At 70.2% G+C, this 57,057-nt stretch carries 53 protein-coding genes and 2 riboswitches (1 of these 55 only partly in view); of the genes, 15 read left to right on the forward strand and 38 right to left on the reverse strand.

The annotated features are described in order from the left end of the window. Positions 1–160: 160 nt before the first annotated feature. The 5 genes from tatC to Acor_RS44825 all read right to left on the reverse strand — a co-directional run bounded on the left by tatC (position 161) and on the right by Acor_RS44825 (position 3,539). A complete protein-coding gene (tatC, locus tag Acor_RS30070) occupies positions 161–1,015 on the reverse strand; it encodes a twin-arginine translocase subunit TatC (protein ID WP_155340143.1) in 855 nt (284 codons plus the stop codon). Positions 1,016–1,045: 30 nt separating this feature from the next. Further along, on the reverse strand, positions 1,046–1,366 hold the full coding sequence (gene tatA / locus Acor_RS30075) for a Sec-independent protein translocase subunit TatA (RefSeq protein ID WP_155340144.1): 321 nt from the start codon (positions 1,364–1,366) through the stop codon (positions 1,046–1,048). A gap of 99 nt (positions 1,367–1,465) precedes the next feature. Continuing rightward, on the reverse strand, positions 1,466–1,651 hold the full coding sequence (locus Acor_RS30080) for a hypothetical protein (RefSeq protein ID WP_155340145.1): 186 nt from the start codon (positions 1,649–1,651) through the stop codon (positions 1,466–1,468). Positions 1,652–1,659: 8 nt separating this feature from the next. Then, positions 1,660–2,601, reverse strand: coding sequence for a helix-turn-helix transcriptional regulator (locus tag Acor_RS30085; RefSeq protein WP_308805697.1), 942 nt, complete (start codon positions 2,599–2,601; stop codon positions 1,660–1,662). Beyond that, positions 2,598–3,539 carry a helix-turn-helix transcriptional regulator gene (locus Acor_RS44825; protein WP_155340146.1) on the reverse strand — a complete coding sequence of 314 codons (942 nt, stop codon included), beginning with the start codon at positions 3,537–3,539 and terminating at the stop codon, positions 2,598–2,600. Before Acor_RS44825 ends, Acor_RS30085 begins: the two co-directional genes overlap by 4 nt. 45 nt (positions 3,540–3,584) lie before the next feature. On the opposite strand from Acor_RS44825, the gene Acor_RS30095 reads away from it, so the two are divergent. Beyond that, the gene (locus tag Acor_RS30095; RefSeq protein ID WP_218034572.1) at positions 3,585–4,655 is read left to right on the forward strand and encodes a DUF3866 family protein; all 1,071 of its coding nucleotides are present in this window, start codon (positions 3,585–3,587) and stop codon (positions 4,653–4,655) included. Positions 4,656–4,696: 41 nt separating this feature from the next. Further along, positions 4,697–5,638: a metallophosphoesterase family protein gene (locus Acor_RS30100; protein ID WP_155340148.1), complete on the forward strand. Its 942-nt coding sequence runs from the start codon at positions 4,697–4,699 to the stop codon at positions 5,636–5,638. Here the strand turns inward: Acor_RS30100 and Acor_RS30105 are convergent. The 7 genes from Acor_RS30105 to prcB all read right to left on the reverse strand — a co-directional run bounded on the left by Acor_RS30105 (position 5,628) and on the right by prcB (position 11,762). Next, entirely contained in the window at positions 5,628–6,071 is a 444-nt protein-coding gene (locus Acor_RS30105; RefSeq protein WP_155340149.1) for a DUF3291 domain-containing protein, read from the reverse strand. The two genes, Acor_RS30100 and Acor_RS30105, sit on opposite strands and share 11 nt — an antisense overlap. Before the next feature lie 31 nt (positions 6,072–6,102). Next, positions 6,103–6,732: a helix-turn-helix transcriptional regulator gene (locus tag Acor_RS30110; RefSeq protein WP_155340150.1), complete on the reverse strand. Its 630-nt coding sequence runs from the start codon at positions 6,730–6,732 to the stop codon at positions 6,103–6,105. Positions 6,733–6,799: 67 nt separating this feature from the next. Then, positions 6,800–7,837 carry an FKBP-type peptidyl-prolyl cis-trans isomerase gene (locus tag Acor_RS30115; protein WP_155340151.1) on the reverse strand — a complete coding sequence of 346 codons (1,038 nt, stop codon included), beginning with the start codon at positions 7,835–7,837 and terminating at the stop codon, positions 6,800–6,802. An 87-nt stretch (positions 7,838–7,924) separates the two neighbouring features. Beyond that, positions 7,925–9,283 (reverse strand): Pup--protein ligase, encoded by a 1,359-nt coding sequence (gene pafA, locus Acor_RS30120; protein WP_155340152.1) that lies wholly within the window; start codon positions 9,281–9,283, stop codon positions 7,925–7,927. Between the two features lie 87 nt (positions 9,284–9,370). Continuing rightward, a complete protein-coding gene (locus tag Acor_RS30125) occupies positions 9,371–10,030 on the reverse strand; it encodes a superantigen-like protein SSL4 (protein ID WP_155340153.1) in 660 nt (219 codons plus the stop codon). A gap of 102 nt (positions 10,031–10,132) precedes the next feature. Continuing rightward, the gene (gene prcA / locus Acor_RS30130) at positions 10,133–10,930 is read right to left on the reverse strand and encodes a proteasome subunit alpha (RefSeq protein WP_155340154.1); all 798 of its coding nucleotides are present in this window, start codon (positions 10,928–10,930) and stop codon (positions 10,133–10,135) included. Positions 10,931–10,946: 16 nt separating this feature from the next. Continuing rightward, on the reverse strand, positions 10,947–11,762 hold the full coding sequence (gene prcB / locus Acor_RS30135; RefSeq protein ID WP_155340207.1) for a proteasome subunit beta: 816 nt from the start codon (positions 11,760–11,762) through the stop codon (positions 10,947–10,949). Between the two features lie 176 nt (positions 11,763–11,938). Between prcB and Acor_RS30140 the strand changes: the two genes are divergently transcribed. Further along, the gene (locus Acor_RS30140; protein ID WP_155340155.1) at positions 11,939–12,619 is read left to right on the forward strand and encodes a hypothetical protein; all 681 of its coding nucleotides are present in this window, start codon (positions 11,939–11,941) and stop codon (positions 12,617–12,619) included. Between the two features lie 132 nt (positions 12,620–12,751). Here the strand turns inward: Acor_RS30140 and Acor_RS30145 are convergent, their stop codons facing one another. Next, positions 12,752–12,961: a ubiquitin-like protein Pup gene (locus tag Acor_RS30145; RefSeq protein ID WP_155340156.1), complete on the reverse strand. Its 210-nt coding sequence runs from the start codon at positions 12,959–12,961 to the stop codon at positions 12,752–12,754. Between the two features lie 210 nt (positions 12,962–13,171). On the opposite strand from Acor_RS30145, the gene Acor_RS30150 reads away from it, so the two are divergent. Further along, a complete protein-coding gene (locus Acor_RS30150) occupies positions 13,172–13,576 on the forward strand; it encodes a hypothetical protein (protein WP_155340157.1) in 405 nt (134 codons plus the stop codon). A gap of 105 nt (positions 13,577–13,681) precedes the next feature. After that, complete coding sequence (locus Acor_RS30155) at positions 13,682–14,584, forward strand: serine/threonine-protein kinase (protein WP_170317134.1); 903 nt, start codon at positions 13,682–13,684, stop codon at positions 14,582–14,584. 3 nt (positions 14,585–14,587) lie between these two features. On the opposite strand, the gene Acor_RS30160 is transcribed toward Acor_RS30155, so the two are convergent. Continuing rightward, a complete protein-coding gene (locus tag Acor_RS30160; protein ID WP_422664844.1) occupies positions 14,588–18,511 on the reverse strand; it encodes a cobaltochelatase subunit CobN in 3,924 nt (1,307 codons plus the stop codon). A 284-nt stretch (positions 18,512–18,795) separates the two neighbouring features. Beyond that, a riboswitch (cobalamin riboswitch) is annotated at positions 18,796–18,974 on the reverse strand. A gap of 630 nt (positions 18,975–19,604) precedes the next feature. Between Acor_RS30160 and Acor_RS30165 the strand changes: the two genes are divergently transcribed. From Acor_RS30165 to Acor_RS30185, 5 genes are read left to right on the forward strand one after another with little or no spacing between them, the layout of a single operon-like run. Then, entirely contained in the window at positions 19,605–20,921 is a 1,317-nt protein-coding gene (locus Acor_RS30165) for a precorrin-3B synthase (protein WP_246239324.1), read from the forward strand. Beyond that, a complete protein-coding gene (locus tag Acor_RS30170; RefSeq protein WP_218034573.1) occupies positions 20,915–21,538 on the forward strand; it encodes a precorrin-8X methylmutase in 624 nt (207 codons plus the stop codon). The genes Acor_RS30165 and Acor_RS30170 overlap by 7 nt, the downstream gene beginning before the upstream one ends. Then, positions 21,535–23,337: a precorrin-2 C(20)-methyltransferase gene (locus Acor_RS30175; protein WP_246239326.1), complete on the forward strand. Its 1,803-nt coding sequence runs from the start codon at positions 21,535–21,537 to the stop codon at positions 23,335–23,337. Before Acor_RS30170 ends, Acor_RS30175 begins: the two co-directional genes overlap by 4 nt. Beyond that, the gene (locus Acor_RS30180; protein WP_155340162.1) at positions 23,334–24,077 is read left to right on the forward strand and encodes a cobalt-precorrin-6A reductase; all 744 of its coding nucleotides are present in this window, start codon (positions 23,334–23,336) and stop codon (positions 24,075–24,077) included. The genes Acor_RS30175 and Acor_RS30180 overlap by 4 nt, the downstream gene beginning before the upstream one ends. After that, positions 24,074–25,147, forward strand: a complete 1,074-nt coding sequence (locus tag Acor_RS30185; protein WP_155340163.1) for a cobalt-precorrin-5B (C(1))-methyltransferase — start codon at positions 24,074–24,076, stop codon at positions 25,145–25,147. The genes Acor_RS30180 and Acor_RS30185 overlap by 4 nt, the downstream gene beginning before the upstream one ends. Before the next feature lie 311 nt (positions 25,148–25,458). Here Acor_RS30185 and Acor_RS30190 read toward each other — a convergent pair whose 3' ends face one another. From Acor_RS30190 to Acor_RS30260, 15 genes are all read right to left on the reverse strand, one after another. Next, positions 25,459–25,920: a hypothetical protein gene (locus Acor_RS30190; RefSeq protein WP_155340164.1), complete on the reverse strand. Its 462-nt coding sequence runs from the start codon at positions 25,918–25,920 to the stop codon at positions 25,459–25,461. Between the two features lie 110 nt (positions 25,921–26,030). After that, on the reverse strand, positions 26,031–26,777 hold the full coding sequence (gene cobM, locus Acor_RS30195) for a precorrin-4 C(11)-methyltransferase (protein WP_155340165.1): 747 nt from the start codon (positions 26,775–26,777) through the stop codon (positions 26,031–26,033). Continuing rightward, a complete protein-coding gene (gene cbiE / locus Acor_RS30200; protein WP_155340166.1) occupies positions 26,774–27,994 on the reverse strand; it encodes a precorrin-6y C5,15-methyltransferase (decarboxylating) subunit CbiE in 1,221 nt (406 codons plus the stop codon). Before cbiE ends, cobM begins: the two co-directional genes overlap by 4 nt. Positions 27,995–28,014: 20 nt before the next feature. Next, positions 28,015–28,392: a PPOX class F420-dependent oxidoreductase gene (locus Acor_RS30205; RefSeq protein WP_155340167.1), complete on the reverse strand. Its 378-nt coding sequence runs from the start codon at positions 28,390–28,392 to the stop codon at positions 28,015–28,017. Then, on the reverse strand, positions 28,389–29,798 hold the full coding sequence (locus tag Acor_RS30210) for a cobyrinic acid a,c-diamide synthase CobB (protein ID WP_155340168.1): 1,410 nt from the start codon (positions 29,796–29,798) through the stop codon (positions 28,389–28,391). Before Acor_RS30210 ends, Acor_RS30205 begins: the two co-directional genes overlap by 4 nt. After that, positions 29,792–30,388 carry a cob(I)yrinic acid a,c-diamide adenosyltransferase gene (gene cobO, locus Acor_RS30215; protein ID WP_155340169.1) on the reverse strand — a complete coding sequence of 199 codons (597 nt, stop codon included), beginning with the start codon at positions 30,386–30,388 and terminating at the stop codon, positions 29,792–29,794. The genes Acor_RS30210 and cobO overlap by 7 nt, the downstream gene beginning before the upstream one ends. Positions 30,389–30,400: 12 nt before the next feature. Continuing rightward, a complete protein-coding gene (locus Acor_RS30220; RefSeq protein WP_246239328.1) occupies positions 30,401–32,440 on the reverse strand; it encodes a magnesium chelatase subunit D family protein in 2,040 nt (679 codons plus the stop codon). Positions 32,441–32,542: 102 nt separating this feature from the next. Next, positions 32,543–33,163 carry a histidine phosphatase family protein gene (locus Acor_RS30225; protein WP_246239330.1) on the reverse strand — a complete coding sequence of 207 codons (621 nt, stop codon included), beginning with the start codon at positions 33,161–33,163 and terminating at the stop codon, positions 32,543–32,545. Between the two features lie 2 nt (positions 33,164–33,165). Continuing rightward, on the reverse strand, positions 33,166–33,885 hold the full coding sequence (locus Acor_RS30230; RefSeq protein ID WP_155340171.1) for a CbtA family protein: 720 nt from the start codon (positions 33,883–33,885) through the stop codon (positions 33,166–33,168). Further along, positions 33,885–34,079 (reverse strand): CbtB domain-containing protein, encoded by a 195-nt coding sequence (locus tag Acor_RS30235; protein WP_170317135.1) that lies wholly within the window; start codon positions 34,077–34,079, stop codon positions 33,885–33,887. Before Acor_RS30235 ends, Acor_RS30230 begins: the two co-directional genes overlap by 1 nt. A 31-nt stretch (positions 34,080–34,110) precedes the next feature. Beyond that, a riboswitch (cobalamin riboswitch) is annotated at positions 34,111–34,225 on the reverse strand. A 24-nt stretch (positions 34,226–34,249) separates the two neighbouring features. Then, positions 34,250–35,767, reverse strand: a complete 1,518-nt coding sequence (gene dop, locus Acor_RS30240; protein ID WP_155340173.1) for a depupylase/deamidase Dop — start codon at positions 35,765–35,767, stop codon at positions 34,250–34,252. A gap of 91 nt (positions 35,768–35,858) precedes the next feature. Further along, the gene (locus Acor_RS30245; protein WP_246239332.1) at positions 35,859–37,019 is read right to left on the reverse strand and encodes an acyltransferase family protein; all 1,161 of its coding nucleotides are present in this window, start codon (positions 37,017–37,019) and stop codon (positions 35,859–35,861) included. 170 nt (positions 37,020–37,189) lie between these two features. Continuing rightward, on the reverse strand, positions 37,190–38,665 hold the full coding sequence (locus tag Acor_RS30250; protein ID WP_155340174.1) for an RCC1 domain-containing protein: 1,476 nt from the start codon (positions 38,663–38,665) through the stop codon (positions 37,190–37,192). Between the two features lie 149 nt (positions 38,666–38,814). After that, positions 38,815–40,587 (reverse strand): proteasome ATPase, encoded by a 1,773-nt coding sequence (gene arc / locus Acor_RS30255; RefSeq protein ID WP_218034574.1) that lies wholly within the window; start codon positions 40,585–40,587, stop codon positions 38,815–38,817. A gap of 196 nt (positions 40,588–40,783) precedes the next feature. Beyond that, positions 40,784–41,647, reverse strand: coding sequence for a tRNA (adenine-N1)-methyltransferase (locus tag Acor_RS30260; RefSeq protein ID WP_155340176.1), 864 nt, complete (start codon positions 41,645–41,647; stop codon positions 40,784–40,786). Between the two features lie 108 nt (positions 41,648–41,755). Between Acor_RS30260 and Acor_RS30265 the strand changes: the two genes are divergently transcribed. Continuing rightward, entirely contained in the window at positions 41,756–42,865 is a 1,110-nt protein-coding gene (locus Acor_RS30265; protein ID WP_155340177.1) for a GNAT family N-acetyltransferase, read from the forward strand. On the opposite strand, the gene Acor_RS30270 is transcribed toward Acor_RS30265, so the two are convergent. Together Acor_RS30270 and Acor_RS30275 are read right to left on the reverse strand one after the other, a co-directional pair. Continuing rightward, positions 42,840–44,057: an aminotransferase class III-fold pyridoxal phosphate-dependent enzyme gene (locus Acor_RS30270; RefSeq protein WP_155340178.1), complete on the reverse strand. Its 1,218-nt coding sequence runs from the start codon at positions 44,055–44,057 to the stop codon at positions 42,840–42,842. The genes Acor_RS30265 and Acor_RS30270 overlap by 26 nt on opposite strands. Before the next feature lie 12 nt (positions 44,058–44,069). Then, positions 44,070–44,981 carry a carbohydrate kinase family protein gene (locus Acor_RS30275; protein WP_155340179.1) on the reverse strand — a complete coding sequence of 304 codons (912 nt, stop codon included), beginning with the start codon at positions 44,979–44,981 and terminating at the stop codon, positions 44,070–44,072. 61 nt (positions 44,982–45,042) lie between these two features. Between Acor_RS30275 and Acor_RS30280 the strand changes: the two genes are divergently transcribed. After that, complete coding sequence (locus tag Acor_RS30280) at positions 45,043–45,627, forward strand: TetR/AcrR family transcriptional regulator (protein WP_155340180.1); 585 nt, start codon at positions 45,043–45,045, stop codon at positions 45,625–45,627. Here Acor_RS30280 and Acor_RS30285 read toward each other — a convergent pair whose 3' ends face one another. Further along, the gene (locus Acor_RS30285; protein WP_155340181.1) at positions 45,628–47,166 is read right to left on the reverse strand and encodes an FHA domain-containing protein; all 1,539 of its coding nucleotides are present in this window, start codon (positions 47,164–47,166) and stop codon (positions 45,628–45,630) included. 201 nt (positions 47,167–47,367) lie between these two features. After that, positions 47,368–48,486, reverse strand: coding sequence for a site-2 protease family protein (locus Acor_RS30290; protein ID WP_246239334.1), 1,119 nt, complete (start codon positions 48,484–48,486; stop codon positions 47,368–47,370). A 177-nt stretch (positions 48,487–48,663) separates the two neighbouring features. Between Acor_RS30290 and Acor_RS30295 the strand changes: the two genes are divergently transcribed. From Acor_RS30295 to Acor_RS30305, 3 genes are all read left to right on the forward strand, one after another. Next, entirely contained in the window at positions 48,664–49,524 is an 861-nt protein-coding gene (locus Acor_RS30295; RefSeq protein WP_155340182.1) for a RecB family exonuclease, read from the forward strand. Between the two features lie 69 nt (positions 49,525–49,593). Then, positions 49,594–50,811, forward strand: a complete 1,218-nt coding sequence (locus tag Acor_RS30300) for a sensor histidine kinase (protein ID WP_155340183.1) — start codon at positions 49,594–49,596, stop codon at positions 50,809–50,811. Beyond that, positions 50,808–51,491 carry a response regulator gene (locus Acor_RS30305; RefSeq protein ID WP_155340184.1) on the forward strand — a complete coding sequence of 228 codons (684 nt, stop codon included), beginning with the start codon at positions 50,808–50,810 and terminating at the stop codon, positions 51,489–51,491. Before Acor_RS30300 ends, Acor_RS30305 begins: the two co-directional genes overlap by 4 nt. A 58-nt stretch (positions 51,492–51,549) precedes the next feature. Here the strand turns inward: Acor_RS30305 and Acor_RS30310 are convergent, their stop codons facing one another. The 5 genes from Acor_RS30310 to Acor_RS30330 form a co-directional block, all read right to left on the reverse strand. Continuing rightward, positions 51,550–52,572 (reverse strand): ABC transporter ATP-binding protein, encoded by a 1,023-nt coding sequence (locus Acor_RS30310; RefSeq protein ID WP_155340185.1) that lies wholly within the window; start codon positions 52,570–52,572, stop codon positions 51,550–51,552. Then, positions 52,569–53,600 (reverse strand): ABC transporter ATP-binding protein, encoded by a 1,032-nt coding sequence (locus Acor_RS30315; RefSeq protein WP_155340186.1) that lies wholly within the window; start codon positions 53,598–53,600, stop codon positions 52,569–52,571. Before Acor_RS30315 ends, Acor_RS30310 begins: the two co-directional genes overlap by 4 nt. After that, entirely contained in the window at positions 53,597–54,610 is a 1,014-nt protein-coding gene (locus tag Acor_RS30320) for an ABC transporter permease (RefSeq protein ID WP_155340187.1), read from the reverse strand. Before Acor_RS30320 ends, Acor_RS30315 begins: the two co-directional genes overlap by 4 nt. Before the next feature lie 66 nt (positions 54,611–54,676). Continuing rightward, positions 54,677–56,443: an ABC transporter substrate-binding protein gene (locus tag Acor_RS30325; RefSeq protein WP_155340188.1), complete on the reverse strand. Its 1,767-nt coding sequence runs from the start codon at positions 56,441–56,443 to the stop codon at positions 54,677–54,679. A gap of 53 nt (positions 56,444–56,496) precedes the next feature. After that, positions 56,497–57,057, reverse strand: partial view of an ABC transporter permease gene (locus Acor_RS30330; protein WP_155340189.1) — the 3' portion only. Its footprint extends 444 nt past the window's final position; only the last 561 of its 1,005 coding nucleotides appear in the window; the start codon falls outside the window, past its right edge; its stop codon occupies positions 56,497–56,499.

A 57,057-nucleotide genomic window follows, 5' to 3' on the forward strand; every position in this document is an offset into this window, starting at 1 on the left:
GCCGTACGGACCTGGGCCAGCGCGTCCTCCGCGGAGTCGCCGATCAGGACCGTGACGTCACGGCCGCCCGCGCGTAACCGGTCCAGGACCGGGGCGAGCAGCCGGATGCCGCGCCCGCCCCGCGCGGCCGGATTGACCACGACGACGAGCGGGCCGGCCACTAGTCGTCGACCGGGACGCCGGGACCGCCGTCGAGCTCCTCTTCCAGCAGCCTGGCCCGCTGGGCGTCCAGCGCGTCACGCTTGCGGTCGCGGAAGAACATGAACGCCAGCGCCACGTAGAACAGGCCGATCATCGGCAGGCCGAGGGCCAGCATGGTGAACGGGTCCTGGCTCGGGGTGGCGACCGCGGCGAACACGAACATCAGGAACACGACCATGCGCTGGTGCTTGGCCACGGCCGAGTAGCGCAGCACGCCGATAATGTTCAGGAAGGCCATCAGCAGCGGCAGCAGGAACGACACGCCGAAGATGACCAGCATCAGCATCAGGAACGACAGGTAGTCGTTGACGTCGATCAGCGCGATCGCGTTCTCCGGCACGAACCCCAGCAGCAGCGACAGGCCCTTGTCCATGGTCAGGTACGCCAGCGCGGACCCGGACAGGAACAGCGGCACGGCGATGCCGAGGAAGGTGAAGGAGTAGCGCTTCTCGTTGCGGTACAGACCCGGCGTGACGAACGCCCAGAGCTGGTACAGCCAGACCGGCGCCGACACCACCATGCCGAACATGAAGGCGACCTTCAGGTTGATGAAGATGCCGCCGGTCACGCTGCCGACCACGAGGTTGCACTCGGTGCCGTCGCCCATCTTGTACGCCGCCGGCAGGCGGCAGAACGGGCCGGTCATGAAATCCCAGATCGGGTCGAAGAAGATGAACCCGACGATCGTCCCCGCCACCACGCCAAGAATGATCTTGACGATGCGGTTGCGGAGCTCACGGATGTGATCCATGAGCGACATGCGGCCGTCGTCGTCACTCGCGGCCGAGGGCGTCGACCGTTTCAGCAGCGCCATTGGACGATTCCTGGGCTAGGGGAAGGGAGTTCAGTTCTGCTTGTCGGCCTGGGTGGCCCGCAGCTTGGCGTTCTCTTCCTCCAGCGTGCGCAGCCGGTCCTCGACCGAGGGTGTCGCCGGGTTGGCCGCGGCCGGAACGGTGGGCGGGAGCTGCGCCGGGGGCGCCGGCACGGGCTGCGCCTGCGCGACGGTCGCGTCCTCGTCCTCTTCGTTCATCTTCTTGGTTTCCTTCTTGAACAGCCGGAGCGACTGGCCAAGAGCGCGGGCCGTGTCCGGAAGCTTCTTCGCGCCGAACAGAAGGATGACGATGAGCCCGATGATGATCAGCTCAGTGGGTCCCAGGTTAGGCATGACACTTCCTTACGGGGCCGAAGATGCACCTGCACGTCTCAGCCCGATGGTACGCCGTGCGGACAGTACTCATCACCATGCCCTGCGACAGCATAGATGTCATCCTTCGGAAGGACGATTCCCGATCTCTGCGCGGAGTCTGTTTTGTCCGGGTTCGATCCGCTGCCTGGCCCGGTCGATCTCACGTCCCAGACCGCGCGCCGCGACCAGCACCCGCGCGGTCAGCACCCCGAGCACGGCCAGCCCGGCCACGCCGAACCCGACCGCGGCATAGATCCAGCTCATGACGCCCCTCAGTAGTAGTTGGCCAGGGCCGCTTTGGCGGTGTCGGCGACCTGCCCGGCCAGCGACTCCGGCTTGAGCACCCGCCCGGAGTCGCCCAGCCGCAGCGCCAGCCGGACCAGCCAGCTCTGGTCGCGGGCCCGCAGGGTGACCCGCTGGCGGCCCTCGCCGAGCTCGTGCACGCTCTCCACCGGGTAGTACTCGGCCACCCAGCGGCCCGCGGCGGTTAGCTCAAGCTCCACCAGCTCGTCACTCTCGGACGGCCGGAAGACGCCGTCGGTGACGTCGATCGGCTCGGCCTCGGCGGGCGGGTCCACGGGCACGTCGAGCAGGTCGACCGCGAGGATGCGGTCCACCCGGAACATCCGCATCGCCTCGGCCCGGTAACACCAGCCCTCCAGGTAGTGGTGGCCGTCCACCAGCACCACCCGGAGCGGGTCCACCTCGCGCGGGGTCACCTCGTCGCGGCCCGGCACGTAGTAGCGGAGCGAGACCCGGCGGCGCTGCCTGGCCGCCGAGGTGACGGTGCCGAGCGCGCCGGGCGCGGTGTCGATCTCCACCGCGACCTGGTTGCTGACGGCGGCGGCGCCGTCGCCTGCGGCCTGCTCCAGCTTGGCGATGACCCGGGCCAGCGCCTCGGTCCCGGCGAACTCGGGCAGCTCGGCGAGCATGCGCAGGGCCACCAGCAGCGCGCTGACCTCGTCCACGCCCAGCTTCAGCGGCCGGGCGATGGTCTCGGCGTTGTCGATCAGGATCTCGCCGCCGTCCCAGGAGACGTCGATCAGGTCGCCGGGCGTGTGCCCGGGCAGCCCGCACATCCAGACCAGCTGCAAATCGTCGATGAGCTGCTTCTCGTTCAGCCCGAACAGCCTGGCCACCTCGGGCACCTGCGCCCCGGGATGGGACATCAGATATGGCACGAGGGCCAGCAGCCGGGGCAGCCGGTCGTTCACCGCAGGGCTCCCTTCAGGCGCCGGATGACGGCCTCGCGGGCGTCCGGCGGATCGATCACCTGGGCGTCGGCGGCCAGGCTGGCGATCCACCCGGCCAGCCGCTCGGTGTCGGTGAACGCCAGATCCACCTCGTCCCATTCGGCGCCGGGCCTGACCTCCCTGGCCAGGTGCCGCAGCCCCTGGCAGGTGCCGGGACGGACCCGGAGCAGGGCGGTGCGCTCGGGGAACTCCTCGCGCGCGTAGCCGACCTGGGCGCGCAGGTCGATGCCGTCGGGCACCACGACGGCGCCGGGCCGCCCGACCGGGCTGACCGCGCCGGCGATGCGGCTCAGCCGGAACACCCGGGTGTCGTCGCGGCCCCGGTCGTGACCGACCAGATACCACCGGCCGCGGCGGCTGACCACGCCCCACGGCTCCACCACCCGGCGCAGCACCGTCTCGCTGCCGGAGGAGCGGTAGTCGAACGAGACCGCCCGCCGGTCCCTGACGGCCTCCCAGAGCGTCGGGAAGGACGCGTCCCTGGTGTCCACCCGCAGTTCCAGCGGGCCCTCCACCAGGTCGGTCTCCACGCCGCCCGCCTTCAGCTTGAGCATCGCGCCGCTGGCCGCCTCGGCCAGGTTGGCCCGCTGCCAGACCTGCGCGGCGACGCCCAGCACGGCGGCCTCGTCGGGCTCCAGGGTGATCTCGGGCAGCTCGTACGCCTGCCGGACGATTCGGTAGCCCGGATCGTCCTCCCACGGGTCCTTGTTGACCTCGATCGGGATGCCGATCTCGCGCAGCTCGTTCTTGTCCCGCTCGAACATGCGCTGGAAGGCTTCGTCGTTGTCCGGGTCGTATCCCGGGACGACGTGGCGGATCTGCTCCGCGCTCAGCGGACGCCGGGTCGAGAGCAGGCAGATCACCAGATTGAGCAATCGCTCGGTCTTCCGCCGGGACATAGCCCCTCCCCTCCTTCTCCGATGAAGAACGCTACCCTTTTCCAGGTGATCAGATGGCGCAAGGGCGAGGTCCTGGAGATCAGGCGTGACTGGCCGGGCGCGGTGGAACTGGAGGTGTCCGTCGAGGACGGAACCCGGTGCCGTGCGCTCGCCTATCCCGCGCTGGTGGGCCGTCCGGAACCCGGCGACGCGGTGCTCCTGAACACGACCGCACTCGCGATGGGCCTCGGTACGGGAGGTTACGCCATGGTGGTGGCCATTCCGGACCGTTTGCCACAAGATCCGGTCGGTCCCGGGCATCTGGTGAAGGCGCGGTACACCCCGCTGCAGGCCACCGTGCAGGGCGCGGACGAGCAGGACTCGCCCCACCACGAGCTGCTCCGCGACGCCGACTCGCTGGACGGCATGCCCGTCGTGGTCGCCGACCTGCACTCGGCCCTCACCCCGATCCTGTGCGGGCTGTACGCCTCCCGCCCCGAGATCAGGGTCGCCTACGTGATGCAGGACGGCGGCGCCCTGCCGGCCTGGTTCTCGATGACCTGCGCCCGCCTCCGCGAACTCGGCTGGCTGTGCGGCGTGGTGACGGCCGGGCAGGCGTTCGGCGGCGACGTGGAGGCGGTGACCACGCACACCGCCCTGCTGGCCGCCAGGCACGTCCTGAAGGCCGACGTGACGATCGTGGCCCAGGGCCCCGGCAATCTGGGCACGGGCACCCGCTGGGGCTTCTCCGGCGTGATGGCCGGCGAGGCGGTCAACGCGGCCGCGACGCTGGGCGGGCGGGCGGTGGCCGCGCTCCGGGTCAGCGAGGGCGACCGGCGCGAACGCCACCTCGGGGTGTCCCACCATTCGCTCACCGCGTACGGCCGGGTGGCGCTGGCGCCCGCCGAGGTCGTGGTGCCCGCGCTGCCGGGCGAGTTCGGCGACCAGGTCCGCTACCAGTCGGCCGACCTGGCCTCCCGGCACATCCTGGTGGAGGTCTCCGTGGACGGCCTGTACGAGGCGCTGCGCAAGTCCCCCATCCCCCTGTCCACGATGGGCCGGAACCTGGACCAGGATCTGGCCTATTTCCTGACCTGCGCCGCCGCGGGCCGCCACACCGCCACGCTCCTGGCCTGAAATACCAGCTCAGCGGGGGTGTGGCTCCTAGCATCTGGCGAATGAACGCAAGACGAGGAACGGCGTCGGGGCGGTACTCCCGCATCGCCGTACATTTCGGAAACGCCAGGCGGCGGGCGCTGCTGGGCGCGGCCCTGCTGCTGGTCCCGGGGTGCGCGGGGTCGAGCGCGGACGCCGAGCCCATCCCGAGCGAGGCCGCCACCGTGGCGGGGTCGGCGGACGGCGAGGTCAAGCCGGTCGGCTTCCTGGCGGTCGGCGACGCCGGCACCGGCGGGCGGGCCCAGCGCCGGGTGGCGCGGGCGATGAAAAGGTGGGCGGCCAACCGCCGGGTGGACGCGATCATCACGACCGGCGACAACGTCTATCCCGACGGGCAGCCGGACAAGATCGAGGGTGTGCTCACCAAGCCGTACGCGGACCTGAAGGCCCCGATCTGGGCCTCGCTGGGCAACCACGACGTGCAGGCCGGGCACGGGGACGAGCAGCTGAAGGCGCTCGGGCTGCCCGTGCCGCCGTTCGCGAAGCGGCTGCCCGGGGCCGAGTTCCTGTTCCTGGACGCCAACCGCGACCACCCCGAGCAGGCCGGCTGGCTGGACCGCCAGCTGTCGGCGCCGGGCCCGCGGCTGCGGGTGGTGGTGTTCCACCAGCCCGCCTGGTCGTGCTCGCTGCACGGCTCGACCGCGGCCGTGGACAAGTACTGGGTGCCGATCCTGGAACGCCACCGGGTCGCCCTGGTCCTGAACGGCCACGACCACAACTACCAGCGTTTCATCTCCCCCTACGGGGTCAACTACATCGTCACCGGCGGCGGCGGGGCCGGCCTCTACCCGATCAAGTACGGCTGCCCTGGCCTGCCCAAACGGGCCGCCGCCCGCAAGCGCCACCACTTCCTGGCCGTCCAGATCACCGGCGACGACACCCTGAACGTCTCCGCCATCGGCCCGAAGGGCAAGACCTTCGACTGGGCGGTGATCACGCGCTGACGGGGTCGTAGAACTCCTTGAAGGTGAACGCCTCCGGGCCGGGCCCTCCGGTCCTGAGCCGCTCCAGCCGGGCCATCCCCTCCGCCAGGTCGGGAAGCTCCCCCTCCGGCACCCACCACATCACGCTGTACGGCACCGCGATCCGCTGGAACCACTCCCGCCGGCGCTGTAACACGGCCAGATGCCGGGACCGGTAGACGAAGTTCCAGAGCGCCTCGCGCGACTCCCAGACCGAGAAGTTGATCACGAGGTCGTCCCCGTAGTCGTGCTGCACGGTGTCGGTCGGATCCTCGCCGCCCTTCAGCCGCCAGACGAAGCCCGGCGCGGCGTCGGAGAGCACGTTGGTGGGCTCCAGCAGGGCGACGAAGTCCGCCAGCTGGGGGGAGTCGAGAGGGGCGAGCAGGTGCGCGACGTTCAGCTGGGCCAGATGCATGGCACCAGCATTCCCAGCGCGGCCCTCTATGTCAATTCTTATTAATTTTAGAAACGACCACGCAGCACTCCCCCGGCCGAGGGTCCAGTCCGGCGGTCGCGCCGTCGCCCAGCAGGCCCTGGCAGAGCGACAGGTTCATCGAGCACACCAGCAGCGGATGCTCCCCGGCCAGGACGTGGAAGGGGCAGTTGCGCAGCCGCAGCACCCCGTCCTCCTCGTAGGGCTCGTAGCCCTGGCGGGCCAGCAACTCCCGTACCGAACCGGACTGGTCGCCGGCGGCCAGCTTTCGCCCGGCCCGCCGCGCCGCCTCCTCGGCCAGCTCGTCGCCGCCGAGCAGGTCCACCACTTCGGCCAGGATCAGCGCCAGCGTGCGGTAGTCCCGGGGCGGCAGGCTGACCAGATGCTCGGTCCCGGACCGCCGGTACGCCTTCGCCGGCCGCCCGCTTCCCGGCCCGGTCCGCTCCCCCAGCCGCTTGAACTCCGCCGTCAGCAGCCCCGCGTCGACCAGCTTGTCGAGATGGAAGGCGGCCAGCCCGCGGGCCACCCCGGCCGCCTCCGCCGCCTCCGCCCGCCCGACCGGGCGGCCCTGGGCGGCCACGAACCGGTACAGCTCCCGCCGCACCGGGTCCCCGAGCAGGGCCACCGCCTCATCACTGTCCACAGCCGGAGTGTACGGAAATGCCAGAGCCCTCCTCCCCGTGAAGGGAAGGAGGGCTCCGGACCGTCGATCAAACCGCGCCGAGCACGTCCACCACGAACACCAGCGTGTCGGTGCCCTTGATGCCGGCCTGCGCCTGGCCTTCCTTGCCGTAGCCCAGCTCCGGCGGGATGGTGATCACGACGCGGCTGCCGACCGGGACGCCGGTCAGGCCCTGCGACCAGCCCTTGACGACCTGGTTGAGGGCGAACTGGGTGGCCTCGCCACGCTTCCAGCTGGAGTCGAACTCCTGGTCGGAGCCCCAGATCTTGCCGGTGTAGTGCACCATCACCGTCTGGGTCTCCTTCACCTTCGGGCCGTCGCCCTGGATGACGGTCTTGACGACCAGGTCCTTCGGCGGCTGCTCGGTGGTCTTGGTGGTCAGCGTGGGGGCCGACTCGTCGCCCGGGTTGACCAGCTTGACGCCCGCGATGCCCGGGTCCTTGGCGCTGCCCACGGCGGCCCTGGCGGCCGAGCCGACCATGTCGATGACCAGCACCTGCGAGGTCACCCCGAAGTCGGTGCCCTGCTGCTTGGCGTTGTCGATCATGGTCGGGTCCAGGCTGTCCTTGGCGATCACCACCAGCACCCGGCCGCCCGGCTTCAGGCCGACCAGACCGTCGTGCAGCACCTTCGGCAGGTTCTGGTTGACCGGCACGAACTCGGGCGTGCCCTTCTCGTACGCCGAGCCGACGACCTTGTTCTCCTTGCCGTCCCAGGTGTACACGCTGACGTTGGCGACCAGGGTGTCACCGTCCTTGGCGGCGGTGCCGTCACCGGCGGCGATCACCCGCGCCGAGGAGTTCAGCGCCGGATTCCCGGCCGGGAAGGTGACCTTCGGCATGGTGCCGGCGGTCCCGTCGACCTTGATGTTCTTGGCGTCGCCGAGTGGCCCGGACAGCGTCGCGGCGGGCGCGGCCGAACTGGGCGCGGCCGCGGCGGTGCCGGTGCCTGCGGAGGTGGTGGCGGCGGGCGTGGCGCCGGTGGCGGTCTTCTGGGCGGTGCCGCACGCGACAGCGGTCAGAAGCAGAGGTAGAGCGGCGGCGGCGATGGCCGTGCGGCGGCGCATGATGTGAATCCTCAGGAAGACAGCGGGAATCGGACAGCGGGTCCGCGTCACACTACCCGAACCCGCTGTCTGGATGATGTAAGGAGATCACATTCCCGCGATCAGCTTGTCCACCCGCTCGTCGACGCTGCGGAACGGGTCCTTGCACAGCACCGTGCGCTGCGCCTGATCGTTCAGCTTCAGGTGCACCCAGTCAACCGTGAAGTCACGGCGCTTCTCCTGCGCCCTGCGGATGAACTCGCCGCGCAGCCTGGCCCGGGTGGTCTGCGGCGGGACCGACTTGGCTTCGAAGATCTTGATGTCGGACGCCACCCGCTCCACCGCGCCGCGCTTCTGCAGCAGGTAGAACAGGCCCCGGCGGCGGTGCACGTCGTGGTAGGCCAGATCCAGCTGGGCGACCCTGGGCGAGGACAGCGGCAGGTCGTACTTCTTTCTGTAACGTTCAATCAGCTGGTATTTGGTGACCCAGTCGATCTCCCGGGAGACCAGGTCCAGGTCGCCGGTCTCCACCGCGCGCAGGGTGCGCTCCCAGAGTTCCAGCACCCGCTTGCTGATCTCGTCGCCGCCGCGCCGGTCCACGAAGTCCTTGGCCTTGCCCAGGTACTCCTGCTGGATCTCCAGCGAGGACGCCTCCCGGCCGTTGGCCAGCCGGACCCTCCGGCGACCGGTCATGTCATGCGAGACCTCGCGGATCGCCCGGATCGGGTTCTCCAGCGACAGATCGCGCATCACCACGCCGGCCTCGATCATGCGCAGCACCAGGTCGGTGGCGCCGACCTTGAGCAGCATGGTGGTCTCGCTCATGTTGGAGTCGCCGACGATGACGTGCAGGCGGCGGAACCGCTCGGCGTCGGCGTGCGGCTCGTCCCTGGTGTTGATGATCGGGCGGCTCCGGGTGGTCGCCGACGAAACGCCCTCCCAGATGTGCTCGGCCCGCTGCGAGACGCAGTAGACCGCTCCACGCGGCGTCTGCAGCACCTTGCCGGCGCCGCAGATGATCTGACGGGTGACCAGGTAGGGGATCAGCACGTCGGCCAGGCGGCCGAACTCGCCGTGCCGGCCGACCAGATAGTTCTCGTGGCAGCCGTAGGAGTTCCCGGCCGAGTCGGTGTTGTTCTTGAACAGGTAGATGTCCCCGGCGATGCCTTCCTCGCGGAGCCGTTTCTCGGCGTCCACCAGAAGACCTTCCAGGATTCGCTCGCCCGCCTTGTCGTGGGTTACCAGCTCCACGACGTTGTCGCACTCGGGCGTGGCGTACTCGGGATGGCTGCCCACGTCCAGATACAGGCGTGCGCCGTTGCGGAGGAAGACATTGCTCGATCGGCCCCAGGACACCACTCGCCGGAACAGGTAGCGCGCCACCTCGTCCGGTGACAGCCTGCGCTGCCCCCGGAATGTGCAGGTGACGCCGTACTCGTTCTCCAGCCCGAAGATGCGACGATCCATCACATCACCCTATGCCCCGAATGGCGGAACGACATAGGGATCATGAAGTGGATTGTCGCCGGGCGCGGCCCGGGGGTCGCCGAACGGTCAGAAATAGATCTCCACAACCTTGGTGACCTGGCCGTTCGTCACGGTGATCATGGCGGTGAGGCGGCCGTCGCGAGCGTGCTCGGCGAGTCGCGCGCGGGAGCAGCGCTGGGTGCCGAGGGCGTCGTCGTTGATCGTCTGATCGTTGCCGGTGCAGCCGGTGGCGCTCAGGTAGACGACGCCGGGCGCCAGCGTCGCGGCGTAGGCGGTGCCGTCGCCCTCGGCGGGGGTGACGTAGGTGCCGCCGTCCCAGCGGACCGGGACGTACTCGGCGGTGTCCCCGTCCTTCATGGTGACGAAACGGCCGCGCAGGATGCCGTCGGCGCTGGGGCTGATCCGCTTGGTGAAGTCGTGGCCGGGGTCGAACTGGAATTTGGCGCCCCGGATCCGCGGCTGCTTGGGGCCGATGACGTCACTCTGGTCGTACTCGCCGGACGGCTCGGTCACCTGGTTGGCCGGCGAGGGCTCCGGGGACGGCGTCGCGGCCGGGGTGGCGGCCTCCGGGGTGCCCGCCGGGGTGGCCGTGACGGTGGCCGGGGCGGAGGAGGCGGGCGCCGTGACGGTCACCGTCGCGGCCGGGGCCGCGGCCTCGGTGCCGGAACAGGCCGCGAGCGAGAGTATGGCGACGGCCAGAGCGGCCTGCCGGATATAAGTCGTCATATGCGGAAAAGACTAGCGAAATCCGCATTTGGTTGTGCCCAGAACCCGGGGGACCCCGAAACGCCCGGATGGCCACCGATCTCGGTGGCCATCCGGTGCTCGTCAGTCGGATCCGGTGTCGATGTCGCCGTCCGGGGCGGTCGGCGGGCCGGTGTCGACCTCGGGCGCGCCATCCTCCGGCAGCGTCGGCTCCGGCGGGGCGGGGGACGCCCCGGGGGCCGCCAGCAGGCGCTCCAGGCGCGGCCCGGCCAGCCGCAGGAACTTGCGCGGCTCCCGGGTCCTGTCCAGTACGGCGACCTCCAGCTGGCCGCTCGGGGGGCGTTCTCCACCGGGCTCGGTCAGCGCGGCGAGCGCGGCGTCCAGTGCCTCCGCCAGCGGCAGCCCCGGCCGGTAGCGCTCCTTCAGCCGCCCGGCGACGGCCTCGGACTGGCCGCCGATGACGGCCATGCCCTGCTCGTCGAAGACCGAGCCGTCGAAGGTCAGCCGGTAGATCTGGTCCTCCTCGGTGGCGTCGCCCACCTCGGCGACCACGATCTCCACCTCCAGGGACTTGATCGAGTCGGTGAAGATCATGCCGAGCTGCTGCGCGTACAGGTTGGCGAGGCCGCGACCGGTGACGTCGTTGCGGTTGTAGGTGTAGCCGTTGATGTCCGCGTACCTGATCCCCGCCAGGCGGAGCGACTCGAACTCGTTGTAGCGGCCGACCGCGGCGAAGCCGATCCGGTCGTAGATCTCACTGATCTTGTGCAGGGCCTTGGACGGGTTCGGCGCCACGAACAGGATGCCGTCCGCGTACTGCATCACGACCACGCTCCGGCCGCGGGCGATGCCCTTCCGCGCGTATTCCGCCCGGTCGCGCATGATCTGCTCGGGCGATGCGTATCCGAAAGGTATGGACACCTCGTGGGGTTCCTCTCTAGCGCAGCGGGGCGGTGGGGCCGTCGGGGTTGGTCATCCGGGCTTCCAGCATCGCGTGCACGTAGCCCGCGACCTCGTCGTCGCCGAGGCGCCGGTAGCCCTCCGCCGTGATCACCGCGGCCACCGGCCAGATCTTGCGGGTCACGTCGGGCCCGCCGGTCGCCGAGTCGTCGTCGGCCGCGTCGTACAGCGCCTGCACGCAGGTCAGCACCGCGTCCTCGGGCGAGGCGTTCTCCCGGTAGAGCTTCTTCAGCGAGCCCTTGGCGAAGATCGAGCCGGATCCGATCGAGTGATACTGCGTCTGCTCGTAGGGGCCGCCGCCCACGTCGTAACCGAAGATCCGCCCGGCGTCCAGATTCAGGTCGTAGGCCGCGAAGATCGGGACCACCGCGAGGCCCTGCATGGCCATCGGCAGGTTGCCCTTGATCATGGTGGCGAGCCGGTTGGCCTTACCGTCGGTGGAGAGCGAGCGGCCCTCCATCTTCTCGTAGTGCTCGAGTTCGACCTGGTAGAGCCGGGCCATCTCGATGCCGGTGCTGGCGGTTCCGGCGATGCCGAGGCAGGAGTGGTCGTCGGTGCGGAACACCTTCTCTATGTCCCGCTGCAGGATCATGTTGCCGGAGGTGGCACGCCGGTCACCGGCCATCACCACGCCGCCCGCGCAGGTCATGGCGATGATCGTGGTCGCGTGCGGGATCTGGTCGCCTACCGGGGCGGCCAGCGTCTGGGCCCGGAACGGCAGCAGATCCGGCGCGTGCACTCCCAAGAACTCGGTGAACGACGAAGATCCGGTATTCGTGAAGAGGTTGTTCATCCAGGCCTGCTGAGATGCCACGCGACTCCCTCCAAGTGTCGTCTGTTTAGGCCGACCCTACTCACCTCGGCGCACTGCTTGCACTCTTCCCGATCAGCTGAGCGCGAACCGCATTCAAGATCCCTGGCTTGTTATGTACGACTTGCGCCCGCGATATCACGATCTATCGTCGGGATGTGGGACTGGAGATCGTGGTGCGCAACCCCTCGCCGTACGAGCGGACCGGGGTGATCTTCGCAGACCTGCCGGAGAGCCACCCGCATCTGCGCGGCCCCGGCGGGAGCGGAGTGCCGGTGCAGTGGCTGGAACACGGCCCGACGCTCGTCGGCGGCGAGGTCGTGGCGCCCATGGTGACGGTGGCCGCCCAGGTGACGGTCCCGGCGTCCGGAGAGATCGTCCTGGTCGCGTCCGCCGCGCCCGCCTGGTCGCCGGGTCAGTCGCCGGGTCATGTGCCCGGCGGGAGTCTGCCGGCTCCGGGAGTGCTGGACAACGGGCTGCTCCGGGTCGAGGCCGGGCCCGGCGGCACGATCACGCTGCGGGACCGGGACGGCGGGGAGGTCCGGGGCGTCTGCCACGGCGGGGAGATCGACGACGTCCTGCGGGGCACGCTGGTGTCGGCGGTGGAGATCATCGGGGGTGAGCTGACCACCCGGGTGGAACTGCGCGCGGGTGAGCCCTTCGCGCGGCTGGAGACGGCGGCGGAACCGCCTGCCGGTCTGACTGTCATCCCGGGGGCGCCCGGTTGTTTCGCGGTGCTGCCAAGTCCTGGCGATGAATCGGTCTCCGCGCGGCTGGCCAGGGAATACCGCGAGGAGTCACTGGTCGTGAGCGAACGACGCGGCGCCCCGTCCCAGTAGGCGACTGGTCGGAACGCCGCGGTTCACGCAGAGAATCCCCGGGACCGCGCCGCTCACCGGGCAGGCTGTCGGGCCTGCCCGGCTCCGGCGGACGTCCGCTCGACTTCGGTCAAACTGACGGGGATTCCCCCCTTACTGGCCGCCCTTCTGAACGTAGCTGCGCACGAACTCCTCGGCGTTCTCTTCGAGCACTTCGTCGATCTCGTCGAGGATCGCGTCCACGTCGTCGGTGAGCTTCTCATGCCGTTCCTGGACATCGGTGGCGTCCTGCGCCTCGACGTCTTGGGTCTCACTCTCGGTGCGGCCAGTCTGCTTCTGACCGCCGGTGTCCTTGCTCGCCATCGGTGATACCTCCGCTCGGGGGACCTCTCTGCCTCATATCTTCCCCGAACCGACCGACAACTCGCCTGAATCGTCGTGTGATCTTTGGCTCGGCGAAGCGGTGCCGACAGACAACCCGCTGAGCGGGCCAAACGCAAGTGGCCTTGACTGGATAGCAAAACTATCCAACAATTGGATAGCACCACTTCCCAACGAAACGGATCATGGCCCATGTCCCCCTCGTCGCTCAGCACCGCCGGCATCCTGCTCATCACCGTCTCCGGGGTCGGAATCGGCGGGCTTTCCCTGCTCGGCCACATCCTCGGGCGGATCCCCGGCTACCTCGACAACCCGGTCCGGCGCGGCCTCTGGCGGGCCGGGCACGCCCATGCGGGGGTTTTGGTCCTCTTCGCGCTGGTCGCCCTGCTATACCTAGATCATGCAGATCTGTCCGCAGGGATGCGGGCGCTGGCCCGGGTGCTGATCGTGGCCGCGCCCATCCTGATGCCGCTCGGTTTCTTCCTGTCGGTCGCACGGCCGTCGGACGTCAAGCCGAACAAACTGATATGGCTTACCGTGCTCGGCGGAGTGGCGCTGGGAGCCGGGACGATGATCCTCGGGATCGGCCTGGTGTAGATCGGATCGTTATCTCCCGCACGGGGAGTGACGCCGCCCTCCGGAACCGTGACAGAGCACAATATGGAACTCGGGAACGGCAGGGCTCGGAGCAGACGGGTGGATATGGGAACGGATCGCGCACGACTGCTCCTGGAGCGCTATCGGCTGGCCTCGCCGATTCGTCGTGATGGCACGGGAATCATGTGGCAGGCTCATGACCTGCGGCTGACTCGCGATGTGGCGATCAAGGAGGTGCAGCCGCCGTACCGGCTGGACATGCCCGACCTGGAGGACACCCGGCGGCGCGCCCTGAAGGAGGCGCGGTCGGCGGCGCGGCTGAGCCATCCCGGGATCATCACCGTGCACGACCTGTTCGAGGAGAACGGCCGGCTCTGGATCGTCACCGAGTTCCTGGAGGGGCTGACCCTGAAGGAGACGATCGGGCACATCGGGCGGATGCCGGTGCGCTGGTCGGCCTGGCTGGGGTTCCAGCTTCTGGCGGGGATCCGGCACGCGCACCTGTGCGGCGTGGTGCACGGGGACATCAAGCCGGAGAACATCCTGCTGACCGGGGACCGGGTGGTGCTGACCGACTTCGGGATCGCGGCCCTGGAGGAGGACACGACCTCCTCGCAGACCATCCCGCTCACCCGCTCGGCCGCCTACCTGGCGCCGGAGCGCATGCGCGGGGAGCGCGCCACGCAGGCGTCGGATCTGTGGTCGCTGGGGGCGACCATGTACGCGGCGGTGGAGGGGCGGCCGCCCTATCCCGGGGACGGGCCGCTGTCCATGCTCGGGATGGCGCTGACCCACGAGCCCGATCCGCCGTCGAACGCCGGGGCGCTGTGGCCGGTCATCGAGGGGCTGCTGCGGCGGGAGGCGGCCCGGCGGCTGACCGGGGAGACGGTGGCGCTGCTCCTGGCCGACCTGCTCCGCCGTGAGGGGATCTCGGCGGCGACCCCCGGCCGCCGCCCCCAGACCCTGCCATCGAGCGAGAACCTCCCGCCGGGCGCCTTTACTTTGTAGATTTCAGTCGGCTTCGAGGTCGCCTTCGGCCTTCAGGTAGACCTCCTGGAGGTCGCGCAGGATCTCCGGGTCCGGGTGCTCCCACATGCCGCGCTGGGCCGCCTCCAGCAGGCGTTCGGCGATGCCGTGCAGGGCCCACGGGTTGGACTCGCTGAGGAAACGCTGGTTCTCCTCGTCCAGGACGTAGGTGGCGGCCAGCTTGTCGTACATCCAGTCCGCGACGACGCCGGTGGTGGCGTCGTAGCCGAACAGGTAGTCGACGGTGGCGGCCAGTTCGAACGCGCCCTTGTAGCCGTGCCTGCGCATCGCGGTCAGCCAGCGCGGGTTGACCACTCGGGCCCGGAAGATGCGGCTGGTCTCCTCGGACAGGCTGCGGGTGCGCACGGCGTCAGGCCGGGTGCTGTCCCCGATGTAGGCGGCGGGCGCCTTGCCGGTGAGGGCGCGGACGGTGGCGATCATGCCGCCGTGGTACTGGAAGTAGTCGTCGGAGTCGGCGATGTCGTGTTCCCGGGTGTCCACGTTCTTGGCGGCGACGTTGATCCGCCGGTAGGCCGACTCCATGTCCTCCCTGGCCGCGACGCCGTCGACGCCGCGCCCGTAGGCGTAGCCGCCCCAGACCGCGTACACCTCGGCCAGGTCGGCGTCGTCCCGCCAGTTCCGGCTGTCGATGAGCGGAAGCAGCCCCGCTCCGTACGCGCCCGGCGCCGACCCGAAGATCCGCAGCGTGGCCCGCTCCCCCCGCGCCGCGTCCGCCAGCACGTGCTCCCTGACGAAGTTCCCCGCCTCGTCCAGCCCCGCGACCAGCTTGACCGCGTCGTCCAGCATGGCCACCACGTGCGGGAACGCGTCCCGGAAGAATCCGCTGATCCGCACGGTCACATCGACCCTCGGCCGCCCGAGCTCCGCGGCCGGGATCACCTCCAGCCCGGTGACCCGCCGCGACGCGTCGTCCCAGACCGGCCGCACCCCCAGCAGCGCGAGCACCTCGGCGATGTCGTCCCCCGCCGTCCGCATCGCGCTGGTCCCCCAGATCGACAACCCCACCGACCTAGGCCACTCCCCCGTATCGGCCCGATACCTCTCAACCAGCGACTCGGCCATCGCTTGCCCCGTCTCCCAGGCCAGCCTGCTCGGCACGGCCTTCGGATCGACGGAGTAGAAGTTCCGCCCGGTCGGCAGCACATTGACCAGCCCGCGCAACGGCGAACCGCTGGGCCCGGCGGGGACATATCCCCCGTCCAGCGCGTGCAGCACGTTGTCTATCTCATCCGTCGTACGCGCCAGCCGCGGCACGATCTCCGTCGCCGCGAACCGCAACACCCGCTCAACAAGCTCAATCCGGCCCGCCGCGTCACCGGCCACTCCGCGCGTCACGTGAGAAGCCGCTTCACCGAACACTCCACCGATCTCTTCGCCGGTTGGCTCGCTGACCACTTGAATGGCTGCTGCTTGAATGGCTGCTGCGCCGAACGCCTCGGCGACCGGTTCGCTGGTTGGTCCGCTGCGCGGTCCGCCAACCGGTTCGCTGGTTGGTCCGCTGCGCGGTCCGCCGACCGGTTCGCTGAGTGATTCGCCAGGCGCTTCCTTCGTTGGTTCGGTGGCCGGGTGGCCGGGTGATTCGGTGGTGGATCCGGCGGGCGCCTCCGCGGTTGGCTCGCTGACCGGTTCGCTGGGGGCGAGTTGCGCGAGGACGATTCCGGGGATGGCGGTGGGGGCCCAGTTGTGGGCTTCCATGGCCGAGACGAGGGCGCGGGCGGTGGTCTCGGCTTGGTCGACGTCGGTGCGGGTTTCGTCGCCTGATTCTGAGAGGCCGAGGGCCTCGCGGAGGCCGGGGAGGGCCTCGGAGCCGGCCCACATCTGCCGGGCGCGGAGCATGGCCAGGACCAGGTCGACGCGGGGTTCGCCTTCGGGGGCGGCGCCCAGGATGTGCAGGCCGTCGCGGATCTGGACGTCTTTGACCTCGCAGAGCCAGCCGTCGACGTGGAGGAGGAAGTCGTCGAATTCGGCGTCGTGGGGGCGGTCGTCGAGGCCGAGGTCGTGGTCGAGGCGGGCGGCCTGGATGAGCGTCCAGATCTGGGCGCGGATGGCGGGCAGCTTGGCGGGGTCCATCGCCGCGATGGAGGCGTGCTCGTCGAGGAGTTGTTCCAGGCGGGCCAGGTCGCCGTAGGTGTCGGCGCGGGCCATCGGCGGGACGAGGTGGTCGACCAGGGTGGCGTGGGCGCGGCGTTTGGCCTGGGTGCCCTCGCCGGGGTCGTTGACCAGGAACGGATAGATCAGGGGAAGGTCGCCCAGTGCGGCGTCGGGGCCGCAGGACGCGGACAGGCCCGCCGATTTGCCGGGCAGCCATTCGAGGTTGCCGTGCTTGCCGACGTGGACGACGGCGTGCGCCTCGAACGTGCCGGACAGCCACCGGTAGGCGGCGAGGTAGTGGTGGCTGGGCGGCAGGTCGGGGTCGTGGTAGATGGCGATCGGGTTCTCGCCGAAGCCGCGCGGCGGCTGCACCATGACGACGACGTTCCCGGACCGCAGCGCGGCCAGCACGATGTCCCCGTCCTGGACGAAGAGCGTCCCCGGCGGCGGTCCCCAGTGCCGTTCCATGCCTTCCCGCAGGTCCTCCGGGAGGGTGCCGTACCACTCGATGTACCGTTCGGCGGGGATCCGGACGGGGTTGCCCGCCAGTTGCTCTTCGGTGAGCCAGTCGGGGTCCTGCCCGCCGGCCGCGATGAGGGCGTGGATGAGAGCGTCGCCCTCGTGCCGGGGCAGGTCGTCTCCCAGTTCGTAGCCGCGCGCCGCCATCGCGTCCAGCAGCCGCACCACGCTCGCGGGGGTGTCGAGTCCGACCGCGTTCCCGATCCGGGAGTGTTTCGTCGGATACGCCGACAGCATGATCGCGACCCGGCGCTCGGCCGCCGGGACGTGCCGCAGCAGCCCGTGCCGGACCGCGATCCCCGCCACCCGCGCGGCCCGCTCCTCGTCGGCGACGTAAACCGTGAGCCCATCCGGATCGATCTCCTTGAAGGAGAAGGGAACCGTGATGAGCCGCCCGTCGAACTCCGGAATGGCGACCTGCGTGGCCGCGTCCAACGGCGAAAGCCCCTCGTCCCCCGCCTCCCAGGTGGCACGGTCCCCCGTGAGACAGAGCCCCTGAATGATCGGAACATCCAGCTCCGCCAGCGCCCCCACGTCCCACGCGCCGTCGTCACCTCCCGCCGAAGCGGTGGCAGGCCGAGTTCCCCCAGCCGCCAAAACCGTGACAACTAGTGCATCCACCTGCCGCAAAGTCGCAAAAAGCCCCGGCTCCGCCGTCCGAAGCGACGCGCAGTAAACCGGCAACGCCCGCCCCCCGGCGGCTTCGACGGCGTCACAGAGCGTCTCCACGAACGCGGTGTTCCCAGCCACATGATGCGCACGGTAGTAGAGCACACCGACAACCGGCCGAGGCCCTTGATCCAAAGGCTCCCGCGCCGACATGTGCTCGCCCGAGCGAGAATCGGAAGTCTGGGGATCCGTCACCTTCGCACCACGTTCAGCCCTCGAACGCTCGGCCTCCGCAGAACGTTCGGCGGCCGGCCGATCGGCCTCCGCATGACTTTCCGCCCACGAGTGACCTGCCTCCGCAAAACCTTCCTCGGACGGGCGTTCAGCCTCCACAGGGCCTTCCACACGTGAATGACCGGCCTCCGCATGACTTTCCGCAGACGGGCGATCGGCCTCCTCCGCACGTGAGCGAACGGCCTCCGCTGCCGCTCCGCGGCGGGGCAGGATTCCCCAGGTGGGCAAGGGGGCGGGGGGGTCGAAGCCGTGGCCGGTGAGGAGGACGGTGTCGGAGAGGAAGTGGTGGAGTTCGGTCAGGTTGGCGGGGCCGCCGTGGGCCAGGTAGGCGTGTGCTTCGGCGCAGACGCCGCCGGGGACTGTGGACAGTTCCATCAGTTCGGCGTCGGGAGCCTGCTCGCCGCCGAGGACGACTACCGGGACCGGTCCGGCCAGGAGGAGGTCCAGGCCTTCCTCCCAGGCGCGGCGGCCACCGAGGAGGCGTACCACGACGAGGTCGGCGCCGTCGAGCTGGGCGGGAAGGTCGTCCGGTCGTAACCGGGCGGGGTTCGCGAGGCGGTAGCCGGCGCCGCTGGCACGGGCGCTGAGCAGGTCGGTGTCGGACGTGGACAGCAGAACGATCACGCGAAGGCCCTCCCTCGGGGTCCGCGCCCCGGGTCGTCGAAAGTCACGACGACGCGAGTGTCCTGGCTCCCGGATCGACGCTCCCCCCGGCCTTCCCTGTGACAGTGGCCATGGTGGGGGTCGCTCCCCGGTGACAGTGGCGGGACCGCGCCGGATTCACACCGGCTTCCTCGTACGCCGTCGCCAGGAGGAGCGTATGCCAACACCTCCTTCTTGGACAGTCAGCCCCAATCCACACCAACCGGTCAAGCCCACAGTCGAGGGGACAGTCGTGTAGCCGGGGTGCGACGGCGACCCGTCGTTCGGCTCCACCAGGGCCCTGGCGGGTCGGCGTACGGGCCAGACGGCGAGGTTCATGTCCGTGCCCGTCGTTCGGCTCCGTCAGAGCCCTGGTGCGTCGATGTACCGGTGACGGCGAAGTTCATGTCCGTGCCCCTCGCTCGCCTCCGACAGGGCCCCGGTGCGTCGGCGCACCGGTGACGGCGAGGTTCAGGCGGTGTCGTCGCTTGGCTCCACCAGCGCCTTGGTGCGAGGCGTGTCGACGCGACAACGGCGCGCTATGGGGCGCTATCAGCGGCTCACACCCGAGAGCGGCGGCCAGCAGCAACTCGCACCCAAAAGCGTAGCCATCAACGGCACACGCACGACAGCAGCGGCCATCGGCGGCACACTCCTGACAGCAGCGGCACACGCCCGAGGGCGAGGGTCGTCAGCGGCACACGTCCGAGAGTGGCGAGATCAGCAGATAGGGCACCCTGGGGAGCAAAGTTCTCGGACAGGCTCTACGATCCAGGGCGTGGCCATTGCCGGACATATTGGGATTTCGACGCGAAGGGTCGCAGACGTGGATCCCATCCGTACGGGACCGGATGCCTGTCCCGGAACCCTGCAACTCCACCAGGCGGCCGACGGCCCGCTGGCCCGCGTACGCGTCCCCGGCGGCGAACTCCCCGTCGCCGCCCTCCGCGCCCTGGCCACAGACCTCGGCGACGGCTCGATCGAACTGACCTCCCGGGCGAACATCCAGGTACGCGCCCTCCGCGACCCCACCGCGTTCGCCACCCGGATCGCCGCCGCCGGACTGCTCCCCTCCCCCACGCACGAACGCGTCCGCAACATCCTCGCCTCCCCCCTGACCGGCCTCGGCCCCCACGGCACCCTCGACATCCGCCCTCTCCTCACCGCCCTGGACCACGGCCTCTGCGCCCACGCGCCCCTGGCAGCCCTCCCCGGCCGCTTCCTCTTCGCCCTCGACGACGGCACCGGCGACGTGGCCGCCCTCGGCGCCGACGTCACCGCACTCCCGGTCCCCGGCTCCATCGCGATCCTGCTCGCCGGCATCGACCACGGCTTCCGCTGCTCCGCCGAGTCGGCCGTCCAGCTGATGCTGGCCGCCGCGGAGTGCTTCCTCGCCGAAAGAACCGCCCAGAACAGCCAGGCCTGGCGACTGGCCGAACTCCAGGACGGCCCGGCCCGGATAGCCGCGAGACTGGCCTCGAACCAAACTTCGGCACCGGAGGTCGACCCAAGCCCCGGCGATAGAAACTCGCCTGAAACGGCTGGCCCGCCGCCCGTGGGGGTCGTATCGCTGCGTGATGGGACCTACGCGATCGGAGTGGCCGTTCCGCTGGGGCGGTTGTCGGCCGGGCAGGTGGAGGCGCTCGCTCGGGTGGCCGGACCCGGTGGGGTCGTGCGGTTGACGCCCTGGCGTGGGGTGGTCGTGGTCGGGTTGTCGGCGGAGGCTGTGGCCGCCGCCGAGGTCACGCTGGGGAACGCTGGGCTGGTCAGTGATCCTCGGTCGCCCTGGGTTGGGATCACGGCGTGTACGGGGCGGCCGGGTTGTGCGAAGTCGCTGACGGATGTGCGGGCGGATGCGCGAGCGTCGGTGGCGGGGGCCAGCGAGTTGAGGCCGGTGTCGTGGGCCGTCGGCCGGGTCGGAGCCGATCCGGATCGCCAGCCTGAGGGCCGAGTTGAGCAGGCCGGGGGGTCTAGGCCGGTGCATTGGGCGGGGTGTGAGCGGCGGTGCGGGCGGCCTCGGGGTGAGGTGGTGGATGTGGTGGCGGTTCCGGAGGGCTATCGGGTGGAGTTTGAGGGCGTTAGCCGTACATATCGGGAGTTGGATGCGGTGGTCGGGGATGTGCGGAGCAGGAGGCTTTGGTGAGTTACGTCCGGGATGGGGCGGAGATCTATCGGCGGTCGTTCGCCGCTATTCGCGCGGAGGCGGAGTTGGGCGGGCTGCCGGAGGATGTGGCTCGGGTGGCGGTCCGGATGATCCATGCCTGCGGGATGGTGGATCTGGTTGGGGATCTGGCCTGGTCAGCTGGGGTGGTCGCGGCGGCGGGGGCAGCGTTGCGGGGTGGGGCGCCGGTGTTGTGTGACGCGCAGATGGTGGCGTCGGGGGTGACCAGGAAGCGGCTTCCCGCGGCGAATGACGTGGTCTGCACGCTGGGTGACGCGCGGGTGCCCAGGTTGGCGGAGCGGCTGGGGACGACCAGGAGCGCGGCGGCGCTGGAGTTGTGGCGAGAGCGGCTGGAAGGGTCTGTGGTCGCGATCGGGAACGCTCCGACCGCGCTGTTCCGGCTGCTGGAAATGATCGACGAGGGCGCCGGACGACCTGCGGCGGTTCTCGGGGTACCGGTGGGTTTCATCGGTGCGGCGGAATCGAAGGACGCGCTCGCCGCCCGCGACGACCTGGAGTTCCTGGTGGTACGGGGACGCAGGGGCGGCAGCGCCATGACTGCCGCCGCGATCAACGCGATCGCGAGCGACGAAGAATGAACGAGGACGATGTGAAAGACGTGACCCTGCACGCCCAGGCCCCCGGGAGCCAGCCCGAGGAGACAGCCGAGACGGGGCGGCTCCACAACACAGGGTTCGAGCCCGACAATCCGGAACCAACGATGGCCAACAGAGGCCACAACGCCGAGCTTGGATCCGACGACCCAGAACCGGTGACAGCCAAGGTGGGGCCGCCCCATAACACAGGGTTTGACCCAGGCAATCCGGAACCAACGACGGCCAAAACTGGCCGCAGCGCGGGACTTGGGGTCGGCAGCACGGAACCAGTGAGGGCTGAGGTGGGGCGGCTCTACGGGGTTGGGCTTGGGCCTGGGGATCCGGAATTGGTGACGGTGAAGGCCGCGCGGCTTATTGGGGCGGCGGGGGTGATTGCGTATCACAGTGCGCGGCATGGGCGGAGTATTGCGCGGTCAGTGGCAGCGCCTTATTTGCGTGGGGATCAGGTTGAGGAAGCGCTTGTCTATCCGGTGACGACGGAGACGACAGATCATCCGGGGGGTTATCAGGGGGCGCTTGACGATTTTTATGCGGCGTGTGCGGTCCGGCTGGCGGGGCATTTGGACGCGGGGCGGGATGTGGTCGTGTTGTGTGAGGGCGATCCGATGTTCTATGGGTCGTACATGCATTTGCACAAGCGGCTGGCGCATCGGTATGAGACCGAGGTCGTGCCGGGGGTGACGTCGGTTAGTGGGGCGGCTGCGGTGTTGGGACGGCCGTTGGTTGAGCGGAATGAGACATTGACGGTTCTGCCGGGGACGCTGCCGGCGGAGGTGCTTGCGGGGCATATCGGGGCGGCTGATTCGGTGGCGGTTCTGAAGCTGGGGCGTACGTTCGAGAAGGTGCGGGACGCTTTCGCGGCGGCGGGGAAATTGGACGAAGCGTGGTATGTGGAGCGGGCCACGGCGGCGGGTGAAAGGATCGCGCCTTTGGCGGATGTGGATCCGGCCTCGGTGCCCTATTTCTCGCTGGCGCTTTTGCCGAGTCCGGTGCATGAGGCGGCCGTTGTAGCGGAGAGAACGGTCTCGTCGCCGGGGACGGGTGCGGTGGCCGTGGTCGGGCTGGGGCCGGCCGGGCGGCCGTGGCTGACGCCGGAGGCGTGGGACGCGCTGATGTCGGCCGATGAATTGGTCGGGTATGGGCCTTATCTGGATCGGGTGCCGCCCAATCCGCGGCAGAAGCGGCATGCCACCGACAATCGTGTCGAGGCCGAGCGGGCGGCGCACGCGCTGGAGCTGGCGTTGTCGGGGTCGCGGGTGGCAGTAGTTTCGTCAGGTGATCCTGGGGTTTTCGCGATGGCGAGCGCGGTGCTGGAAGTGGCCTGTGAGGATCGGTTCGCGGAGGTTTCGGTCCGGGTGGTTCCGGGGCTGACGGCGGCGCATGCGGTGGCGGCTCGGGTGGGCGCGCCTCTTGGGCATGATTACTGTGTACTTTCGCTGTCGGATCAGCTCAAGCCGTGGGATGTCGTGGCGGATCGGATAAGCGCGGCTGCTCGGGCGGATCTGGTGCTGGCCATCTACAATCCGGCCTCTCGTACCCGGACCTGGCAGGTAGCGGCGGCACGTGATCTGCTGCTGGAGCACCGAGCCCCCGAGACTCCGGTGATCATCGGCCGTTCGGTGGGGTCGCCCGGGGAGTCGGTTCGCGTGACCACGCTGGCCGAACTGGATCCCGCCGAGGTCGACATGCGCTGTCTGCTGATCATCGGTTCGTCGACCACCCGGGTCATGGCCCGTGAGCAGGGGAATGTCGTGTTCACGCCGCGCCGCTACCCGGCATGACTCCCCGGCTGCTGATCATTGGGGGCACGGACGAGGCCAGGCGGCTCGCGGCGGCCGTACATGGGCGGATCGACGTGATCTCGTCGCTGGCGGGTCGGGTCAACGACCCGCGGCTGCCGGTCGGCGAGGTCAGGATCGGGGGGTTCGGGGGGCCTGACGGGCTCGTCGCCTGGCTACGGGAGACGGGCGTGACTGTGGTCGTGGACGCGTCTCATCCGTTCGCGGCGCGAATGACCGGTTCTGCCGTGGCGGCGGCGGAACGTACCGGGGTTCCGCTGCTGGTGCTGCGCAGGCCCGGCTGGACCGCCGGAACCGGGGACGACTGGCGGTGGACGGCGACGCTGGCGGAGGCCGCCGAACGGCTCCCGGGGATCGGCTCTCGCGCTTTCCTCACCACCGGCCGCCGCAGCCTGTCCGCTTTCGCCCATCTTGATGAGGTGTGGTTTCTCGCGCGATCGGTCGACACGCCGGAACCTCCGTTTCCACGCCAGATGGAAGTGCTGCTCAGCCGGGGGCCGTACACGCTCGAAGGCGAGCTGGCCCTGCTGCGCGGCCATCGCGTCGACGTGGTCGTCACCAAGGACAGCGGCGGCGCGATGACCTCCGCCAAGCTCGCCGCCGCCCGCGAGCTGGGCCTCCCGGTCGTCGTGGTACGGCGTCCGCCCGCGCCCCCCGGCATCCGCACGGCGAGCACGGTCGGCGAGGCCGTGACCTGGCTCGACGACATACTCACGCGATGAGCGGCCTCCGATACGGCTGGACGACCGGCGCGTGCGCGACCGCCGCGACCACGGCCGCCTACACGGCTCTCCTCACCGGCGATTTCCCCGACCCGGTCGAGATCACCCTGCCCAAGGACAAACGCCCCTCGTTCGCGCTGGCTCGTGAGGCGCTCGGCGACGGCTGGGCGATGGCCGCGATCGTCAAGGACGCCGGCGACGACCCGGACGTGACCCACGGCGCCCTCATCACGGCCGCCATCCGGCCTGGTGCCCCCGGCTCGGGCGTGACATTCCAGGCCGGACCGGGCGTCGGCACCGTGACCAAACCCGGCCTGCCCCTCCCGGTCGGCGAACCCGCGATCAACCCGGTCCCCCGCCGCATGATGACCGAGCACGTCGCTGAGGTCGCCGCCCGCCACGGCGGAACCGGCGACGTCATAGTGGAAATATCCGTAGAAGGCGGCGAGGATCTCGCCCGTAAAACGTGGAATCCCCGGCTGGGCATCCTCGGCGGCCTCTCCATCCTCGGCACCACCGGCGTCGTCGTCCCCTACTCCTGCTCCGCCTGGATCGACAGCATCCGCCGCGGCATCGACGTCGCCCGCGCCGCCGGCCACACCCACGTCGCCGCCTGCACCGGCAGCACCTCGGAACAGGTCGCCACCGCCCTGTACGGCCTGCCCGACGACGCCCTCCTCGACATGGGCGACTTCGCGGGCGCTGTCCTGAAATATCTCCGACGGCACCCCATCCCCCACCTGACCATCGTCGGCGGCATCGGCAAGCTCTCCAAACTCGCCGACGGCCACCTCGACCTGCACTCCGCCCGATCGCAGGTCAACCCCGCCCTGCTGGCCGTCCTCGCCCTGGAGGCGGGCGCGACCCCGGCCCTCGCGGCCCAGGTCGAATCCGCCAACACCGCCCTGCACGCCCTCCGCCTGTGCCAGGACGCGGACATCGCCCTCGGCGACCTCATCGCCACCCGAGCCCGGACCAGCGCCCTGAACGTCCTCACCGGTTCACCCGTGTCCGTCGACGTGGTCGTCATCGACCGTTCGGGCACCATCGTCGGCCGCGCATCCGGCTGACCTGCGAAAAACCTTGAACGTCGTGCAGATCTGATACCAGGTACCCGCGCTGATCTCTCTGACCAGCGCTTGTGCCGAGGAAGGCTGCGGTCCCCCCGCGCGGGTCAGGTGCCCGGCCATTCGATGGAAATCCTCTGACCTGCAATTCGGCCGGTCGAGCCGTAAACGGGCTGGACTCCTGCGGCAAGATCAACGGCAGCGGCTACTGCGGCCCGGGGCAGGTGCGACGACATTCGCCAAACTCTGGCGCCTAAGGCGCAACCACCCGCCGGTCGCTTTCGAAGTGTGCGGCGGGTCTTGTTTGCAATGCGTCAGAATTTGTAGCCCGGGTCGATGCGGACTCGGTCGCTGGAGGCGCAGCAGTAGCGCAGGCCGCCCCAGGAGCCGTTGACCTTGTTCGACCTGAGCGTGTACCGCGTGCCCTTCGGGCGGCGGAAGTAGGCGTTCGCGTAGATCTCGTCGGTGTCGCCGTCGTCCTCGTTGAGGACTTCCTCGTAGAGCTTGAACCTGTAACTCGTCTTGGTCGTGTAGACGGTGAATTCGACGTCGTCGGAAAAGGTGTCGGAACCCATGAGCTTGAAGGCTCTCAGCTCGTCGCCGGCACTTCTCTGCTGGCAGACCAAGGTGACCGTCGCGTTGTTCTGGGCGTCCCCGGCGCTGATGGCCAGCCGGCAACCGGCGCTGTCGGCGTTCGCCTGAGCGGCCGGGACGACCGCCAGCGGTAAGGCCGCCAGCATCGCCAGCCCTCCGATCCAAATCTTTCTGGTAACCACTTGACACACTCCTTGTGCCCCCTGGGGAATCAATCGATTCCATCAAGCCATCGGAGGGCGGGGAGCGGACAGTGCCAGTAGCCGACGAGAAATCCGGTGAAGTGGTCTTGTCATGAGGGCCGGGAGCGGACCGCGGAATACAGGTGACTGTCGGGGAAGGTGGACGCGCTCAGCGCTCGGCCGACGATGATGACGGCCGTTCGGGTGATGCCCGACGCGTGGACTTTTGCGGCGATGTCGGTCAGGGTGCCGCGGAGCACCGTCTCGTTCGCGCGGCTGGCCCAGGCGACCACGGCCGCGGGGCAGTCGGCGCCGTATTCGGGGATCAGGTCGGTGACGACGGCGTCGATGCGCTGGACGGCGAGGTGGAGGACCATGGTGGCGCGGCTGCGGCTCAGGGTGGGGAGGTCCTCGCGGTCGGGCATGGGGGTCGCGCGCAGCGCCGTACGGGTGAGGACGATCGTCTGGGCGACCCCGGGGACGGTCAGTTCGCGCCGGAGTGTGGCGGCCGCGGCGGCGAACGCGGGGACGCCGGGGACGACCTCGTAGGGGACGCCAGCGGCGTCGAGGCGGCGCATCTGCTCGGCCATCGCGCTGAACACGGACGGGTCGCCGGAGTGCAGGCGGGCGACGTCGTGCCCGGCCCGGTGGGCGGCGAGCAGTTCGGCCATGATCTCGTCGAGGTTCAGCTGGGCGGTGTCGATCAGCCGGGCGCCGGGCGGGCAGCTGGCGAGGAGTTCGGCGGGGACCAGGGAGCCCGCGTACAGGCAGACGGGGAGGGTTTCGAGCAGGCGCAGGCCGCGCACGGTGATGAGGTCGGGGGCGCCTGGGCCCGCGCCGATGAAGTGGATCGTCATCGTGGCAGGTCCTCGGAGGGTTTGGTCACTGACCAGATGGAGACGGGCAGCTGGGGACGCCAGGTGGTGAAGTCGCCGATGGGGGCGGCCCGGTTGATGGCCAGGCGGAAGAGGTCGCCGCCGAGATGGCCGTACCACGCGGTGAGGATGGCCTCGGATTCGAGGGTGACCGCGTTGGCGACCAGGCGGCCGCCGGGGCGGAGGGCGGCCCAGCAGTGCTGGAGCAGGCCGGGGGCGGTCAGGCCGCCGCCGATGAAGACGGTGCTGGGCGGGGCCGACAGGCCGCGGAGGATGTCGGGAGCGGAGCCGGTGAGGACGCGGAGGCCGGGGGTGCCGAGGTTCTGGGCGTTCTTGGTGATTCTGGCTGCGCGGACGGGGTCGTGTTCGACGGCGACGGCCGTGCCGGTGGGGTGGGCGCGGAGCCATTCGATGGCGATGCTGCCCGCGCCGGCGCCGATGTCCCAGAGCAGGCCGTCGGTGCCGAGCAGGCCGAGGGTGACGGCGCGGACTTCGCGTTTGGTGAGCTGGCCGTCGTGTTCGAACGCGTCGTCGGGCAGGCCGGCGACTCTCGGGAGGGCCGTCGTGCCGGGTGAGGCGACGCATTCGATGGCCACGATGTTCAGCGGGTCGGGGGAATCGCCCCAAATCGCCCAACCGGCGGCGGTGGTGCGGCGGATGTTCTCCCCGCGCGCGCCGAGGAGTTCGAGGACGGTGAACGTGCTCTCGCCGTAGCCACGGTCGACGAGGAGGGCGGCGACGACGCCGGGGTCGGTCGCGCCGAGCACCAGGAGGCGTTCCCCCGGGCGCAGGGCCGCGTTGATGGTGCTGATCGGGCGGCCGACCAGGCTGATCACGTGGGTGTGCTCGACCGGCCAGCCCAGCCGGGCGCAGGCCAGCGACACCGAGGACGGCGACGGCAGCACCCGGACGTTCTCGGCGCCGAGCAGCCTGATCAGGGTCGAGCCGATGCCGTGGAACATCGGGTCGCCGCTGGCGACCACGCAGACCCGCCGATCCCGGTACGCCTCGATCAGCCCGGGCAGCGCCGGCAGCAGCGGGGACGGCCAGGCGACCCGTTCCGCGCCGGTCGCCACCAGGGCGAGCTGGCGGGCGCTGCCCATCAGCACCTCGGCGCTCTCGATCTCGCGCCGGGCCGAGGGCGAAAGCCCGTCCCAGCCGTCGGCGCCGATCCCGACGACGACCACGGGACTATCCATGATGGTTCACGCTCGGAGCGCTACGCATGGGGGAGGTTCCCCAGGATCCGGGTCACCTCGATCTCGATGACCACCCGCCGGGGGTTCGGCCGGGGCTGCCGGTAGCGGGCGGCGTAGCGGGATTCTGCGTCGGCGATCGAGGCGGGGTCGTCGCGGATGACGGCGCGGCCTTCCAGCGTGGACCAGCGGCGGCCGTCCACCTGGCAGACCGCGACCGGCGCTCCCGCCGGCCCGGCGGCGCGGACGTGCTCGGCCTTGCGTGAGCCGCCGCTGGTGATGACCCTGGCGGTGGACCCGTCCAGGGTCACGCCGACGGGGACGACGTGCGGGGTTCCGTCGGGGCGGATGGTGGTGAGGGTGCAGAGATGCCGTTCCTTCCAGAATGCCTCGAAGGTCATCGACACGCCTCCACGAATCGTCGCGCCAGCACCGGGCTGCCCGCCCAGTGCAGGTGCAGGTAGGACGCCAGCACCCCACCGGAAGCGTATCCGTCGGCACCGTCATTCCAGCGCCAGAGCGGATTCGCGGGCGGCGTGCAGGCCGTGCGGTGGAACTCGTGCCCGCGATACCGCTCCCCCGCCCGCGTCAGCACCGAGTCCCGTACGGCTACCGCGTCCCGATACCCCAGAGTCAGCCGTCCGGTCATTTCCGCCTTGGCGTCGATGATCGAGCACATGGGGTGTCCGTCGAGTTCGGCGCTCAGATAGAGCAGACCGGCGCATTCGGCGACGATCGCCCCGCCGTTCGCGGCGAATTCGGCGACCTTGGCGCGCATGGGCTGATTCGCCGAGAGCTCTTCCGCGTATATTTCGGGAAATCCGCCGGGGAGGAGTATTCCCCGGGTGCCGGGCGGGAGGTCCTCGTCGTGGACCGGGTCGAAGGTCACCACTTCGGCGCCCGCCGCGACCAGGAGTTCGGCCTGCTCCGCGTAGCCGAACGTGAAGGCGGCTCCCCCGGCGATGGCGACCACCGGACGGGGTCCGGCCGCGGTCAGGGGTTCCGGGCCCGCCGCGCTCGACGGGCCCGGCGGGCTCAACTCATTCGACAGACCCGACGTGCCCGACAGACCCGACGGGCTCCACGCGCTCCATGGGCTCGCGGACAAGGGCGCGGCCTGGTCGGCGGCGGCGATCAGGGCGGGGATGTCGCAGGTCGACTCGGTCAGCGTCGCGAGTGTGGCGATGGCCCGGCGGGCTTCGGCGTGACGTTCGGCGACGGGGACCAACCCTAGGTGGCGGGACGGCGTGGCCGCGTCGGAGGTCCGGGGAATCGCCCCCAGGACCGGGATCCCGGTGGATTCCAGGGATTCGCGGCAGACCTGCTCGTGGCGCGGGGAACCCACACGGTTGAGGATGATTCCGGCCAGGCGGACGCGGGTGTCGTACGACGCGAACCCGTGCACGAGAGCGGCCACCGACTGGCCCTGGCCGGTGGCGTCCACGACGAGGACGACGGGCGCTTCGAGGAGGCGGGCGACGTGCGCCGTACTCGCGAAGTCGGCGGTGCCGCGCATGCCGTCGTACAGGCCCATGACGCCCTCGATGACGGCGATGTCGGCGCCCTCGGAGCCGTGCAGGAAGAGGGGTGCGACGAGGTCTTCCGAGGTGAGCCAGGGGTCCAGGTTGCGGCCGGGGCGGCCGGTGGCGAGGGCGTGGTAGCCGGGGTCGATGTAGTCGGGGCCGACCTTGTGCGGGGAGACGGTCAGCCCGCGCCGGACCAGCGCGGCCATCAGGCCGGTGGCGATGGTCGTCTTGCCCGCCCCGGAGGCGGGGGCGGCGATGACCAGCCGGGGCATCCTCACCATTCGATGCCCTTCTGGCCCTTCTGCCCGGCGTCCATCGGGTGCTTGACCTTGGTCATCTCGGTGACCAGGTCGGCCTGGGCGAGCAGGTCGGGGTGTGCGTCCCGGCCGGTGATGACGACGTGCTGCGCGCCGGGGCGGGCGGCGAGGGTCGCGGTCACGTCCTCGATGTCGAGCCAGCCCCATTTGATCGGGTAGGTGAACTCGTCGAGGACGAGCATCCGGTAGGTCTCCCGGGCGAGGTCGCGTTTGATCTGCTCCCAGCCTTCGCGGGCGTCGGCGGCGTGGTCGTCCTCGGTGCCCGCCTTCTTGATCCAGGACCAGCCTTCGCCCATTTTGTGCCAGGTCACCGGTGGCCCGAGCTCGCCGAGGGCGCGCAGGGCGGCCTCCTCGCCGATCCGCCATTTCGCTGATTTCACGAACTGGAAGACGCCGATCGGCCAGCCCTGGTTCCAGGCGCGCAGCGCCAGCCCGAACGCGGCGGTCGATTTGCCCTTGCCCGGGCCGGTGTGCACGATCAGCAGCGGGCGGTTGCGGCGCTGCCGGGTGGTCAGGCCGTCCGCCGGCACGTGTTCGGGTTTGCCCTGTGGCATGTCGGATCTCCTCTAGGCCGCGGTCCGGGTGGCTCGGACCATCCGCGCCAGGCCGCCTTCGGCGAGTTCGTCCAGGCGGACGGCGAGCGCGCCGATCCGGCCGGCCAGGCTGGTGGCGAGGCCGAGCCTGATCGGGCCCGATTCGCAGTCGACCACGACGGTGGGCACGGCGGTGAGCAGGGTGGCGGCCCGGCCGGGGTCGGGGCCGAAGGTGGCGCGGCCGTCGGTGACGATGACGAGCAGCGCGCGGCGGGCCGGGTCGCGCAGGTGTTCCACCCGGAGCACGTCCGCCGCCTTCAGCAGGCCGGCGGCGAGCGGCGTCCGGCCGCCGGTGCGCAGGTCGCGCATCCTGGCCGCGCCCGCCTCCACTGAGGACGTCGGCGGCAGGACCAGTTCGGCGTTCTCGCCGCGGAAGGTGACCAGGCCGACCTTGTCCCTGCGCTGGTACGCGTCGAGGAGCAGGCTGAGCACGGCCGCCTTGACCGCGCCCATCCGCTTCCGGGCGGCCATCGAGCCGCTGGCGTCCACGGCGAACAGCACGAGGTTGCCCTCGCGCCCTTCGCGGACGGCTTCCCGCAGATCGGACTTCTCGATCCGGATCCCGGGTCCGTCCGCGCCGCGCGCCCGCTGGTGGGGGGCCGCCGCCCGGAGCGTCGCCATCAGGTGCACGGCCGCGATCCGCCCGTCGGGCAGGCGTGAGCCCGAGGTCCGGCCCTGCGGCGTGCGGCCCCGCGACCGCCGTCCCGGCACGCCGCCGCCGACCCCGGGAACGGTGAACAGCCTGGTCCGATAGGGCGCGCCCGCCTGCGCGAAAGCCACTCCCGGGGCGGTGTCACCTATGCCGGTTCCAGCCGCATCCGCCGGGTCCTGTGAAGCCGAACCCCGCGGGTCCTGCTTAGCCGGATCCCTCAGGTTCTGCTGAGCTGGATCCTCCAGGTCCTGCCGAGCCGACTCGGAGTTGCCCGGCGCGCCGGATTCCGCGGGCGCCCCCTCCGGGTCCAGGTCGGGACCGGCGTCGGCGCTGCCCTCGGGCCCCTCCTCGCGCGGAATCTCGTGTTCTTCGGGCTCGTCGTCCGGCCCGTCGTCGAAATCGGCCAAGAGCTCGTCGAGTCTGGCTTCGTCCAGGCCAGGCGCGTCGAAGGGATCCCGCCGCCGCCGATGCGGCAGGGCGAGCCGGGCCGCCGCCCGCACATCCCCTGAACCCACCCGGGTACGCCCCTGCCAGGCGGCATGCGCCATCGCCGCGTGCGCGGTGACGATGTCCGCCCGCATCCCGTCCACCTCGAACCCGGCGCAAACCGTCGCGATCTGCTTCAGCGCCCCGTCCGGCAACGTCACCCCGGGCAGCAACGCCCGCGCCTCCGCGATCCGCCGCGCCAGCTGGCTCTCCTCCTCGGCCCAGCGCGCCGCGAACCCGTCCGGATCGAGCTCGTAGGCGAGCCGCCGCCGGACGACCTCCGCCCGCTCCGCCGGATCCCGCGAGGCCCGCGCCGTCACGGTCAGCCCGAACCGATCGAGCAGCTGCGGCCGCAGCTCCCCCTCTTCCGGATTCATCGTCCCGGAGAGTAAGAATCGGGCCGCGTGCCGCACCGAAACGCCTTCCCGCTCCACGTAGCACGTCCCGAGCGCGGCGGCGTCCAGCAGCAGATCGACGAGATGGTCGTGCAGCAGATTGACCTCGTCCACGTACAGAATGCCGCGATGCGCCGCCGCCAGCAGCCCCGGCTCGAACGCCTTCACCCCTTCGGTCAGCGCCCGCTCAAGATCGAGCGACCCCGCCAGCCGGTCCTCGGACGCGCCCACCGGCAACTCGACCAGCCGGGCGGGCCGTACCGACCCGCCCCCCGAATGCGGCCCGTCGGGGCAGAACGGGTCGGGAGCCGCCGGATCACAGGAGAACCTGCACCCCTCCGCCACCGCGACCGGCGGCAGCAGCGCGGCCAGAGCCCGCACGATGGTCGACTTGGCGGTGCCCTTCTCGCCCCGGACCAGGACCCCGCCCACCCGCGGCGACACCGCGTTGAGCACCAGCGCCAACTTCAGATCCGCCAAGCCAACAACCGCACTAAACGGATATGTCACCGCGAATACGCCCTTTTCTCAAGAACCGAAATCCTGTCCGACTCGCCGGGAATCCGCACGTCATCCCCGTTATCACCCAAAAGTGTTCGCCGAAATTCCCGGAGAATCCCCAGGAATCTCCCCGAGCCCCCGCGACACTCCCAACAAAGGTCCCCATTGCGGTAACCGGAGGTTCCAGCGCCCGGCGAATCCGGTCAATTCGACTCCGCTCAACGGCGGGACATCCACCCGCCGGTACGCGGCCGCCGGCAGGCCCAGCGCCGACACCAGCACCGCCCGCACCACCGCCGGATGCGTGACCGCCACCAGCCGCCCGGGCGGGAGCGAACCCAGCCACTCCCCCATCCGCGCGATCAGCCCGGCCACGGACTCACCCCCATGCGGCGCCGCGCCAGGCTCGGTCAGCCAGGCCCGTACGCCGTCGGGATCCTCCGCCGCCACCTCGGCCAGCGCCCGCCCCCGCCAGCGCCCATGATCGCAGTCACGCAGCCCGGGATCGGCGACCGCGGCCAGACCCAGCCACCGCGCCGTGCCCAGGCAACGCTCCTCGGGCCCGGCCCGCCCCTCCGCCCTGACGACGTCCCCGCCCTCCAGGGGCTCAAGCACGTCGCCGGGCGACGGGAAGACGGCGGCCCGGACGGCCGCCGTCCTGCCATGCGCGACCACGGTCACCCGCGCCGCCCGCGAGGCCACGATCAGACCGGTACGGCCTGCGGCACTCCGGCCACCCGCTCAGCCCGATACCAGAGGAACGCGTACGAAACCCCCAGCACCCCCCAGAGCACAACCTGGGTACCAAGCGACGAAACCCGGAAATTCCACAACAGATCCGCCGGGAACCCTTCGGGCACCTCCGACACCGTCGGCAGCAACCCCCAGGCCGCCCCGACCGGGACGAGGAACCCCAACCCGGCGGCGAGCCACCGGACAGGCCCGCCGTTGACCTCGAAGAGCCGATACGCCACCGCGGCGGCGGCCACGGCGAGCAGCCCGATCAGGACCAGGACCAGATACAGCGAGGTCCGCGACCCGATCGTCGCCGGATCCCCCACCGCAGGCGGATTAGCCGGATATTTCACGAACGGCACCAGGACCACGCCGACGAACCCGGCCGCCGCCAGGGCGACCGACAGCGCCGTCCCCGACCGGGGCCCGGTACGTCCCCGTACCAGCGCGAACGCGAGCCCGAACAACCCGCCCAGCGCGGCGCCGTACAAGGCGGTGGCGAGGAACAGGCCCCCCACCTGGCCGCCCCTGCTGACCAGGGGAGCTTCGGTGTGGGTGTGCGCGGCGGCCTCTTCGAGGGCGATCGCGCTGTCGATGTGCGGCTCGCCGAAGAGGAACGCGAAAGCGCCCGCGGCGAGTCCTGCGATGATTCCGGCGAGCAGGCCCCGGACGAACAGTGTGCGGATCATCAGTGGCACGGAACGCCGAGCAGGTGACGCCCGTCATGCATGAGTTCGTGCAGGTAGTCGCCCGCCTGCGAGATCGCCCCCTGGTCGAAGGTGACGAGATAGGCCACGAGTAACAGAACGGGCACGGCAAGCGCCCACCAGGCCAGGTTGCGAAGGGGAATGGGCTGGACATGCGGGGCTGAGAGCTGGCTCACGCCACGGTCCTCCTCCGGGATTGCGCGTCCCTGTCGTCGGTCTGTGGCGGGTGGTGACCTGGCTCCCCTCATCGGGAGGGTTACAGTGGCGCGACCGCACCGGAGTTACACCGGATTTCCCTCACGCCGCCACAATTCACCGGGAACGTATCCCCGAACGGACAAACCCGTCAACTTTCGCCGGTCAGCGCCGCCACCAGGTCGGCCGCGGTGCGGCACCGGTCGAGCAGGTCGCCCACGTGCGCCTTGGTGCCGCGCAGCGGTTCCAGGGTCGGCACTCGCTGCAGGGACTCCCGGCCGGGGATGTCGAAGATCACCGAATCCCAGGAGGCGGCGGCCACCGACTCGCTGTACTGCCGCAGGCAGCGCCCGCGGAAGTAGGCCCGGGTGTCGGTCGGCGGGGTCTCGATGGCCCGTTCGACGTCGTCCTCGGTGACCAGGCGCTGCATCCGGCCGCGGGCCACCAGCCGGTTGTACAGGCCGCGATCCGGGCGGATGTCGGCGTATTGGAGGTCGACCAGCCCGAGGCGGGGGTGCGACCACGGCAGGTTGTCGCGGGTCCGGTAGCCTTCCAGGAGTTCCAGCTTGGCCACCCAGTCGAGCTCGCGGGACAGCTGCATCGGGTCCTCGGCCAGCCGGGTCAGCACCGACTCCCAGCGGTTCAGCACGTCCTTGGTCATGTCGTCCAGGCCCGCGCCGTACCGGTCCTCGACATACTTGCGGGCCTGCTCCAGGTACTCCATCTGGAGCTGGACGGCCGTCATCTTGCGGCCGTTCCGCAGCGTGATCTCGTACTTGCAGGTCGGGTCGTGCGAGACCGCCCGCAGCGCGGCCACCGGGGACTCCACCGACAGGTCGCCGGTCAGGAAGCCGTCCTCGATCATGGCCAGGACCAGGGCCGTGGAGCCCAGCTTGAGGTAGGTGGAGATCTCCGACATGTTGGCGTCGCCGATGATGACGTGCAGCCGCCGGTACTTCTCCGGGTCCGCGTGCGGCTCGTCCCGGGTGTTGATGATCGGCCGCTTCAGCGTCGTCTCCAGGCCGACCTCGACCTCGAAGAAGTCGGCGCGCTGGCTGATCTGGAAGCCGTCGCCGCGGGAGTCCTGGCCGATGCCGACCTTGCCCGCGCCGCAGACGACCTGGCGGGAGACGAAGAACGGGGTCAGATGCCGGACGATGTCCGCGAACGGGGTGGCCCGCCGCATCAGGTAGTTCTCGTGGCAGCCGTAGGAGGCGCCCTTGCTGTCGGTGTTGTTCTTGTAGAGCTGGATGGGCGCGTTGCCGGGCATGCCGGAGGCCCGCACGGCGGCGTCGTGCATGACGCGCTCGCCGGCCTTGTCCCAGATGACCGCCGCCCGGGGGTTGGTGCACTCGGGCGTCGAATACTCCGGATGGGCGTGGTCGACGTAGAGCCGCGCCCCGTTCGTGAGGATCACGTTGGCCAGGCCCAGGTCCTCGTCGGTCAGCTGACTGGAGTCAGCCACCTCCCTGGCCAGGTCGAACCCCCGCGCGTCGCGCAGCGGGTTCTCCTCCTCGAAGTCCCACCGGGCCCGCCTGGCGCGCGCGGCCGACGCCGCGAGGTACGCGTTGACGACCTGAGAAGAGGTCACCATCGCGTTCGCCCCCGGCTGACCGGGCACGGCGATGCCGTACTCGGTCTCGATGCCCATCACCCGCCGTACCGTCATGCGCACCCCATGGCCGTCGTTCCGCCGTTTATATCCCGAGCCTAGCCCCTCTTCTATGCCCGGTTACCCGACAGTTACGGCAGAGAGCCGACTATTCGTTTCGTATGGGTCTCCGGCCACCGAGAATCCGGCGCAGCAATCGCTGGCCAGGACGGTCGATCAGCTTGTAAACGAGATAAGCGAGCACGATTGAAGCTGCCATGGTGAGTCCGGTCAGCAGCCACGGGTTCAGCGTGTCGCGGAGGCCGGGAATGATGACCGCCGACACATTCTGGTGGAGCAGGTAGAGCGGGTACGTGAGGGCGCCGACCGTGGTGAGCGGCGCCCACTTGATCCAGCTCAGCCAGCCGAGGGCGACCGCGGCCATCAGCAGGAAGATCAGGGTGATGGCCACGATGACGGCCTCGGGCGGGGCCGGGAAGCGCTTGAGCCCGATCGCGTCCACCCGGCTCTGTACGCGCTCCAGAGCGGAGTACACCGCGAAGGCGTACCCAACCAGGACGAAGCCCCAGCGGGTCACCGAGGGGCCCACACGGTGGATCAGGTAGAACGCCATGCCGGCCACGAAGTACGGCGCCTGCCTGGGCATGACGATCTCGGTCAGCAGGTCGTTCTGGAGGTACTCGGCGGCGACCACCAGGACCAGCCAGACCCACATGAAGGCCATGGCCCGCCGCAGGTTGATGCCGATGACGACGATGATCGAGATCAGGAAGTAGAACTTCAGCTCGACCCAGAGCGACCAGAACACCCCGCCCGCGTGCAGGACGCCGAAGGCCTCCTGGAACATGGAGAGGTTGATCAGGTAGTGGATCGGGTGGAGGTCGCCCTTGAAGCCGGTGACGTCGGTGTAGTTGTACAGGACGTACAGGGCGGCGACGGTGAACCAGTAGGCCGGGTAGAGGCGGGAGATCCGGGAGACCGCGAACTTGCCGATGCTGCGCCCCCAGGCGCTCATCAGGATCACGAAGCCGCTGATCAGGAAGAACAGCTCGACGCCGAGGATGCCGAGGGTGGTGACCCGGTTGACCGGGGCGAAGACCTCGGTCGGGTATTCGCCCCAGAGGGACCTGCTGGCGGCCATGTAGTGGAACGCCATCACCGCGAAGGCGGCGATGAAGCGTAAGAGATCCAGTTCGACGAGTCTGGACCCTCCCCGGGCCGGCGGCTCGTCGCGGATCCGGGCCGGCGCGGGCGGCGGTGGCGGGGGGGCCGGGCGGCGGCGACGCCTCCTGGTCGGAACCGAGGTCACCAGCGAACCCCCAACTCAAACACCACGTTCCCCCGTAATCCCCGTCACTCAAATCGCACTAGAACGCCCAAGTATCACGCAAGGAGTGCGCTGCGGGCCACCGAAGCGGGCCGGGAAATGCGGTGAACCTCTCGGCCCGGCCGGGGGGCGCGAGCCGAGAGGCCGAGGGGCTACCGGCCTCGCGGCGGGACCGGGAGCACCATTTCGAGCTCGTAGAACGCCTCGGGGCCCGGCCCCGCGCCCGTGCCCACGACGGTGATCTCCCAGAGGCCCTCGCGGGGGCCTGGCTGCCTGGTCAGGGTCATGACCGAGGTGCCGCCGGCGAGCACGGCGGGCGGATTGAACGTCGCCGTCACCCCGGTGGGCACGCCGATCGCGGCCAGCGTGATCGGCTGGTTGTGGCCGTTGACGGCCTGGGTGGTGACGGTGGCGGTGACCGTGTTGTTGAGCCGCATCACGCCGGAGCCGGACAGCAGGGAGAGCCGGTAGGCGGGGATCGGCTGGGGCGCGCGGAGCACCATCGCGTGACTCGAAAGCGGTCCCGACACGACCCGGACGGCGTTGGACACCCCGGCCACCCGGACCGGAGTGTCCGACTCGGCCGCCTCGGTGCCGTCGCCGAGCTGCCCGTCGCCGTTGGCGCCGAGCGCGCGCACGCTCCCGTCGTCGAGGACGGCGTAGGCGTTCCTATAGCCCGCGCCGATCTGCACGACGCCCTCCTTGATCAGCAGGGTGCTGGCCTGCCGTTTCGGGGCTCCCGGGCCGAGTTCCCCGGCGAAGTTCAGGCCCCAGCCCCGGAACGAACCGTCGGAGTACAGCGCCAGGGTGAACCTCTCGCCGTCGGCGACGGCCGTGACGTTGTCGGGGCCGGACACGGCGATCGGAGCGGGCCTGGTCTGGGGGGCCGGTCCGTTGGAGATCAGGCCCCACTGGTAGACGCTGCCGTCGAACTTGAGCGCCGTGCTGCGGTAACGTCCGGCCGAGAGCTGCTCGACGTTGGTCAGCGAGACCACCCGGCTGGGCCGGTCCACGACCTCGCTGACCTGGCCCTGGCCCGCCTCGCCCCGGCTGTTCGTCCCCCAGGCGTAGACGTTGCCGTTCGCGTCCAGGGCGAGGGCGTGGTTGGCGCCCGCCTCGATCCGGGTCAGCGCCTGCGTCCCGGCCAGCAGCGCCGGGGTGGACCGGGAGCCGCCGGCGTCGCCCTGGCCGAGCTCGCCGTTCTCGTTGACGCCCCAGGACCAGGCGCGCCCGTCGGCGCGGACCGCGTAACTGCTGTGGATGCCGGCCGCCACGTCCACGACCCCGGTCACGCCCGCGACTTGGGCGGGGGTGGCGCGCGAGGTCTCCGTGTCGTCGCCGAGCTGGCCGAACGCGTTCTTACCCCACGTCCACACCGTCCCGTCGGCCGCCAGCGCGACCGTGTGGTTCGCGCCCGTGGCGATGTCGGTGAAGGTCATGCCGCCGGCCGTGACGACCGGCGGGTTGACGATGGAGGGGCCAGGTCCGGCCTCTCCGTTGAGGTTCTCTCCCCAGCCCATGACGGTGCGGGCCACGGGCGCCGCGTCCGCCGGGCTCATCGGCCCGGCCGCCGCCACCGCCAGGACGGCCAGCAGTGGCCATCTGATACTTGACCTGGATAAAGCCATCGATTTCTCCATTCGTGAGGCCTCGATGACTCTAGGTGTCCGGGTGCGGGACAGACAGATCCACTGCCCCTCGTGATCAGGCCGTATGTGGTCCTGGCACGCGCGAAGGCGGCGCGCCCCCGAGGGTGCGCGCCGCCTTGGTAGTCCCGTTACAGGTACTGGCCCGTGTTCGCGACCGTGTCGATCGAGCGGCCGGCTTCGGTGCCCTGCTTGCCCTGCACCAGCGTGCGGATGTAGACGATCCGTTCGCCCTTCTTGCCCGAGATGCGAGCCCAGTCGTCCGGGTTCGTGGTGTTCGGCAAGTCCTCGTTCTCACGGAACTCGTCGACACACGCGGCCATCAGGTGCTGGATGCGCAGGCCCTTCTGCCCGGTCTCCAGGAACTGCTTGATCGCCATCTTCTTGCCCCGGTCCACGATGTTCTGGATCATGGCGCCGGAGTTGAAGTCCTTGAAGTACAGGACTTCCTTGTCTCCGTTGGCGTAGGTCACCTCAAGGAAGCGGTTCTCCTCGATCTCGGTGTACATACGCTCGACCACGCGCTGGATCATCTCCGCGATGGTGCCCTCCCGGCTGCCGCCGTGCTCGGCGAGATCCTCGCCGTGCAGCGGGAGCTCCGAGATGAGGTACTTCGAGAAGATGTCCTTCGCCGCCTCGGCGTCCGGCCGCTCGATCTTGATCTTGACGTCCAGGCGGCCGGGCCGCAGGATCGCCGGGTCGATCATGTCCTCGCGGTTGGAGGCGCCGATGACGATGACGTTCTCCAGGCCCTCGACGCCGTCGATCTCCGACAGCAGCTGGGGCACGATGGTGTTCTCGACGTCGGATGAGACGCCGGAACCACGGGTCCGGAAGATCGAGTCCATCTCGTCGAAGAACACGATCACCGGGGTGCCCTCGGAGGCCTTCTCCCGAGCCCGCTGGAAGACCAGGCGGATGTGCCGCTCGGTCTCGCCGACGTACTTGTTGAGAAGTTCGGGGCCCTTGATGTTGAGGAAGAAGCTCTTGCCGGACTGGCCGGTCTTCTCCGCGACCTGCTTGGCCAGGGAGTTGGCGACTGCCTTGGCGATGAGCGTCTTGCCGCAGCCGGGCGGGCCGTACAGCAGCACGCCCTTCGGCGGACGGAGCTTGTGCTCCCTGAACAGGTCGGCGTGCAGGTAGGGCAACTCGATCGCGTCCCTGATCTGCTCGATCTGCCCGCGCAGACCGCCGATCTCGTCGTAGGAGATGTCGGGGACCTCTTCGAGGACCAGTTCCTCCACCTCGGACTTCGGGATCCGCTCGTAGACGTAACCCGAACGCGGTTCGAGTAGCAGCGAGTCGCCCGACCTGATCGGCTGATCCAGCAGCGATTCGGCCAGTTTGACCACGCGCTCCTCGTCGGCGTGCGAGATCACCAGGGCGCGCTGACCGTCCTCAAGAAGCTCCTTGAGCATGACGATCTCGCCGACGTCCTCGAAGCCCAGGGCCTCGACCACGTTGAGCGCCTCGTTGAGCATGACCTCCTGGCCACGCTTGAGCGAGTCGACGTCCACGGCGGGGCTGACGTTCACCCGTAGCTTGCGCCCGCCGGTGAACACCTCGATCGTGCCGTCTTCCCTGGCCTCAAGGAACACGCCGAAGCCGGACGGCGGCTGGGCCAGCCGGTCGACCTCCTCCTTGAGGGCCACTATCTGGTCCCTGGCCTCCTTGAGGGTGGAGACCAGGCGTTCGTTCTGGCTGGTGAGGGCGGCCACCTGGGCCTGCACGTCGTGAAGCCGTTCTTCGAGAACCCTGGCCTGCCGGGGGGACTCGGCGAGTTTACGACGCAGCGCGGTGATCTCCTCCTGAAGGAAGGAGACCTGAGTTGTGAGGTCAGTGACCTCCCGTTCGCGCTGCGCGGCCCGAGCCTCAGCGTCATCGCGAGCTGCCACGCCCGTCACCTCCTTCCATTCGAGGAAAGACTACTCAAGTCACTACCAATCTGACGGCTCTAAAAAACGTAGCCGACTGGTGTTCGTCTCGTTACGTTGAGTGCTTGGTGATTGGTGCCTTTTGGGACGGTTTATAAGCCTGAGCACATGGAACACAGGGTTTGTTCCCCATGTCACGCCTCTTTGCCCGTTCGCCGCTAAATCGTCACTGACCTTCGGTTCCCTCCCCGTACGCGCCCTTGGACGGGCGCCTGCGTCGCGGCGGCGCTGTGACACCGTCCGCCATGCGGCGGGCGGTGACGAGGAACCCGGTGTGGCCGACCATCCGATGATCGGGCCGGACCGCGAGCCCTTCGACATGCCAGTCGCGAACCAAGGTCTCCCACGCGTGAGGCTCGGTGAAACTCCCGTGCTCCCTGATGGTCTCCACGGTCTTGGACAACTGCGTCGTTGTGGCGACATAACAGCAGATAACACCACCCGGGGTGAGGGCCTTGGCGGACGCGTCGACGCACTCCCAGGGCGCGAGCATGTCCAGGATGATCCGGTCCACGTCGGTCTCGTCCAGCGCCTCGACGAAGTCGCCGACGACCAGGCGCCACTGCTTCATCTCGCCGCCGTAGAACTTCTCCACGTTCCTGGTGGCGACCTCGGCGAAGTCGGCGCGCCGCTCGTACGACGTCAGGGTGCCCTCCGCGCCCACCGCGCGGAGCAGGAAGCAGCTGAGCGCGCCGGAGCCGACCCCGGCCTCGACCACCTTCGCGCCGGGGAAGATGTCGGCCATGGCGACGATCTGCCCGCAGTCCTTAGGATAGATCACGGCCGCGCCGCGCGGCATGGACAGGGTGTAGTCCTGGAGCAGGTGGCGGAACGCCAGGTACTGGGTGCCGCCCGAGGAGCGGACCACCGAACCCTCAGGCTGCCCGATCAGGTCGGTATGCGGGATCCATCCCTTGTGCGTGTGGAAGACCCCGTCCTCCTTGAGCGTCAGCGTGTGCCGCTTGTTCTTGGGGTCGGTGAGCTGAACCTGATCCCCGGCCTGGAACGGGCCGTGCCTGCGAAAACCCATGAGCGCAAGGCTATCTGCGTTCGACTGGTACGGCTCCTGCGTACAAACCGCCCATGGAGGCTCTAAATCGACTCGCCGAATGGCCCAGGCCCTGGTAGCAAGGGGGTCATGCTCCCCCGTGAAACCATCCACGCCGGCCCGGTCGACCTCCGCCCGCCCGTGGACGCCGACCTGGACGCCATCACCCGCGCCTGCGCCGATCCGGAGATCGCCCGGTTCATCCCGCCCGTCCCGGTGCCGTACACCCGGGCGGACGCCCTGTACTGGAAGAACAGGGCGGCCGCGGAGAGCTGGGCGGCCGGCGGCGGCGACTTCGTGATGGCCGACCCGGCCACCGGCGAGCCGCAGGGCGTGGTCGGGGTGAAGCCGCCGGACCGGTTCGGCAACGTGGAGGTCGGCTACTGGGTCGCGCCGTGGGCCCGCGGCAAGGGCGTCGCCACCGCGGCCGTGCGGGCGATCACGGACTGGCGTTTCGCTCTCGGCGCAGCGCGGATGGACCTGCTGGCCGACATCGAGAACCTCGGCTCCCAGAAGGTGGCGATGGCCGCCGGGTACATCCGGGAGGGCGTCCGGCGCGGGGCCGGGACCCATCGGGACGGCTCGCGCTGCGATCTGGTGGCCTTCGCCCGGCTGGCGACCGACTCCGGCGAGCCGATCCTGCCCTATCTGCCGGACTTTCCCGGCGGGGAGCTCACCGACGGCGTGGTCCGACTGGTACGGCTCGGGCCCGCCGACGTCGACGAGTATCACCGGATGATGGGCGACCCCGAGGTCATGGCCCACCACGTGCCCCCCGGCCGCCCTGAGTACGCCGACACGGCGCTGCGCTGCCGCAACGCGGGTTATCGCTGGCTGGCGGCGGAACAGGCCGAGATCGCGATCAGGGACGCCGCCACGGGCGTCTTCGTGGGCGACGTTCAACTCTCGAACGTGATCCCCCCGCTCGGCGAGGCGATGACCGGCTACAGCCTGCTACCCGAATACCGAGGGCGCGGCTACGTGACCCGCGCGGTCCGCCTGCTGGTGGATTGGACCTTCGCCAGCACCCGGATCCACCGCGTGATCGCCGGGACGACTCCGACGAACACCGCGTCGCACCGCGTGCTGGAGCGGGCCGGTTTCACCCGGGAGGGCCTGGCCAAGGAGCTGCTGCCCGGCCCGGACGGCACCCGGCTGGACGACCTGCGCTGGGTCAGGCTGCGCCGAACTCCGTCCTGAGCTTGCCGAACGCGGCGTCGGTGCGGAGCAGCGCCCGGTCGATCTCGTCGTCGGTGTGCGCCGTGGACAGGAACCAGTTGTGCCACGGGTGCAGATAGACGCCCTCGGCCAGGCAGTGGCCCGCCCAGGCGATCCCCTGGGCGAGGGTCTCGTCGCCCGCGAAGGACAGCCACGGGATCTGCGCGGGCCCGGTCTGGTTGACCACGAAGCCGTGCGCCGACGCCTGGGCCGCCAGCCCCGCCCGGAGGCGCTCTCCCGCGCGTTCCATCAGAGCGACGCCGCCGGTGTCCCTGAGGAGCTCCAGAGTGGCCTTGGCGGCGGCCATGGCGCTCGCGGAGAACCAGAACGAGCCGGTCGAGTACAGAGTCTGGGCCGGGCCGCGCAACGCCTCCACGCCCGTCACGGCCGCGACAGGGTGCCCGTTGGCCATCGCCTTGCTCCAGGCCGACAGGTCCGGCCGGACGCCGAACCCCTCCCAGGACCCGCGCAGGTCCAGCCGCCACCCGGCCCGCACCTCGTCGATCACCAGCGCGGCCCCGATCCGGTCGGCCAGCGCGCGCACGCCCCTGGCGAACTCGGCCTCGGCGAACTCCTGGTCCTCGAAGGAGTCGTGCTTGAACGGGGTGACCAGGATCGCGGCCACGTCCCCCGCCGCGGCGGCGGCCTCGGCGCTGGCCAGATCGTTGTACGCGAACTCCACGTTGTCGGCCCGCTGGTTGGGCGTCACCCCCGACAGTCCAGGCGTGCACCACGGATCGGCCCCGTGGTAGGCGCCGTGCGCCACCAGCACCCTGGTACGGCCGGTGGCCGCCCGCGCCACCATCAGCGCCTGCGTGGTCGCGTCGGTGCCGTTCTTCGAGAACATCGCCCAGTCAGCCGCCGGAATCGTCTCCACCAGCAGCTCGGCCAGCTCCACCATGATCGGCCCCGGCCCGTTCAGGCAGTCGCCCCGCGCCTGCTGCGCCGCGGCGGCGGCCTCCACGACCGGATTCCGGTGCCCCACGATCATCGGCCCCCAGCTGCACATCAGGTCGATGTACTCCCGGCCGTCCACGTCCCACTGCCGCGCGCCCTGCGCGCGCGCGAAGAACTGGGGATACCTCTCGCCGTGCAGCGCCGCGTTGAGGTGCCCGTACATGCCGCCGGGAATGACCTTGGCGGCCCGCGCCCGCAGCTCAGCGTCAACCGACATGAAGATCCTCTCCTAGTGGGACAGCAGTTCGTGGGCGTTTTCGAGGCCGGCGTCGGAGCCGAGGCCGCCGGCGACGCGGGCGGCGACGGCGGTGCCGAGCTCGGCGGCGGCGACCGGGGTGCGGCCGTCCAGGAGGCCGGCGATGAAGCCGGCGCAGTAGGCGTCGCCGCAGCCGGTGGTGTCGACGACCAGGACGTCGAGGGCGGGGACGTGGGTGGCGCCCGCGCCGGTGGCGACCAGGCTGCCGGCCGCGCCCAGGGTGATCAGGGCGCCGGTCAGGCCCTCGGCGAGGAGCGCCGCGGCCGCCTCCTCGGCGGTGGCGGCGCCGGTGATCATGAGGGCCTGTTCCTCGTTGGGGAGGAAGTAGTCGAGGTGCGGGAGGAAGACCTTCGCGGCCGGCATCAGCTCCGGCATGTTGGACAGCAGGTCCATGGTGACGATCGTGCCACCCGCGCGCGCCTGGTCGAGTAACGCGAAGAAGGCGGGGTCGTGCAGGCCCCAGCTGGCGTCCATGCCGCCCAGGTGGACCACCTTCGCGCCCAGTACCTGGGCCGGGTCGATGTCGGCCAGGGCGAAGCCGAGGTTGGCGCCGGGGACGTGGAAGGACGGGCGGCCGCCGTCGGGACGGATCGGCAGGATCGACGCGGCGGTCTGTTCGCCGGACTTTCGCACCACACCCGACACATCCACGCCGTGTCTGGCCATAATCATGAGAAGGAAGTCGCCGAGTTCGTCGTCGCCGACCGCTCCCGCGGAGGCGACGGGGACGCCGAGCCTGGCGAGATCGACCGCCGTGCCCGCGGCGGCCCCGGCGGCCGTGATCCGGACCTGCTCCACCAGATGCGTGTCCTGGCCGGCCGGGATGGATTCCACCGGGCGCGCCAGCACGTCCACGATATGGACGCCCAGGGTGACGACGGTCATACCCTGGATAATAGACGGGCGTCCGACTAAAACGTCAACAGCCGGTTTGATCGGGGGAATCGTGCCAAAGATCGTGAACCACGAGGAGCGCCGCCAGGAGGTCGTGGCGGCCGCCCGGCGCATCATCCTGCGCGACGGCATCGAGGCGGCCACCACCCGCGCCATCGCCAAGGAGGCCGGGTACTCCAACGGCGTCCTCACCCACTACTTCACCGACAAGGACGACATCCTGCTGTCGGCCCTGCAGTCCTCGCACCGCCGGATCACCGCCCGGCTGACCGCCAAGCTGGCCGGCCGTACCGGGCTGGCGGCCCTGCGCGAGGTGCTGCTGGACAATCTGCCCCTGGATGAGGAGCGCGTCCAGGAGACCGGCCTGGAGATCGGCTTCTGGGCGCGCTGCATCTCCTCCCCCGCGCTGCTCCGAATGCAGCGCGAGGAGGCGGCCGATCTCCGCCGCCTGGTCCGCAGCCTGCTCCAGTCGGCCAGGGACACCGGCGAGATCCGCGTCCAGGAGAGCCTGGACGACATCACGGAACGCCTGCTCGCCCTCGTCGACGGCCTCAGCGTCCACCGCCTCCTCTATCCGGACGGCTCCGGCCGGATGGAGCGGGTGATGCGCGCCGAGATCGACCGCCTGGCCGGGTGATCAGGCTTCGCGGTGGCCGTCGAAGCGCATCGTCCTGGAGACGCCGATCCGGACGGTCGTGCCCGGGACGATGGGAACCGGCTCGTTCGGCGGGATGTCGTAGTAGTTCGGGTCGCCGGGAGGCTGGATCTGGGTGCCGTTGACCGAGCCCAGGTCGACCAGGGTCACGTCCCAGCCCTCCAGGGCCACCCGCAGGTGCCGCCGGGACACCGAGCCGTCCGGGCTGGTCACCCGGGCCGGCCGGGCCTGCCCGGCCTGCACCTCCGAGGCCCGCTCCGGGTCGCGGCCCAGGATGTAGTCCGAATCCAGCCGCAACGCCAGCCCGTCGTCCAGCAGCAGCACCCCGAGCGCGGGCCTGCTCCCCTTGTACGGCACCAGCGTGCTCTGCACCAGCGGCACCCCGCACACCGCGCAGTACGGCACCCGGGGATCGTTGAAGTGGTCGTTCTTGCAGTCCACCCCGTGCACCATCGGCCCGGACTCGCGCTCCGGCTTGGCGTCCAGCTGGGTGCTCTCGCTCACGTCGCCGGTCCTGGTGGCCGACCCGACCTCGTGCTGGTGCCCGTTGGCCTGCCGGTAGCTCTCGTCCCGGGTCGCGACCGGCATCGGGTCGTCCAGCGGGGAGGGCTGCGGTCCTGTCGGCATCGGCGGGGGCGGCGGCGGGTTGTTGCCCGGCATCGGATGCGGCATCTGCGGCGGCGGGGGTGGCTGCTGCGGCCCGGACGGATGCCCGAGCGGCGGCCCCGGCTGCCCCGGCGGCGGACCGGGAGGCATGGGCGGCGGACCCTGGGGCATCGGGGGCGGGCCCGGCGGCATCGGCGGCGGACCGGGAGGCATCGGCGGCGGCATGGGAGGCGGCATCGGGGGCGGCATCGGCGGTCCCGACGGTCCCCCGGCGGGCACGTACGGCGGCACGACGGGCTCACGGGGCGCGATCGGGTCCTGCGGCAGAATCGACTGCGACGAACCGGGCTGCGGCCCCGAATGCTGCGGCCCCGGATGCTGCGGATAGGGATGGCCGGGCGTCGGCCCGACCGGCACCGGGCGGTGCACGGTCTGCCCAGGCGAGGTGAAGTCGATCTCCACACCCGCGCCCGCCACCACACCGCCGTCCAGCCGCGAGTACGGGCTGGACGCCCCTGACCCCGGCAGGCGCAGCTCAACCTTCGTCACCGGGCCGTTCACCAGCCGGTCGGTCCACGTCAGCGAATCCTGGCCGGACAGCGTCACGTCGCCGTCCGGGCCGCCGACCACGGCCGCCGTGGCCGCCCCGCAGACCAGCACCGCCACCCCGCCACCGGCGGAGCCGGCCACCGCGCAGGCGATCGGCTCCCCGTTCATGGACCGGGCCAGCACCTGGGCCACCCGGCGGGCCAGCACCCGGCCGTCGCCACCGGTGCCCGCGGTCTCCCGCAGGGCGTCGAGCAACTCCTCCACCACCGGACCCGCGGGATCGCAGACCAGCAGCAACCCATTGAAGTGGGCCACCACGCCGTCACCCGGAAGCGGACGGACAACCCCCGCGCCCTGATCGGTCACAGACCTCTCCCTCCCCGCGCGCGCCACCTGACCGGCGGCGCCGATATCACGCCGCGTCGACCAGTCCTCAAACGTGGCAAATAGAACACTCCTGATCAGCTGACCAGAACACTAGTGGCGGAACGCCGGTTAGACGAGTGGGACAAATGGGTTCGGCATCCGGTCGCGCCGCCCAGGTCGCCAGCCCGTCCCCACCCGCGCTCACACGCCGGTGAAGACCTTGTTGACGTCGGCGGTGACCAGCACGCCGTAGATCTCGCCGCCCCGCTCGACCAGCAGGTACTCCCCCGCCGGGTTGCCGCGCATGGCGTCGATCAGCGGCTCGCCCTCCAGGTCCGCGCCCAGCACATGAGCCGGTTCCAGACTACGCGCGACCGCGCCCGCCGTGACCCACGGGCGGCGCTGCTCGGGGGTGGCGTTGACGGCGGCCTCGTTCACGATCGCGGTCGGCCGCCCCTCGTGGTCGACCACCACGATCGCGCCCGCGCCGCCCTCTCTGGCCCGGCGCAGCGCCTCGGCGAGCGGCACCTCGGCGGTCACCGGCAGCGCCCGGCGGGCCAGCGCCCTGGCCCGGACCTGGGGCAGCCGGGCGCGCACCTTGGCCACCCGCAGCGACTGGGAGGCGCCGATCCAGATGAAGGAGGCCAGCACCATCGACCAGAGCACCGTGGTGAAGTCCGGCTCCTGCCCGGACATCAGCGGCAGCAGCAGCTGCGACAGCACCAGCGCCACGGCCACCGCCCGGCCCACCCAGGCGGCGGCGACCGTGCCGGAGTTGGGGCTGCTGGTGACCTTCCAGACGCCCGCCCTGAGCATCCGGCCGCCGTCCAGCGGCAGGCCGGGCAGCAGGTTGAAGATGCCGACGATCAGGTTCGAGAACCACAGCATCAGGACCAGCACGCCGGGCACCGAGTTGGGGTCCATCACCCGGTCGGCCAGGAAGAAGATCCCGGCCAGGCCGAGCGAGGCCATCGGCCCGGCGAAGGAGACCAGGAACTCCTTGCCGGGGGTGTCCGGCTCCTTCTCGATCTCGGAGACGCCGCCGAGCAGGTAGAGCGTGATCTGCTTGACCGGCAGCCCGTACGCCTTGGCGACCACGCAGTGGGCCAGCTCGTGCAGGAGCACCGACACGTAGAGCAGGACGGCGAACATCAGGGCGATGCCGTACTGCGCGAGGTCGGAGAAGTCCGGCAGGCGGTCGGCCACCTGTGGCTTGAAGCTGATCGTGATGAACGCGGCGACGATCAGCCACGTCGGCGACACGTACACCGGGATGCCGAACGGCCGCCCCATGCGCAGCCCCGGGGATGGTGTGCTCATAGTGGTGGTGTTCCCCTTCCTTGGCGTCGATCCTACGCGCCGCGGGCCCGGGTGCGGCGCCCGGGAATCTTGACTTCGCGCCCGACAGCTGGGACAGAACCGGCCTGACCGGGCGCGCGGATCAAGGTCTCCGCCCCTGGACGGGGTTCTGTCGGTCGGGTGGCCTACAGTCTGGGCATGACCCTGACCGAGGAGCGCGCGATCATCGGGGCGCTTTCCCCCTCTCGCGCCGGCGATTTCATGACATGCCCGCTGCTCTACCGGTTCAGGGTGATCGATCAGCTGCCGGAGAAGCCCTCGCCGGCTGCGGTGCGGGGCACGCTGGTGCACGCCGTGCTGGAGCGGCTCTACGACCTGCCCGCGGCGGGCCGGACCGTCGCGGCGGCGGGCGAGCTGCTCGAACCGCAGTGGCGGCGGCTGCTGTCGGAGGAGCCGGAATACGGGGGGCTGTTCGCCGACGACGAAGCCAGGGACCTCTGGCTCGGCCAGGCGCGCGAGATGCTCGGGCGGTATTTCACGCTGGAGGATCCGCGGCGGCTGGAGCCGGCCGAGCGGGAGATGTATGTCGAGGCCGTGCTGGACAGCGGGCTGATGCTGCGCGGCTACATCGACCGGCTGGACGTGGCGCCCACCGGCGAGGTGCGGGTGGTCGACTACAAGACCGGCAGCGCCCCGGGGCCCGACTTCGAGGCCAAGGCGCTGTTCCAGATGAAGTTCTACGCGCTGGTGCTGTGGCGGCAGCAGGGCAGCGTGCCGCGCATGCTGCAGCTGATGTACCTGGGCAACGGCGAGGTGCTGCGCTACCTGCCGGACGAGGCCGACCTGCTGGCGACCGAGCGGAAGGTCCAGGCCCTCTGGGAGGCCATCGACCGGTCCGCGCGCACCCGCGAGTGGCGGGCCCGCCGCTCCCGGCTCTGCGACTGGTGCGACCACCAGGCCATCTGCCCGGAGTTCGGCGGCACGCCGCCGCCGGTCCCGGACCGGGAGCACCGGCCGTCCCGCCGGCTGGCGAAGCGGGCGGCCACCGACGAACTCTGATCGGATTGAGGCCGCGCATCATTCGTGGGGATGAGGCAGGAGGGGTCAGGGGCGGCCTAAATTTATTGGGTGCGTAGCAGTTTGCGGTCCAGGCTCCAAGCCTTCCCCCTGATCGGGGACTCAGCACTCGCGGTGGTGCTGACGGTGGCGTCGACCGTTTTCATCCAGGTCGCCGACGCCGAGCTGGTCGCGCAGTGGCAGGGCGTCCCCCAGGTCGCGATGCGGGATCCGAACGCGGGCAGCGTGCTGCTGGCGGGGCTGATGACGATGGCGGTGGCGCTGCGGCGGCGCTGGCCGTTCGTGCTGCTGGTGGCGCTGGCCGCGCCGCAGTTCGTGCTCGACCTGTTCCACTTCAACTCGGGGTTCGGCGGCGTGGGGGCGCTGATCCTGCTGTACACGGTGGCCGCCTACCGCGGGCTCGCGCTGAGCGTGGTCGGCGCGATGTTCACCATGGTCAGCTACCTGATCACGGTGGTGCTCCACTACGAGCGGCTGAGCTGGGCCGACCACGTCGTGGTGGTGGCCGTGATCGCGCTCAGCTGGGTGATCGGGCGGAGCGTGCGGCTGCGCCGGGCGTACCTGAACGAGCTGGTGGACCGGGCCGACCGGCTGGAGCGGGCCAGGGAGGCCGACACCCGGGCGGCGCGCGCCGAGGAGCGGTCCAGGATCGCCAGGGAGCTGCACGACGTGGTCGCCCACCATGTCAGCGTGATGACCGTGCAGGCGGCGGCGGCCCGCAAGATGCTGGACAAGGACCTGCGGGTGGCCGAGGACGCGCTGCTGGCGATCGAGCAGATGGGCCGGACCGCGATGGCGGAGATGCGCGACATCGTCGGCGTGCTGCGCACCGACGGCCCGGCCGAGCGCGGCCCGCAGCCCGGCGTGCACGACCTGCCCGTCCTGATCGAGCAGATGCGGGAGGCGGGGCTGCGCACCCAGCTGTGGCTGGAGGGCGAGCAGGCGAGCCTGCCGCCCGGCATCGACCTGGCCGCCTACCGCCTGGTCCAGGAGGCGCTCACCAACAGCCTCAGGCACGCGGGCCCCGCGGCCAGGGCCTGGGTGACGGTGCGGCAGCAGCCGAGCGAGCTCTCCGTGCACATCGAGGACGACGGCCGCGGCTTCGACCGCGCCGAACAGCGGCCGGCCGGGCGGGAACCCGGCAAGGGGCACGGCTTGGTGGGCATCAAGGAGCGTGTCGCCCTTTATGGTGGAGTCCTGCGGATAGGCCCGCGCCAGGGGGGCGGGTTCGAGGTCCGCGCCCGGTTCCCCCTCAAGGACAGACAATGACGATCAGGGTGCTGCTGGTGGACGACCAGCCGCTGCTGCGCACGGGGTTCCGCTTCATTCTGGAGGCGGAGCAGGACGTGACCGTGGTCGGCGAGGCCGGGAACGGTTCCACCGCGATGGACCAGGCCCGCGCGCTGCTGCCGGACGTGGTGCTGATGGACATCCGGATGCCGGGCATGGACGGCATCGAGGCGACCCGCCGCATCGTCAGGGACGCGGCGCCGAGCGCGCACGTGCCCCGGGTGCTGGTGCTGACCACCTTCGACCTGGACGAGTACATCGTGGAGGCGCTGCGGGCGGGCGCCAGCGGCTTCCTGCTGAAGGACGTGCCGCCGGACGAGCTGCTGCAGGCCATCCGGGTGGTGGCGGCCGGGGACGCGATCGTGGCCCCGAGCGTGACCCGGCGGCTGCTGGACCGGTTCGCCTCCCATCTGCCGACCGCGCACCAGCAGTCGACGCCGGCCCGGCTGGACCGGCTGACCGAGCGCGAGCTGGAGGTGCTCCGGCTGATCGCGAAGGGCCTGTCGAACGCGGAGATCGCCCGCGAGCTGGTGGTGAGCGAGACCACGGTGAAGACGCATGTCGGAAATGTGCTGACGAAGCTGGCGCTGCGGGATCGGGTGCAGGCGGTCGTCCTCGCGTACGAGACCGGGCTGATCACCCCGGGCGCGCTCCCCTAGCCGGACAGCGGGGCGCGGTCCCGCTCAGGCTGAGCGGGACCGCGCCGGGCGGGAGGCGTCAGGTCTGGGCGGCGGCCGCGGGCATGGCGTCCGGGGCGGCCGGGGTGTTCTCCGGGAAGTGACAGGCGACCTGGTGACCGGGGGCCAGCTGGAGCAGCGGGGGCTCCTCGATCTTGCAGATCTCCTGAACCTTCCAGCAGCGGGTGTGGAAGCGGCAGGCCGGGGGCGGGTTGAGCGGGGACGGCACGTCGCCCTGGAGGCGGATCCGCTCCCGGCCGGCGCGCCGCTTGGGGTCGGGGATGGGGACGGCCGAGAGCAGCGCGGTCGTGTACGGGTGCATCGGCGACTCGTACAGGTCCTTGCGGTCGGCCAGTTCGACGATCTTGCCCAGGTACATGACCGCGACCCGGTCGCTGATGTGCCGGACCACCGACAGGTCGTGCGCGATCACCACGTAGGTGAGGTCGAGCTCGCTCTGCAGGTCCTCCAGCAGGTTGACCACCTGGGCCTGGATGGACACGTCGAGCGCGGAGACCGGCTCGTCGGCGATGATCAGCTTCGGCTTGAGGGCGAGGGTGCGGGCGATCCCGATGCGCTGCCGCTGGCCGCCGGAGAACTCGTGCGGGTAGCGGTTGTAGTGCTCGGGGTTGAGCCCGACCAGGGCGAGGATGTCCTGGACGGCCTTCTTGACGCCGTGCTCGGTCTTGACCCCCTGGATCCGGAAGGGGGCCCCGACGATCGCGCCCACCGTGTGCCGGGGGTTGAGCGAGCTGTACGGGTCCTGGAAGATCATCTGCATGTCGCGGCGGAGCGGGCGGATCTTGCCCTGCGACATGTGGGTGATGTCGTGGCCCTCGAAGACGACCTTCCCGCCGGACGGCTCGATCAGCCGGGTGATCAGCCGCCCGGTCGTGGTCTTGCCGCAGCCGGACTCGCCGACCACGCCGAGGGTCTCGCCCTTGAACACGTCGAAGCTGACGCCGTCCACGGCCTTGACCGCGCCGACCTGCCGCTGGAAGAGGCCCTTGGTGACCGGGAAGTGCTTCTCCAGCCCTTGCACGGAGAGCAGCGGATCGGTCATGCGGACTCCAGGTTCGGCTTGATCTCGTTCGCCCAGATGGCGCGCCGCTCCTCGCGCGGCAGGTGGCACCGGACCAGGTGACCGCCCTCGGTCTCGGCCAGCTCGGGCACCTCGGTGTTGGCCTTCCCGCCGGTGCGGCCCTCGAAGACGCAGCGCGGGTGGAAGGCGCACCCGGCGGGCACGTTGATGAGCGACGGCGGCGAGCCCTTGATCGGCAGCAGCCGTTCGGTGGGCTCGCGGTCCAGGCGGGGCATGGAGCCCAGCAAACCCCAGGTGTAGGGGTGCTCCGGCCGTTCGAAGATGTCCTCGGCGGTGCCGTACTCGATGGCCTTGCCGCCGTACATGACCAGGATGTCGTCGGCGAGTTCGGCGACCACGCCCAGGTCGTGGGTGATGATGATGAGCGCGGCGTCGAAGTCGCGCTGCAGGTCCCGCATCAGGTCCAGGATCTGGGCCTGCACGGTGACGTCCAGGGCGGTGGTGGGCTCGTCGGCGATGAGCAGCGTGGGGTCGCAGGAGAGCGCCATCGCGATCATCGCGCGCTGCCGCATGCCGCCGGAGAACTCGTGCGGGTAGCTGTCCACGCGCTTGTCCGGCTGCGGGATGCCGACCCGGCCCAGCAGGTCGACGGCGTGCTTCCTGGCCACCTTCTTGGCCACCTTGTGGTGGATCCGGTAGGCCTCGATGATCTGGTCGCCGACCGTGTAGTACGGGTGCATGGCGGACAGCGGATCCTGGAAGATCATCGCCATCTTCTTGCCGCGCAGCTTCCGCACGTGCTCGGCGCCGGCGCTGACGAGTTCCTCGCCGTCCAGCCAGATCTCGCCGGAGATCTTCGCCCGGCCGCCCTTGTGCAGGCCGAGGATGCCGAGCGAGGTGACGCTCTTGCCGGAGCCTGACTCGCCCACGATGCCGAGCGTCTTGCCCCGCTCCAGCTGGAAGGAGAGCCCGTCGACGGACCTGACCAGGCCGTCGTCGGTCGGGAAGTGGATCTGGAGGTTCTTGACGTCCAGGAAGTGCTCGGTCATGACAGCCTCACCCTCGGGTCCACGACGGCGTACAGCAGGTCGACGACGAGGTTGGCCATCACGATGAAGAAGGCGGCCAGCATGGTGAAGCCCATGATCTTCGGCAGGTCCTGGGTGGAGATCGCGCCGGTGGCGTACTTGCCGAGGCCGGGCAGCGAGAAGACGTTCTCGGTGAGGATCGCGCCGCCGAGCAGGATGCCGACGTCCAGGCCGAAGATGGTGACGATCGGGGTGAGCGCGGCGCGCAGGCCGTGCTTGGCGATGACCTTGGACTCGCGCAGGCCCTTGGCCCGCGCGGTGCGGATGTAGTCCTCCCCCATCGTCTCCAGCATGCCCGCCCGGGTGAGCCGGGCGTAGGCGGCCGCGTTGAGGAAGGCCAGGGTGAGCCAGGGCAGGATCAGGCTGTACGCCCATTCCACCGGATTCTCGGTCAATGGCACGTACGCCCCGCCGGGCGCGGTTATTCGCAGGCCGTAGCTGAACAGCGACAGCGCGATCAGGCCGGTGAAGAACGGCGGCAGCGACACGCCCGACAGGGCGATCATCATCGCGCCCCGGTCGAAGACCGACCCGCGTTTCAGCGCCGACAGCACGCCCACCGAGACACCGGCCAGCAGCCAGATGACCGAGGCGCCCGCGGCCAGGGACAGGGTCACCGGCAGCCGGTCGAGCAACTCCGGCCAGACCGGCTTCTTCGTGACGAAGGAGTAGCCGAAGCAGGGCGCCGGGCAGTGCTCGACACCCGCGCCGTAGTCGAACTCCGCGCCGACGAAGATGCCCTTCACCCAACGGCCGTACTGGACGACCACCGGGTCGTCGAGACCGAGCTTCTTCGTGACCTCGACGACGGTCTCCTGGGTGGCGGCCCGCCCGACGTACCTGTTGGCGAAGTCGGTGGCCGTGACGCCGGCCAGCCTGGGCACCACGAAGAAGATCGAGAAGGTGACCATGCTGACCACGGCCAGCATGACCAGGGCGCCGACGAGGCGCCGGATGATGTAAGTGACCACTGTCCCCCCTCGGCTGCCGAGGGCCGGCCCGGTCGGGGCCGGCCCTCTTACGCCGCCTGCGGCTTACTACTCGACGCCGAGCGCCAGGTAGTCGTACATGTCGAAGGCGCCGGTGATGAACTGGTTCGTCACACCCTTGCCGCGGAGGAGCAGGCCCTTGGCGTAGACGGCCGGGAGGACGTAGGCGCCCTCCATGACCTTCGCGTCCGCCTGACCCCAGAGGGCGTCACGCTTGGCGGTGTCCAGCTCGGCGAACGCCTGGTCGACCAGTGCGTCCACGGCCGGGTCCTTGACGCCGAGGTTGTAGTTGCCCGCCTCGCGGATGGTCCGGCTGTCGATGATCTGCGACAGGAAGCCGAAGCCGTCGTTCCAGTCCGCGCCCCAGCCGTTGGTGGCCAGGCCGATCTTGTTCTCCTTCATGTAGGAGGGCTTGCCGGCGTAGGCGGGGAAGTACTCGGAGGTCGGGAAGCCCTTCAGGGTCAGCTTGATGCCGACCTTGGCGAGCGACTGCTGCAGCGACTCGGCCGCCGCCTGCTCCTTCGGACGGTCCGCCCGGAAGGTCATCGTGGCCTCGAAGCCGTTCGGCTGGCCACAGGCCGTCAGCGCCGCCTTGGCCTTGGCCTCGTCGCCGGTGTCGGTCGGGTAGGTGTCGATCTTCGCCCAGCCGCCGATGCCCGCGGGCAGCAGGGAGGTGGCGATCTCACCGGCCAGCTGGCCGCCGTAGGCGGTCTGCAGGCTCACCCGGTCGGCCGCGAAGAGCACGGCCTTGCGGCACTCGATGTTGTCGAACGGCGCCACGTCGGGGTTGAGCGAGATGTACCAGGTGCGCGCCGTGACCGGGTTGTCGGCGCGGGCGTTCAGCTCGGGATCCTGCTGCACGCTCGCGATGGCGGCCGGCTGCACGCCGGAGCCCGCGACGTCAATGTGCAGGTCGCCGGAGATGATCCGGTTGTCCAGGTCGTCGCCCTGCACGCCCAGCGTGATCTCGTAGGAGTCCGGGAGCGCCTTGCGGATCGGGTCGGTCGCCTGGTCCCACTGGTCGTTGCGGATCAGCGTGTACTGCTTGCCCGGCTCGACCTTGTCGAACTTGTACGGCCCGGACGCGAGCACGTGGTCGCGGTACTTGATGCCGGTGTCCTTGGCCTGCGGGATCGGCACGGTGGCCGGCAGCGCCGCGAAGTTGTCGAAACCGGCGTACGGCTTGTTGAGGTGGAAGACGACCGTCTGGTCGTCCGGCGTCTCGATGGCCGAGTCGGTGTTGACGTCCGGCGTCTTGTAGACCGACACGAAGTCCTTCGGCAGGTCCAGCCAGTCGTTGAAGTACGTCGGCCCGTTGACGTAGGTGGTCTTGTCAAGCTGGCGGAGCACGGCGTACTTGACGTCCTTGGACGTGATCGCCGTGCCGTCCTCGTACTTCAGCCCGGCCCGCAGCTTGTAGGTCCAGGTCTTGCTGCCGTCGCTGGCCACGCCCAGGCTCTCGGCCAGGTCGGGGACCAGCTCGCGGCCCTTCGCGCCCGGCGCGGGGTTGTAGGTCACCAGCGGGCGGCCGTAGATCCGGAGCAGGTTCCACGACATGCCGTAGTAGGTGTCACCGGGGTCCACGGAGTCCCAGTCCTCGGTGACGGCCATCTTCAGCACGCCACCCTTCTTGTCGGACGGGTTCGTCACGTTGTCCAGACCGGCGTTGAAGCCGGCCGGGCCCGCGGCGCCGGACGAGGCGGGAGCGGCGGCGGAACCGCTCGGCTCCGAGGTGGTGTCACCCCCGCCGCAGGCCGACAAGGCCAGGGCCAACGCCGCGCCCGAGGCCGCGACGGCCAGTGTTCTCTTCTTCATTTAATCCCCTTGTTGGTAGGAGCTGGGGGAACCGGGGTGGAACTCAGGGAGGCTCAGCGGTTCGACTTGGGGTCGAGCGCGTCGCGCAGGCCGTCACCGAACAGGTTGAAGGCCAGCACGGTGATGAAGATCGCCATACCGGGGAAGATCATGAAGTGCGGCACGGTGTAGTACTTGGTGGCGGCCGAGAGCATGGCGCCCCAGGTCGCGGTGGGCGGCTGGATGCCGACGCCGAGGAAGGACAGCGCCGCCTCGAACAGCACGTTGGCCGGGACCAGCAGGGTCGAGTAGATCAGGATCGGCGCGATCAGGTTCGGCAGGATCTCCTTGAACAGGATGTACGGCCCGCGCGCGCCCAGGCTCCTGGCCGCGTCCACGAACTCGCGCTCCCGCAGGGACAGCGTCTGGCCGCGGATGATCCGGGCGATGTAGCCCCAGTTGAAGAAGCCGATCACGAAGATCAGCAGCAGGATGCGCAGGGTGTCGCCCTGGACGCCGAGCTGGGTCTCGAACTGGCCGAGCACGCCCACCAGGGCGAGCGCGAAGACCAGGATCGGGAAGGCCAGGAAGATGTCCATCAGGCGGCTGATGACGGCGTCCACCCAGCCGCCGAA

This window comes from Acrocarpospora corrugata (assembly GCF_009687845.1).
GTDB lineage: Bacteria > Actinomycetota > Actinomycetes > Streptosporangiales > Streptosporangiaceae > Acrocarpospora > Acrocarpospora corrugata.

Coding starts and splice junctions, on each gene's coding strand:
- Acor_RS30205 (WP_155340167.1), bottom strand. CDS start 28,392: ATGACCTTCGAGGCATTCTGGAAGGAACGGCATCTCTGCACCCTCACC.
- Acor_RS30325 (WP_155340188.1), bottom strand. CDS start 56,443: ATGAAGAAGAGAACACTGGCCGTCGCGGCCTCGGGCGCGGCGTTGGCC.
- Acor_RS30180 (WP_155340162.1), top strand. CDS start 23,334: ATGACTCCCCGGCTGCTGATCATTGGGGGCACGGACGAGGCCAGGCGG.
- Acor_RS30315 (WP_155340186.1), bottom strand. CDS start 53,600: ATGACCGAGCACTTCCTGGACGTCAAGAACCTCCAGATCCACTTCCCG.
- prcB (WP_155340207.1), bottom strand. CDS start 11,762: ATGAACAACCTCTTCACGAATACCGGATCTTCGTCGTTCACCGAGTTC.
- Acor_RS30265 (WP_155340177.1), top strand. CDS start 41,756: ATGCTCCCCCGTGAAACCATCCACGCCGGCCCGGTCGACCTCCGCCCG.
- Acor_RS30230 (WP_155340171.1), bottom strand. CDS start 33,885: ATGATCCGCACACTGTTCGTCCGGGGCCTGCTCGCCGGAATCATCGCA.
- Acor_RS30295 (WP_155340182.1), top strand. CDS start 48,664: ATGACCCTGACCGAGGAGCGCGCGATCATCGGGGCGCTTTCCCCCTCT.
- cbiE (WP_155340166.1), bottom strand. CDS start 27,994: ATGGATAGTCCCGTGGTCGTCGTCGGGATCGGCGCCGACGGCTGGGAC.
- Acor_RS30150 (WP_155340157.1), top strand. CDS start 13,172: ATGTCCCCCTCGTCGCTCAGCACCGCCGGCATCCTGCTCATCACCGTC.
- Acor_RS30275 (WP_155340179.1), bottom strand. CDS start 44,981: ATGACCGTCGTCACCCTGGGCGTCCATATCGTGGACGTGCTGGCGCGC.
- Acor_RS44825 (WP_155340146.1), bottom strand. CDS start 3,539: ATGTCCCGGCGGAAGACCGAGCGATTGCTCAATCTGGTGATCTGCCTG.
- Acor_RS30185 (WP_155340163.1), top strand. CDS start 24,074: ATGAGCGGCCTCCGATACGGCTGGACGACCGGCGCGTGCGCGACCGCC.
- cobO (WP_155340169.1), bottom strand. CDS start 30,388: ATGCCACAGGGCAAACCCGAACACGTGCCGGCGGACGGCCTGACCACC.
- Acor_RS30115 (WP_155340151.1), bottom strand. CDS start 7,837: ATGCGCCGCCGCACGGCCATCGCCGCCGCCGCTCTACCTCTGCTTCTG.
- tatA (WP_155340144.1), bottom strand. CDS start 1,366: ATGCCTAACCTGGGACCCACTGAGCTGATCATCATCGGGCTCATCGTC.
- Acor_RS30270 (WP_155340178.1), bottom strand. CDS start 44,057: ATGTCGGTTGACGCTGAGCTGCGGGCGCGGGCCGCCAAGGTCATTCCC.
- pafA (WP_155340152.1), bottom strand. CDS start 9,283: ATGGATCGTCGCATCTTCGGGCTGGAGAACGAGTACGGCGTCACCTGC.
- cobM (WP_155340165.1), bottom strand. CDS start 26,777: ATGACGATCCACTTCATCGGCGCGGGCCCAGGCGCCCCCGACCTCATC.
- Acor_RS30105 (WP_155340149.1), bottom strand. CDS start 6,071: ATGCATCTGGCCCAGCTGAACGTCGCGCACCTGCTCGCCCCTCTCGAC.
- Acor_RS30160 (WP_422664844.1), bottom strand. CDS start 18,511: ATGGAACTGTCCACAGTCCCCGGCGGCGTCTGCGCCGAAGCACACGCC.
- Acor_RS30145 (WP_155340156.1), bottom strand. CDS start 12,961: ATGGCGAGCAAGGACACCGGCGGTCAGAAGCAGACTGGCCGCACCGAG.
- Acor_RS30175 (WP_246239326.1), top strand. CDS start 21,535: ATGAACGAGGACGATGTGAAAGACGTGACCCTGCACGCCCAGGCCCCC.
- Acor_RS30260 (WP_155340176.1), bottom strand. CDS start 41,647: ATGGGTTTTCGCAGGCACGGCCCGTTCCAGGCCGGGGATCAGGTTCAG.
- Acor_RS30100 (WP_155340148.1), top strand. CDS start 4,697: ATGAACGCAAGACGAGGAACGGCGTCGGGGCGGTACTCCCGCATCGCC.
- Acor_RS30290 (WP_246239334.1), bottom strand. CDS start 48,486: ATGAGCACACCATCCCCGGGGCTGCGCATGGGGCGGCCGTTCGGCATC.
- Acor_RS30305 (WP_155340184.1), top strand. CDS start 50,808: ATGACGATCAGGGTGCTGCTGGTGGACGACCAGCCGCTGCTGCGCACG.
- dop (WP_155340173.1), bottom strand. CDS start 35,767: ATGACGGTACGGCGGGTGATGGGCATCGAGACCGAGTACGGCATCGCC.
- Acor_RS30155 (WP_170317134.1), top strand. CDS start 13,682: ATGGGAACGGATCGCGCACGACTGCTCCTGGAGCGCTATCGGCTGGCC.
- tatC (WP_155340143.1), bottom strand. CDS start 1,015: ATGGCGCTGCTGAAACGGTCGACGCCCTCGGCCGCGAGTGACGACGAC.
- Acor_RS30080 (WP_155340145.1), bottom strand. CDS start 1,651: ATGAGCTGGATCTATGCCGCGGTCGGGTTCGGCGTGGCCGGGCTGGCC.
- Acor_RS30210 (WP_155340168.1), bottom strand. CDS start 29,798: ATGGTGAGGATGCCCCGGCTGGTCATCGCCGCCCCCGCCTCCGGGGCG.
- Acor_RS30125 (WP_155340153.1), bottom strand. CDS start 10,030: ATGACGACTTATATCCGGCAGGCCGCTCTGGCCGTCGCCATACTCTCG.
- Acor_RS30310 (WP_155340185.1), bottom strand. CDS start 52,572: ATGACCGATCCGCTGCTCTCCGTGCAAGGGCTGGAGAAGCACTTCCCG.
- Acor_RS30250 (WP_155340174.1), bottom strand. CDS start 38,665: ATGGCTTTATCCAGGTCAAGTATCAGATGGCCACTGCTGGCCGTCCTG.